Annotated in this window: 52 protein-coding genes, 1 tRNA gene and 1 pseudogene (1 of these 54 running past the window's edge); 25 read left to right on the forward strand and 29 right to left on the reverse strand. The window is 65.9% G+C overall.

The annotated features are described in order from the left end of the window. From N5C91_RS06970 to N5C91_RS06990, 5 genes and pseudogenes are all read right to left on the reverse strand, one after another. A pseudogene (locus tag N5C91_RS06970) lies at positions 1 to 371 on the reverse strand (cystathionine gamma-synthase); the annotation flags it as partial. A gap of 139 nt (positions 372 to 510) precedes the next feature. Beyond that, positions 511 to 1,140, reverse strand: coding sequence for a LysE family transporter (locus N5C91_RS06975; RefSeq protein WP_279828685.1), 630 nt, complete (start codon positions 1,138 to 1,140; stop codon positions 511 to 513). 246 nt (positions 1,141 to 1,386) lie between these two features. Then, positions 1,387 to 2,145 (reverse strand): TerC family protein, encoded by a 759-nt coding sequence (locus N5C91_RS06980; protein WP_236172063.1) that lies wholly within the window; start codon positions 2,143 to 2,145, stop codon positions 1,387 to 1,389. A 15-nt stretch (positions 2,146 to 2,160) separates the two neighbouring features. Further along, the gene (locus N5C91_RS06985; RefSeq protein WP_236172065.1) at positions 2,161 to 2,724 is read right to left on the reverse strand and encodes a mechanosensitive ion channel family protein; all 564 of its coding nucleotides are present in this window, start codon (positions 2,722 to 2,724) and stop codon (positions 2,161 to 2,163) included. Continuing rightward, positions 2,724 to 4,634 (reverse strand): ATP-binding cassette domain-containing protein, encoded by a 1,911-nt coding sequence (locus N5C91_RS06990; RefSeq protein WP_236201541.1) that lies wholly within the window; start codon positions 4,632 to 4,634, stop codon positions 2,724 to 2,726. The genes N5C91_RS06985 and N5C91_RS06990 overlap by 1 nt, the downstream gene beginning before the upstream one ends. Before the next feature lie 47 nt (positions 4,635 to 4,681). Between N5C91_RS06990 and N5C91_RS06995 the strand changes: the two genes are divergently transcribed. After that, a complete protein-coding gene (locus tag N5C91_RS06995) occupies positions 4,682 to 5,146 on the forward strand; it encodes a TIGR02444 family protein (protein ID WP_279828686.1) in 465 nt (154 codons plus the stop codon). Positions 5,147 to 5,149: 3 nt separating this feature from the next. Here the strand turns inward: N5C91_RS06995 and N5C91_RS07000 are convergent, their stop codons facing one another. Further along, positions 5,150 to 6,316 carry an AlgP family protein gene (locus tag N5C91_RS07000; RefSeq protein WP_279828687.1) on the reverse strand — a complete coding sequence of 389 codons (1,167 nt, stop codon included), beginning with the start codon at positions 6,314 to 6,316 and terminating at the stop codon, positions 5,150 to 5,152. Positions 6,317 to 6,443: 127 nt separating this feature from the next. Here N5C91_RS07000 and N5C91_RS07005 point away from each other — a divergent pair, with 127 nt between their 5' ends. Further along, on the forward strand, positions 6,444 to 7,094 hold the full coding sequence (locus N5C91_RS07005; RefSeq protein ID WP_279828688.1) for an FKBP-type peptidyl-prolyl cis-trans isomerase: 651 nt from the start codon (positions 6,444 to 6,446) through the stop codon (positions 7,092 to 7,094). A 56-nt stretch (positions 7,095 to 7,150) separates the two neighbouring features. On the opposite strand, the gene N5C91_RS07010 is transcribed toward N5C91_RS07005, so the two are convergent. Further along, the gene (locus N5C91_RS07010) at positions 7,151 to 7,618 is read right to left on the reverse strand and encodes an Rsd/AlgQ family anti-sigma factor (protein WP_045213212.1); all 468 of its coding nucleotides are present in this window, start codon (positions 7,616 to 7,618) and stop codon (positions 7,151 to 7,153) included. Between the two features lie 257 nt (positions 7,619 to 7,875). Next, complete coding sequence (locus N5C91_RS07015; protein ID WP_054910205.1) at positions 7,876 to 8,361, reverse strand: disulfide bond formation protein B; 486 nt, start codon at positions 8,359 to 8,361, stop codon at positions 7,876 to 7,878. Between the two features lie 116 nt (positions 8,362 to 8,477). Between N5C91_RS07015 and N5C91_RS07020 the strand changes: the two genes are divergently transcribed. Next, positions 8,478 to 9,563, forward strand: a complete 1,086-nt coding sequence (locus tag N5C91_RS07020) for a PQQ-dependent sugar dehydrogenase (RefSeq protein ID WP_279828692.1) — start codon at positions 8,478 to 8,480, stop codon at positions 9,561 to 9,563. 48 nt (positions 9,564 to 9,611) lie between these two features. Here the strand turns inward: N5C91_RS07020 and N5C91_RS07025 are convergent, their stop codons facing one another. From N5C91_RS07025 to N5C91_RS07050, 6 genes are all read right to left on the reverse strand, one after another. Then, positions 9,612 to 10,844 (reverse strand): heme biosynthesis HemY N-terminal domain-containing protein, encoded by a 1,233-nt coding sequence (locus N5C91_RS07025; protein ID WP_279828693.1) that lies wholly within the window; start codon positions 10,842 to 10,844, stop codon positions 9,612 to 9,614. After that, on the reverse strand, positions 10,841 to 11,953 hold the full coding sequence (locus N5C91_RS07030; RefSeq protein ID WP_279828694.1) for a uroporphyrinogen-III C-methyltransferase: 1,113 nt from the start codon (positions 11,951 to 11,953) through the stop codon (positions 10,841 to 10,843). Before N5C91_RS07030 ends, N5C91_RS07025 begins: the two co-directional genes overlap by 4 nt. Positions 11,954 to 11,980: 27 nt before the next feature. Continuing rightward, entirely contained in the window at positions 11,981 to 12,739 is a 759-nt protein-coding gene (locus N5C91_RS07035; protein WP_279828695.1) for a uroporphyrinogen-III synthase, read from the reverse strand. Next, the gene (gene hemC, locus N5C91_RS07040) at positions 12,736 to 13,674 is read right to left on the reverse strand and encodes a hydroxymethylbilane synthase (RefSeq protein WP_279828696.1); all 939 of its coding nucleotides are present in this window, start codon (positions 13,672 to 13,674) and stop codon (positions 12,736 to 12,738) included. The genes N5C91_RS07035 and hemC overlap by 4 nt, the downstream gene beginning before the upstream one ends. A gap of 113 nt (positions 13,675 to 13,787) precedes the next feature. Next, a complete protein-coding gene (gene algR / locus N5C91_RS07045) occupies positions 13,788 to 14,534 on the reverse strand; it encodes an alginate biosynthesis regulator AlgR (protein ID WP_017521347.1) in 747 nt (248 codons plus the stop codon). Positions 14,535 to 14,538: 4 nt separating this feature from the next. Continuing rightward, positions 14,539 to 15,609, reverse strand: a complete 1,071-nt coding sequence (locus N5C91_RS07050) for a sensor histidine kinase (RefSeq protein WP_236172089.1) — start codon at positions 15,607 to 15,609, stop codon at positions 14,539 to 14,541. Between the two features lie 233 nt (positions 15,610 to 15,842). On the opposite strand from N5C91_RS07050, the gene argH reads away from it, so the two are divergent. Together argH and N5C91_RS07060 are read left to right on the forward strand one after the other, a co-directional pair. Beyond that, a complete protein-coding gene (argH, locus tag N5C91_RS07055) occupies positions 15,843 to 17,237 on the forward strand; it encodes an argininosuccinate lyase (RefSeq protein ID WP_037014656.1) in 1,395 nt (464 codons plus the stop codon). 51 nt (positions 17,238 to 17,288) lie between these two features. Next, a complete protein-coding gene (locus tag N5C91_RS07060) occupies positions 17,289 to 17,570 on the forward strand; it encodes a hypothetical protein (protein WP_236172091.1) in 282 nt (93 codons plus the stop codon). Here N5C91_RS07060 and N5C91_RS07065 read toward each other — a convergent pair. The 3 genes from N5C91_RS07065 to gabD form a co-directional block, all read right to left on the reverse strand. Next, a complete protein-coding gene (locus N5C91_RS07065) occupies positions 17,556 to 18,752 on the reverse strand; it encodes an HDOD domain-containing protein (RefSeq protein ID WP_279828697.1) in 1,197 nt (398 codons plus the stop codon). The genes N5C91_RS07060 and N5C91_RS07065 overlap by 15 nt on opposite strands. 250 nt (positions 18,753 to 19,002) lie before the next feature. Beyond that, positions 19,003 to 20,283: a 4-aminobutyrate--2-oxoglutarate transaminase gene (gene gabT / locus N5C91_RS07070; protein WP_279828698.1), complete on the reverse strand. Its 1,281-nt coding sequence runs from the start codon at positions 20,281 to 20,283 to the stop codon at positions 19,003 to 19,005. 201 nt (positions 20,284 to 20,484) lie between these two features. Then, a complete protein-coding gene (gene gabD, locus N5C91_RS07075) occupies positions 20,485 to 21,936 on the reverse strand; it encodes an NADP-dependent succinate-semialdehyde dehydrogenase (RefSeq protein ID WP_054910195.1) in 1,452 nt (483 codons plus the stop codon). A gap of 656 nt (positions 21,937 to 22,592) precedes the next feature. Here gabD and N5C91_RS07080 point away from each other — a divergent pair. Beyond that, positions 22,593 to 22,669 (forward strand) — tRNA-Arg (locus tag N5C91_RS07080). Between the two features lie 224 nt (positions 22,670 to 22,893). Then, positions 22,894 to 23,487 carry a hypothetical protein gene (locus N5C91_RS07085; RefSeq protein ID WP_279828699.1) on the forward strand — a complete coding sequence of 198 codons (594 nt, stop codon included), beginning with the start codon at positions 22,894 to 22,896 and terminating at the stop codon, positions 23,485 to 23,487. A gap of 35 nt (positions 23,488 to 23,522) precedes the next feature. On the opposite strand, the gene N5C91_RS07090 is transcribed toward N5C91_RS07085, so the two are convergent. Together N5C91_RS07090 and N5C91_RS07095 are read right to left on the reverse strand one after the other, a co-directional pair. Continuing rightward, positions 23,523 to 24,248 carry a hypothetical protein gene (locus N5C91_RS07090; RefSeq protein ID WP_236172099.1) on the reverse strand — a complete coding sequence of 242 codons (726 nt, stop codon included), beginning with the start codon at positions 24,246 to 24,248 and terminating at the stop codon, positions 23,523 to 23,525. Between the two features lie 77 nt (positions 24,249 to 24,325). Then, positions 24,326 to 24,508, reverse strand: a complete 183-nt coding sequence (locus N5C91_RS07095; RefSeq protein WP_236172101.1) for a hypothetical protein — start codon at positions 24,506 to 24,508, stop codon at positions 24,326 to 24,328. 176 nt (positions 24,509 to 24,684) lie between these two features. Between N5C91_RS07095 and N5C91_RS07100 the strand changes: the two genes are divergently transcribed. After that, positions 24,685 to 25,119, forward strand: coding sequence for a CBS domain-containing protein (locus N5C91_RS07100; RefSeq protein ID WP_081518744.1), 435 nt, complete (start codon positions 24,685 to 24,687; stop codon positions 25,117 to 25,119). Between the two features lie 16 nt (positions 25,120 to 25,135). Here N5C91_RS07100 and N5C91_RS07105 read toward each other — a convergent pair whose 3' ends face one another. After that, positions 25,136 to 25,873, reverse strand: coding sequence for a metallophosphoesterase (locus N5C91_RS07105; protein WP_279828700.1), 738 nt, complete (start codon positions 25,871 to 25,873; stop codon positions 25,136 to 25,138). Between the two features lie 356 nt (positions 25,874 to 26,229). On the opposite strand from N5C91_RS07105, the gene N5C91_RS07110 reads away from it, so the two are divergent. From N5C91_RS07110 to N5C91_RS07145, 8 genes are all read left to right on the forward strand, one after another. Next, positions 26,230 to 28,446 carry a TonB-dependent receptor gene (locus tag N5C91_RS07110; protein WP_279828701.1) on the forward strand — a complete coding sequence of 739 codons (2,217 nt, stop codon included), beginning with the start codon at positions 26,230 to 26,232 and terminating at the stop codon, positions 28,444 to 28,446. A gap of 14 nt (positions 28,447 to 28,460) precedes the next feature. Beyond that, entirely contained in the window at positions 28,461 to 29,531 is a 1,071-nt protein-coding gene (locus N5C91_RS07115; protein ID WP_236172107.1) for an ABC transporter substrate-binding protein, read from the forward strand. A 234-nt stretch (positions 29,532 to 29,765) separates the two neighbouring features. Continuing rightward, positions 29,766 to 32,054, forward strand: coding sequence for a TonB-dependent receptor (locus N5C91_RS07120; RefSeq protein ID WP_279828702.1), 2,289 nt, complete (start codon positions 29,766 to 29,768; stop codon positions 32,052 to 32,054). A gap of 46 nt (positions 32,055 to 32,100) precedes the next feature. Continuing rightward, on the forward strand, positions 32,101 to 33,696 hold the full coding sequence (locus N5C91_RS07125) for a GMC oxidoreductase (protein ID WP_279828703.1): 1,596 nt from the start codon (positions 32,101 to 32,103) through the stop codon (positions 33,694 to 33,696). Positions 33,697 to 33,706: 10 nt separating this feature from the next. Further along, a complete protein-coding gene (locus N5C91_RS07130) occupies positions 33,707 to 35,116 on the forward strand; it encodes an aldehyde dehydrogenase family protein (RefSeq protein ID WP_279828704.1) in 1,410 nt (469 codons plus the stop codon). Between the two features lie 216 nt (positions 35,117 to 35,332). Next, a complete protein-coding gene (locus tag N5C91_RS07135; RefSeq protein WP_236172114.1) occupies positions 35,333 to 36,523 on the forward strand; it encodes an MFS transporter in 1,191 nt (396 codons plus the stop codon). A gap of 317 nt (positions 36,524 to 36,840) precedes the next feature. Then, the gene (locus N5C91_RS07140) at positions 36,841 to 37,095 is read left to right on the forward strand and encodes a type II toxin-antitoxin system HicA family toxin (RefSeq protein WP_236201559.1); all 255 of its coding nucleotides are present in this window, start codon (positions 36,841 to 36,843) and stop codon (positions 37,093 to 37,095) included. After that, complete coding sequence (locus N5C91_RS07145; protein ID WP_236201560.1) at positions 37,092 to 37,436, forward strand: type II toxin-antitoxin system HicB family antitoxin; 345 nt, start codon at positions 37,092 to 37,094, stop codon at positions 37,434 to 37,436. The genes N5C91_RS07140 and N5C91_RS07145 overlap by 4 nt, the downstream gene beginning before the upstream one ends. A gap of 157 nt (positions 37,437 to 37,593) precedes the next feature. Here the strand turns inward: N5C91_RS07145 and N5C91_RS07150 are convergent, their stop codons facing one another. Next, positions 37,594 to 38,325 (reverse strand): class II aldolase/adducin family protein, encoded by a 732-nt coding sequence (locus N5C91_RS07150; protein WP_279828705.1) that lies wholly within the window; start codon positions 38,323 to 38,325, stop codon positions 37,594 to 37,596. A 339-nt stretch (positions 38,326 to 38,664) separates the two neighbouring features. Here N5C91_RS07150 and N5C91_RS07155 point away from each other — a divergent pair, with 339 nt between their 5' ends. From N5C91_RS07155 to N5C91_RS07185, 7 genes are all read left to right on the forward strand, one after another. Further along, the gene (locus N5C91_RS07155; protein WP_236172116.1) at positions 38,665 to 39,819 is read left to right on the forward strand and encodes an LLM class flavin-dependent oxidoreductase; all 1,155 of its coding nucleotides are present in this window, start codon (positions 38,665 to 38,667) and stop codon (positions 39,817 to 39,819) included. A gap of 17 nt (positions 39,820 to 39,836) precedes the next feature. Next, on the forward strand, positions 39,837 to 40,892 hold the full coding sequence (locus tag N5C91_RS07160) for an ABC transporter substrate-binding protein (RefSeq protein ID WP_236172117.1): 1,056 nt from the start codon (positions 39,837 to 39,839) through the stop codon (positions 40,890 to 40,892). An 85-nt stretch (positions 40,893 to 40,977) separates the two neighbouring features. After that, positions 40,978 to 42,033: an ABC transporter substrate-binding protein gene (locus N5C91_RS07165; RefSeq protein WP_236201562.1), complete on the forward strand. Its 1,056-nt coding sequence runs from the start codon at positions 40,978 to 40,980 to the stop codon at positions 42,031 to 42,033. Next, positions 42,020 to 43,237 (forward strand): MFS transporter, encoded by a 1,218-nt coding sequence (locus N5C91_RS07170; protein WP_279828706.1) that lies wholly within the window; start codon positions 42,020 to 42,022, stop codon positions 43,235 to 43,237. Before N5C91_RS07165 ends, N5C91_RS07170 begins: the two co-directional genes overlap by 14 nt. Further along, positions 43,238 to 43,999 (forward strand): ABC transporter permease, encoded by a 762-nt coding sequence (locus N5C91_RS07175; RefSeq protein WP_279828707.1) that lies wholly within the window; start codon positions 43,238 to 43,240, stop codon positions 43,997 to 43,999. Further along, the gene (locus tag N5C91_RS07180; protein WP_236172121.1) at positions 43,996 to 44,757 is read left to right on the forward strand and encodes an ABC transporter permease; all 762 of its coding nucleotides are present in this window, start codon (positions 43,996 to 43,998) and stop codon (positions 44,755 to 44,757) included. The genes N5C91_RS07175 and N5C91_RS07180 overlap by 4 nt, the downstream gene beginning before the upstream one ends. A 26-nt stretch (positions 44,758 to 44,783) precedes the next feature. Next, a complete protein-coding gene (locus N5C91_RS07185) occupies positions 44,784 to 45,578 on the forward strand; it encodes an ABC transporter ATP-binding protein (RefSeq protein WP_279829146.1) in 795 nt (264 codons plus the stop codon). Between the two features lie 355 nt (positions 45,579 to 45,933). Here N5C91_RS07185 and sulP read toward each other — a convergent pair whose 3' ends face one another. Then, positions 45,934 to 47,571, reverse strand: a complete 1,638-nt coding sequence (gene sulP / locus N5C91_RS07190; protein WP_279828708.1) for a sulfate permease — start codon at positions 47,569 to 47,571, stop codon at positions 45,934 to 45,936. A 472-nt stretch (positions 47,572 to 48,043) separates the two neighbouring features. On the opposite strand from sulP, the gene N5C91_RS07195 reads away from it, so the two are divergent. Together N5C91_RS07195 and mdtI are read left to right on the forward strand one after the other, a co-directional pair. Next, complete coding sequence (locus N5C91_RS07195; protein WP_236172124.1) at positions 48,044 to 48,403, forward strand: multidrug efflux SMR transporter; 360 nt, start codon at positions 48,044 to 48,046, stop codon at positions 48,401 to 48,403. Beyond that, positions 48,397 to 48,726, forward strand: a complete 330-nt coding sequence (gene mdtI, locus N5C91_RS07200) for a multidrug/spermidine efflux SMR transporter subunit MdtI (protein ID WP_024766311.1) — start codon at positions 48,397 to 48,399, stop codon at positions 48,724 to 48,726. Before N5C91_RS07195 ends, mdtI begins: the two co-directional genes overlap by 7 nt. Positions 48,727 to 48,993: 267 nt before the next feature. On the opposite strand, the gene N5C91_RS07205 is transcribed toward mdtI, so the two are convergent. From N5C91_RS07205 to flgG, 7 genes are all read right to left on the reverse strand, one after another. Further along, positions 48,994 to 50,040: a hypothetical protein gene (locus N5C91_RS07205; RefSeq protein WP_236201567.1), complete on the reverse strand. Its 1,047-nt coding sequence runs from the start codon at positions 50,038 to 50,040 to the stop codon at positions 48,994 to 48,996. Positions 50,041 to 50,179: 139 nt separating this feature from the next. Continuing rightward, a complete protein-coding gene (gene flgL, locus N5C91_RS07210) occupies positions 50,180 to 51,094 on the reverse strand; it encodes a flagellar hook-associated protein FlgL (RefSeq protein ID WP_279828709.1) in 915 nt (304 codons plus the stop codon). A 23-nt stretch (positions 51,095 to 51,117) separates the two neighbouring features. After that, a complete protein-coding gene (gene flgK / locus N5C91_RS07215; protein WP_236172127.1) occupies positions 51,118 to 52,485 on the reverse strand; it encodes a flagellar hook-associated protein FlgK in 1,368 nt (455 codons plus the stop codon). Next, the gene (locus tag N5C91_RS07220) at positions 52,482 to 53,522 is read right to left on the reverse strand and encodes a transglycosylase SLT domain-containing protein (RefSeq protein ID WP_279828710.1); all 1,041 of its coding nucleotides are present in this window, start codon (positions 53,520 to 53,522) and stop codon (positions 52,482 to 52,484) included. The genes flgK and N5C91_RS07220 overlap by 4 nt, the downstream gene beginning before the upstream one ends. Then, positions 53,522 to 54,625, reverse strand: a complete 1,104-nt coding sequence (locus N5C91_RS07225) for a flagellar basal body P-ring protein FlgI (protein WP_236172129.1) — start codon at positions 54,623 to 54,625, stop codon at positions 53,522 to 53,524. Before N5C91_RS07225 ends, N5C91_RS07220 begins: the two co-directional genes overlap by 1 nt. Before the next feature lie 15 nt (positions 54,626 to 54,640). Then, positions 54,641 to 55,303: a flagellar basal body L-ring protein FlgH gene (gene flgH, locus N5C91_RS07230; RefSeq protein WP_037016153.1), complete on the reverse strand. Its 663-nt coding sequence runs from the start codon at positions 55,301 to 55,303 to the stop codon at positions 54,641 to 54,643. Between the two features lie 2 nt (positions 55,304 to 55,305). Then, positions 55,306 to 55,979, reverse strand: partial view of a flagellar basal-body rod protein FlgG gene (gene flgG, locus N5C91_RS07235; protein ID WP_024766305.1) — the 3' portion only. 112 nt of this gene lie beyond the right edge of the window; 674 of the gene's 786 nt are visible here — the last part of the coding sequence; the start codon falls outside the window, past its right edge; its stop codon occupies positions 55,306 to 55,308.

The following is a 55,979-nucleotide window of genomic DNA, read 5'->3' on the forward strand; positions in this document are numbered from 1 at the left end:
GTCTGCACCACCTGGTAGATATCGGCGACGCGCGCCTCCAGGTGACGAGCCTGCTGGGCGACCTGCTTGCCTGGATGACGCTGCTCGATGGCCTGCTTGAGGCTGGCAGCGTCCTTTTCCAGGTCGGCAAGTTCAGGGCGGGCCGGCAGCGTGAGGATCAGAGCCTGCAGATTGCCGACGAACTCCAGTTGCTCCTTGTATTCGCTCTCGTCGACAACCTTGCCGTCGGTGACGGTGGCCGGGTAGTCGGCAGCGAGATAGCTGAGCAGGTGAAGAGCTTGGGAGGGGTCGACGGCCGTGTCGGCTTGAGCTCCAAGGCTGAAGAGACCGACCAGCGGTAACAGCCAGACGAAAAGTTTGGAGGGGCGCATACGGGAAGGCAAATGAGAATGAAAGAGGTTAAATTGTCACCTCAGGTTTCCGTCTATGCAAGGACAATGTCCCGCACAGTTGCGCCCGGAGCGACTTTGAGGCCGCCCCGACATGCCCCCAAATAAGCCGCAAACGCCCTCAGGCCGGGGCGCGGCGGACGGTAGCGAGCAGCGCCGCGGCGCCCACGAAAAGGGTAGCGAAAGTACGATTCATCACCCGCTGCTGGCGCTGCGAGCGCAATGCACGCAACACACGGGCGGCCAATCCGGTGTAGCCGGCCATGACGATCAGGTCCACGGTGATCATGGTCGCGCCCATGATCACGTACTGGATCGCCATCGGCCGGTGCGGATCGACGAACTGCGGCAGCACCGCGAGCATGAAGATCACCGCCTTGGGGTTGCTGGCGTTGACCAGAAAACCACGCAGCACAAGGGTCAGCGGCCGACCGATGGGGCGCTCGCCGCTGGCCGCCATGACCTGCGGAGCAGCGGTCCACTGGCGGTAGGCGAGGTAGACCAGGTAGACCACGCCGAACCACTTGATCGCACTGAAGGCCACTGCGGAGGCGGAGAGCAGCGCACCGACGCCGGCGGCGACGATGGCGATCTGCAGGGCAAGGCCGATCTGCAGGCCCAGGGCGTTCCAGTAGCCGTGCCAGAAGCCGTATTGCAGCCCGCAGGACATCGAGGCGATGGCCCCGGCGCCGGGCGACAGGCTGATCACCCAGCAGGCAATGAAGAAGGCGAACCAGGTACTGGCGAGCATTGCGAACCTCACGGCGCCCAGGCAGGCGCAATAATTTGTTACGGAGGCCCAGTGTGCCTCAGTCGCGCCGCATCGCCCAGCATTGCCGACGAAGGTCGCAGGCCTCCCTTGTAGGAGCGAGCTTGCTCGCGAACCGCCTCCGCTGCGGAGTCGCAGGAAACTCTGTTGGCGAGCAAGCTCACTCCTACGAAGTGCCCAAGAAAAAGCCCGGCACCAGGCCGGGCTTTTTTCGTCAACGCAGGCCGATCAGCTCGGAATGTCCTTGCGCAGCTTCACCGGTTCCTCGCCGCGCTTGCGCGCCAGGGCGCCGCGCAGGCGGATGTTGATTGCCTCCACCGCCAGCGAGAAGGCCATGGCGAAGTACACGTACCCCTTGGGCACGTGGATCTCGAAGGCCTCGGCGATCAGCACGGTGCCGACCACGATGAGGAACGACAACGCCAGCATCTTCAGCGACGGGTGCTTCTCGATGAAGGCGCTGATGGTGCCGGCCGACAGCATCATCACGCCGACCGAGATGACGATGGCAGCGACCATCACCGGCACGTGCTGCACCAGGCCCACGGCGGTGATCACCGAGTCCAGGGAGAAGACGATGTCGATGATCGCGATCTGGATGATGATGCCCATGAAGCCGCGAGACTTGCCGCCCTGCTGGCCGCCCTCTTCCGCGCCTTCGAGGCTGTGGAAGATTTCCATGGTGCTCTTGAACAGCAGGAACAGGCCGCCGAAGAACAGGATCAGGTCGCGCCCGGAAATACCGTGGTCGAACACGGTGAACAGGTCAGCGGTCAGGCGCATCACCCAGGTGATCGACAGCAGCAGCAGGATGCGCGTGCCCATCGCCAGTGCCAGGCCGAAGAAGCGCGCCTTGGGTTGCTGCTCCGGCGGCAGGCGGCCGACCAGGATCGAGATGAAGATGATGTTATCGATGCCCAGTACGATTTCCAGGGCAGTCAGGGTCAGAAAGGCAACCCAGATCTCAGGGCTTGTGAGCCATTCCATAGTGGGGGACGTCCGTCAGGGGGTGGTGGGAAAATTCGGGCCGCGCCAGCGGCGGATGGCCTTCTGGAAGAACAGGTTGTTCGGTACTTGCAGGAGTGCGCCCGGCGCGCCGTCCTCGGCGACTTCTTCCAGGGTGGTGTAGAGCAGGTTGATTGCCACGACCCGGCCCTTCACACCAGGCTTGTCGGCGGACTCGATGACCTCCACGCGGTCGCCCAGGCGGAACGGCCCCATGGTGAAGATCATCAAGGCGCAGAACAGGTTGGACAGCACGCTCCAGATGGCGAAGAAGGCCACCGCAGCCACCGCCGCGAAACCGGTCAGCGCGGCCCAGAGCACGTCGGCGGAGACACCCAGGCGCTCCAGCACCAGCATCACTGCCGAGCCCATGATCAGCCAGCGCAGGCCTCCGCGCAGCGGCAGCAACAGCTCCGGCGGCATCGGATAGCGCTCGCCGAGGCGGCTGATGGCGCGCGTCACGATGCGCTGCACCACCCAGGCCAGCAGCAGGATGAGAATGATCTGCCCGCCACGCAGCAGCGGTTCGCTCCACGCCACCAGCAGGTTCACGTCATTCATCACTCACTGGCCTCGAGTTGGCGCTGCAACTCTTCGAGGGTTTCCAGGGCCATCAGCCAGGACTCTTCCAGCTCGCTCTCGCGACCTTTCAGTGTCGCCTGGCGGGCTAGCAGATCGCGCAGCTCGTCCTTGCGCGCGGCATCGTAGAGCGCGCTGTCGCCCAGCCGCTGCTCCAGCTCGGCAAGCTGCTCATGGACCTTGCCCAGTTCCTTCTCCAGCTTGTCCGCCTCGCGCTTGTGCGGAGCGAGTTGCTGGCGCAGGGCGGCGGCGGCCTGCCGCTGTGCGCGCTTGTCGGTCTTGTCGCCGGCCGGCGCGGTTGGTGCAGACGGCGTCTGGCGGGCGCGGAAATCCACCAGCCAGCGGGCGTAGTCCTCAAGGTCGCCGTCGAACTCGCGGATGTGCCCATCGGCTACCAGCAGGAACTCGTCGGTAGTGCTCTTGAGCAGGTGCCGATCGTGCGACACCACCACCACGGCGCCGGAGAACTCCTGCAGCGCCAGGGTCAGCGCCAGGCGCATCTCCAGGTCGAGGTGGTTGGTCGGTTCGTCGAGCAGCAGCAGATTGGGCTTCTGCCAGGCGATCAGCGCCAGGGCCAGGCGCGCCTTCTCGCCACCGGAGAAATTCAGCACCGGCTCGTCGCAGCGCTCGCCACGGAAATCAAAACCACCAAGGAAGTCACGCAGGGTCTGTTCACGCTCGGCCGGCGCGATGCGCGCCAGGTGCAGCAGCGGGCTGGCCTTGGGGTCGAGCGAGTCGAGTTGATGCTGGGCGAAGTAGCCGATGGCGAGGTTTTCACCGCGGCTCAGTTCACCGGCCAGCAACGACAGATCGCCGGACAGGGTCTTGATCAGCGTCGACTTGCCTGCGCCGTTCGGCCCCAGCAGGCCGATGCGCGCACCTGGAACCAGTTGCAGCTTGACCTTCTCCAGCACGGCCTTGTCGCCGTAGCCCAGGCGGGCCTCGGACAGGTTGAGCAGCGGGCTGGAGATCTTGTCGGACTCGCGGAAGGCGAAGTCGAACGGCGAGTCGATATGCGCCGGCGCCAGCTCTTCCAGACGCTCCAGCGCCTTGATCCGGCTCTGCGCCTGGCGGGCCTTGGTGGCCTGGGCGCGGAAGCGGGCAATGTACTTTTCCATGTGCGCGCGCTGCGCCTGCTGCTTCTCGAAGGCCTGCTGCTGCTGCGCCAGACGCTCGGCGCGGGTGCGCTCGAAGGCCGAGTAGCCGCCGCGGTACAAGGTAAGCTTGCACTGCTCCAGGTGGGCGATGTTATCTACCACGGCATCGAGGAAGTCGCGATCGTGGGAAATCAGCAGCAGCGTGCCCGGATAGCCTTTGAGCCACTCTTCCAGCCAGAGGATGGCATCGAGGTCGAGGTGGTTGGTGGGCTCGTCGAGCAGCAGCAATTCGGACGGACACATCAGCGCCTGTGCGAGGTTCAGGCGCATCCGCCAACCACCGGAGAAGTCGCCGACTCGGCGATCCATCTGTTCGGAGGTGAAGCCCAGGCCCGCCAGCAGCTTGCGAGCACGGGCGTCAGCGGTGTAGCCGTCGGCGCTGTCCAGCTCGCTGTGCAGGCGCGCGATAGCGGTGCCGTCGTGGGCCTCTTCGGCCGCGACGAGGTCGGCCTGGATCTTGCGCAGATGTACGTCGCCGTCGAGCACGTAGTCGACGGCGAGGCGGTCGAGGGTATCGACTTCCTGGCGCATATGCGCGATGCGCCAGTCGGCAGGCACATAGCAGTCGCCGGCGTCCTGGCCGAGTTGGCCGCGCAGCAGGGCGAACAGGCTCGACTTGCCGGCACCGTTGGCGCCGATCAGGCCGACTTTCTGTCCGGCGTGCAGGGTGAGTTCGGCACCTTCCAGCAAGCGCTGGGGGCCACGCTGTAGCGTAAGATTTTGTAGTCGAATCATGGCGGCGGAGTTTATCAGCTTCGCCTGGCAATCGCTGTGGGTGCTCTATGTCTGATGATGTCTGGTCGTATGCGCTGAAACTCTACGCCCGCCCTGGGGTTGAGGCGGTTTGCCTGGCGCTGCAGGAAGACGGCACGGACGTCTGCCTGCTGCTTGGCGCAGCCTGGCTGGGAAGCGCGGGAGCGGCGTTCTCCGAACCCCGGATGAACGAGCTGAAAGTTATCGCGATGAACTGGCGTGACGAGGTGATAGTGCCGTTGCGCTCGCTGCGCCGGAACTGGCGCGACGCTGCAAACCGGGATGCGGACCTGGCGGCACTGCGCGAACGGCTCAAACGCCTTGAGCTGGATGCGGAAAAGGTGCTGCTGGAGAGATTGCAGGACGCGGCGAAGAACTGGCCACGGGGCGAAGCGGAAGATCTCGTGCGCTGGCTGGATGCAGCGGCGGGTGACGCGGGCGGCTTGCGCCGCGATGCGCGGGAAACCCTGCGCATCGCGGCGAGCCTCTCCTGAGCCTCAGGAAGCGCTGGAGGAGTTGCTGCTGGCCGGAGTTACCGGCGCCGGAGTAGCACTGGAAACCGGGGTAGCGGCCGGAGTGCTCGGCTGGGCAGCCGGTGCACTCGGAGCAGCCGGAGCGGCCGGTTTGGCAACGGCGGCGGGCTTCGCAGCGGCAGGCTTGGCGGCCGGTTTTGCGGCAGGCTTGGCAGCGGCTTTCACCGCGGGCTTGGCAGCCGGTTTCGCAGCCGGTTTGACGGCGGGTTTGGCAGCCGCAGGCTTGGCTGCCGGTTTCGCGGCGGGCTTGGCGGCGGCTTTCGCAGCAGGCTTGGCGGCAGGCTTCGCAGCGGGTTTGGCGGCCGGCTTGGCAGCGGCTTTCGCAGCAGGCTTGGCTGCAGCAGCGGCAGGCTTCGCAGCTGGTTTGGCAGCAGCCTTGGCGGCGGGTTTGGCTGCCGGCTTGGCGGTGGCTTTCGCAGCGGGCCTGGCGGTGGCTTTCGCAGCGGGCCTGGCGGCAGGCTTAGCCGCGGGTTTAGCAGCGGCAGGCTTGGCAGCGGCAGTGCGCGCGGCCGGTTTGGCAGCAGGCTTGGCGGCAGCTTTTGCGGCAGGCTTGGCAGCCGGTTTGGCAGCTGCTTTAGCCGCCGGCTTGGCAGCGGCAACCTTGGCGGCCGGCTTGGCAGCGGGTTTTGCCGCAGCTTTTGCAGCTGGCTTGGCGGCAGCTTTCACGGCCGGTTTGGCAGCCGGCTTGGTGGCAGCCCTGGCAACCGGTTTGGCAGCGGCAGCAGCCGGCTTGCGGGTAGCGAGGGATTTGCCAGCGGCTTCCTTCACCTTGGTCACGCCCTGGGCGAGCTTCAGGCTCTCCTGCACATCGCGCTTGAGGTTGGCGATGTAGGCGCGGGTTTCAGTCTGGCGAGTTTTCAGGATATCCAGTGCGCCGTCGATTTCAGCGATGGTCGACTTGGCTTTCGCCTGCGCCTTCGCCTTGCCAGCCTTGGTCGCTTCCTGCAGCTTGGCGCGAGCCTTGTGCAGCTTCTCCTGTGCCTTGCCGCGTTGCTTCTCGAGCTTGGCGAGCAGCTTTTCGGAATCGACGAGCGCCTGCTTGCAGGCACCTTCGAGGTGTTCGATCAGACTGTTGGACAGCTGGTGCAGCAGATGCAGAGGGGTAGTGACGGGTTTCTTGTTGGCCGACATGACGTGCCTCCTGGCGGACGTGGTTGCGCCCATACTAGCCCCGCACACGGCCTCTCGCCAATGTCCTGATTGAGCTGGAGCCCGCGGCAGGCATAATCTCCAGCGGTTTTCACACACGGATGAAGCGATGCATCGCCACTGCCTGATCTGCCTTGCACTGTTTTCCCCCGTCGTCAGCGCTGCCGCGCCAAAGGACGAACTGGCCTACAGCCTGGGCGTCGAGCTGGGTCAGCGACTGCAGCAGGAAGTGCCTGGAATAGCCGTCGCAGACCTGCTGGAAGGCCTGCGCCAGGGCTATCGCGGCGAGGCGCCGGCACTCTCCGAACAACGCATGCAGGCCGTGCTCGCCGCCCACGAAAGGCAGCACGACGCAGCGCAACCACAGGCCGCCGCGAGCGAGCAGGCGATGGCTGCCGAACGGCGTTTCCTGGCCAACGAAAAAGCGCGCTACGGTGTTCGCCAACTGCCCGATGGCGTGCTGGTCCAGGAGCTTCGTGCCGGGCGTGGAGTGGCGAATGCGCAGATGCGCGAAGCGAAGGTGAACTACATCGGCACCCTCGCCGATGGCAGTCAGTTCGATGCGAGCAATTCGCCGCAGTGGTTCCGCCTCGACGCGATCATTGCCGGTTGGCGCAGCGTATTGCCCATGATGTCGCCCGGTGCGCGCTGGCGCATCGTGGTGCCATCGGCACAGGCTTATGGAGCGGAAGGCGCCGGCGATCTGATCCCGCCCTATGCCCCGCTGGTCTTCGAGATCGAGTTGCTCGAGAGTCACTGAAACGAAAACGGCGCGAGTGCATCGAGCGCTCGCGCCGTCGGGGGGCTCGCCATCGCTCAGGCCGTGACGGCTTTCTGCTCGTGGGAGTTGTGCAGCACTTCGATCAGGCAGTCTTCCAGCTCGAAGCGTTCGTGCAGTTGCTGGCGCAGGCTCTTCAGCTCACTGGTCAGGCAAGTACCTTCACGGCAGTCGCCATTATCACAGCGGTCATTGAAGTTCAGCGCATTGGCGGTGATGGTTTCGAGGCGCGGATAGATCTGCTTGGCCAGTTCCAGGCCCCGTGTATCACCGAAGGCCTGTGCCTCGTTCATCAGCTGTTCGTAGACTTCGAAATGGCCTGCCGACACATAGTCGAGCAGTAGCTGACAGAAGCTTTGCAGGTTCTCGGCATTGGTCTTCGGCGCCTGGACACCGTCCAGGGAATCGAATGCCCGGACCAATTCATGTCGATCCCGCAACCAGCGGTCGATCAGCTGGTGTACGCCTCCCCAACGTTCCTGGGCATTACGGCAGCTCTCGAGCATGTTGTCCTCACTTCCCTTTTCGCCGTCCCGGCAATGTCCGCCCCGGGACAATATTCTGTCGAATCTCGACGTCCGCGATGTATGAAGCTTGTTCGGCGGCGGCTTTCCGACGGAGTGGAAAACCAGAGTATGCCCGCCCGTTATCGCCTTCAAGACACCGGCAACGGGAAAATTCATACGAGCGTTTAATCGACAGACCGCGACGCCTCTGGCCTGCGCCGATACGGCGCAGGCCATGGCGAATTGAGATGCGACGCTCAGCCGCGGCGGCGGAAGAACTGCACGATGGCGAACAGGGCGAAACCGATGAAAGCCAGCAGGCTCCACTCCGGAATGCTCAGGCCGAGCAGGGTCCAGGACACTTCGGCGCAGTCGGCCGAGCCGTGGAACATGGTCCAGATGATGTCGGCATAGGGCATGCTCTCCATCATGTATTCCAGCGGCGGCAGGCAGGACGGCAGTTGGTCCGGCGGCAGAGTCTGCAGCCATACCTGGCGGCCCGCGGTGCCGGCGCCACCCAGGGCGCAGAGCAGGATCAACACCGAGTACACGCGCGGTGCGCGGCCGTGCAGTGCGGCGATCAGCGAGAACAGACCGCAGCCCGCGAAGAAAATACGCTGCAGGATACACAGCGGGCAGGGCTCCAGCCCGACCATGTACTGCAGGTAGAACCCGGTGCCAAGCATGGCGACGCAGGCGAGGAAGGCAAGGAAGAACAGGGACCGAGGGCTGGCCAGGTTCATGGCGGCTCCGCTGAAAAGCGCTGTTGCAGGAAAGGCCGCTACGGTAGAGGAAACACGGCGATCAGTTCAAGGCAAGTGTCTAGACTGGCCGTGGCACTCATCCGGGAATCCATGCCATGCGTCGTCATTTCCTACTTTGCTCGCTGCTTTCCCTGACAACAGCACCGGCCATTGCTGCTACCGATCTCAGCAAAATTCGCCTGCCCGAAGGCTTCCACATCAGCCTTCTCACCGATCAGGTCCCTGGCGCCCGCGCCATGGCCTGGGGCGACCGGGGCACGCTGTTCGTGGGCAGTCGCTCCGCCGACAGGATCTATGCGGTGAAACCCGACGGCCAGGTGAAGGCGCTCGCCAATGGCCTGCAGATGCCCGTGGGCGTGACCTTCCACAAGGGGGACCTCTACGTTTCCTCGGTCAACCGCGTCGTCGTACTGCGCGACATCGAGGCGCACCTCGATGCACCACCCAAGGCTGAGGAGCTACCGGCAAAGTTTCCGCAGGAGACCGCGCACGGCTGGAAGTTCATCGCCTTCGCCCCCGACGACAAGCTTTATGTGCCGGTCGGCGCGCCATGCAACATCTGCCGTCCGGATCGCGAGCAGTACGCCAACCTGCAGCGCATGAATGCCGACGGCAGTGCGCGGGAAGTGGTGGCCTACGGCATCCGCAATACGGTTGGATTCACCTGGCACCCGCAGACGAACCAGCTGTGGTTCACCGACAACGGGCGCGACCTGCTCGGTGACGACAAGCCTGATGACGAGCTGAACAAGCTCAGCAAGGTGGGCGAGGACTTTGGCTACCCCGACTGCCACCAGGGCGACATCGCCGACCCCGAAGAAGGCAGGAAGCCCTGCTCCGCGTTCACCCCTCCGGTGGCCAAGCTCGGCCCGCACGTCGCCGCACTGGGGCTGCGCTTCTACACCGGCGAGCAGTTCCCCGCCGAGTACCGCAATAACCTGTTCATCGCCGAGCACGGCTCGTGGAACCGCACGCAGAAGATCGGCTATCGGGTGAAGCGGGTCGAGCTCAACGATGACGGCACGCTGAAGCGTCAGAGCGTGTTCGCCGAAGGATGGCTGGACAGCAACGGCGAGGTTCACGGCCGACCTGCCGACGTACTGGTGGCACCGGACGGCTCGTTGCTGGTCAGCGACGATCAGAATGGCGCGATCTACCGCATCGGCTACGGCAAGCCCTGAAAATGAAAACGGCGCCCAAGGGCGCCGTTTTCACTTGCATCGACAGGATCAGGCGCGCACCGCGATCGCCTGCGATACCGGCGGCGCCAGCAAGCCAAGGCCTTCCTGGAACAGCTGGTTGCTGCGCTCCACTTCACCCAGTTGCGCCAGCAGCCTCGCCAGCTCGGCACAGGTTTCCGCGCTGCGCTGGCGTACCAGGCTGGCTTCCAGATATTCGCGCGCCTTGCCCCACAGCTTGTTCTGCAGGCACAGCCGGCCCAGGGTCAGCAGGAGCTCGGGGTCATCGCCATGCTGCTTCAACCAGCCTTCGGCGGTCTTCAACTGGTGCGCGCCGTCGCGGCCACGAGCACGGCCATAGAGATGCACCAGACGGCTGTCGTAGCCTTCCTTGAGGGCCTTGCGCAGCACTTCCTCGGCCTCTTCCGGCGCGCCCAGACGCAGCAGTTGTTCGGCATAGGCGGCCACCAGCGGTGGCTGCGCACGAAGGTTGGCAGGTACGTTCTGCCAGCGCTGGGTCAGCGGCTGCAGGCTGCTTTCGCCCTGGCCGACGCCCCGCTCGCCCGCCTCGCCCAGCGCAGCCATCCAGGTACGGCGCTCCAGGTCCGCCAGCTCGGCGTTCTGCAGCACGCGCTCCTTGCGCAACTCGGGCAGCAATACACACAACGCCTGCCATTCGTGGAGGCTGACGTAGAGCTGCTGGAGCAGGCGCAGCACGGTCGGATGACGCGGATGATCCTGGTGCAGCTTGTCCAGCACCACGCGGGCGCGGGTGAAATCGCCGCGATTGATCAGCAACTGCGCGCGGGTCAGACCCACGGCAAGCTCAGCGCCGGGCTCGCGCTCCTGGGCGCGGTCCAGCAGTTCATCGCACTCGTCGGTCTTGCCCAGCTCGTTGGCCGCGCGCGCGGCGCCCAGGTAATGCGGCAGCGGGCGGTCGCTCAGTTCGGCGGCACGCCGCAGGTGGCGCAGCGCCTGCGCCCAGTGTCCCTCGGCGAGATCGCGCTGGCCATGTTCCTCGGCCAGTTGCGAACGGCGCCGACGGTTGAAGCGCGACCAGGGGTTCACCACCCGCCCGGAGACGCCCAGCAGGCGCAATGCCAGACGTACGGCGAGGTAGATCACCCAGAGCACCACCAGCAGCGCGAGGAAGGTCCACAGGCTCGATTCGTAGCGGAAACTCTTGTAGGCAATCAGCACGTAGCCTGACTGTTCGGCAATGGCCAGCCCGATCAGAGTGGCCGCCAGGACCACGGCGAGAATCAGGACGTAGACGCGACTCATGGCTGGGTCCCCGCGTCCGGCGCCACCGCCTCCTGCTGCTGCACCGCGTTCTCGCGGCGCGACAGGTAGGCCTGCAGCGAACTCAGGGCAGGGCCCAGGTCCGGCGTCTGCACGGTAACGGCCTGGCCGCTGAGCTCATCCAGGCGCGCGAGCAGAGCGCGGCTGTCGGCGAGGTCGGCATTGAAGAAGTCGCCAACGATCTGCCTGGCCTGCTTCAGTGCCTGCTCGTAGACGTCCTGCTTGCCGTTCAGCGCGGCCCATTGTGCCTGCTCGAGGGCGAGGCTCAGGGCGAGACGGACGCGGTCCAGCTGTTGGCCAGAGAGCAGCGGGCGGATGTCCTGCCCGGCGTTGAAGTCGATGCGCACGTAGCGCGAGATGCGCTCCCACCACTGGTCCCAGGTGCTGCTGCCGTCGCCCCAGGCGGTGCTTGGGCCGGTACCGCCCTCGGAGGGTTTGAATGCCGGATTCAGCGGTTGCAGCTGGGCCGCCTGGTCGCGCAGCGCGCCCAGTTGCAGGAAGAGTCCGGTGCGGTCCGGACGCGGCAATGCGCGCAGCGCTTCAAGGCTCTTGGCCAGTTGTGCGCGGGCGGCGAAGGCGCCCGGATCGTTGTTCACGCGAAGGATGTCGTCCGCGCCCTGCACCAGCTCGGTGGCGCTGTCGATGTCCTGCAGCGCAGAGAGGCGCAGCGCGGCCAGGCGCAGCAGATGCTCGGATTCGGCCAGCCGCCACTGCTGGCGACTCTGCCCCAGCACCTGCTTGATCTGCTTGGCCAACTGCTGCTGGTCGCCCTGCAGCTCCACCACCAGACGCCGACGGGCTTCGAGTTCATCAGCGTTGGGCAGGGTATCCAGGCGCTTGTTCAGCTCAGCGTTGGCGCTCTGCACGCCCTGCGCCTGGGCGCGGGCATCTTCCAGTTGTGCGGCGCGCTGCTGCTCGGCGCCCTTGAGCTGCTGGACCTGCCAGACGCCCCAGCCACCTGCGGCGAGGCCAGCGGCCCCGACCAGCAGTGCCAGCAGCGCGATGCCCGTGCCACCCCTGCGCGGGGCCGGCGCGGAGACCGGACTGGACGATGTTGGAGAAGTCTCTTGGGGAGTGACGGCTTCGCTCACAGATCCATCCTTCGCTCGAAAATTGTTCTAGTCGGCGCTTCTCAACGCTTCCATTAACGCCGCTGCGCTTGCGCCCCGGCAATCGATTACTTGCAGTGCGCCCATCTCCCGCGCCTGCTCTGCCACTCGCGGGCTGGGTACGAACAAGGGCATGGCGCGCACTTGCGGCCAATTCTCCGCTGCCAGTTGCCGCAGGTGCTCCAGCCCCTGTCCACTACTGACCGCGATGGCGTTCAAACGCTCCCCCTGGATTCGCCGCAGCAATTCGCCCGGGGGGTAAGCCGGCATTTCGCGCCGGTAGAGTTCCAGATAGTCGACCACCGCGCCTTGGCCGCGCAGGCGCTCGGCAAGGAATTCTCGGCCACTCTCGCCACGCATGATCAATACCTTCGGATCATGCACCTGCAGGGCCTGCTCGAACTCCGGCAGGGCCAGTAGCGCTTCGCTGTCGTCGCCGTCCTGCGGGCAGACGACATCCAGCCCGTAGTCTTCGAGGATAGCCGCCGTGGCGGCGCCGACGGTGAACCAGCGCTGGGTCAGCGGCGCTTGCGGCCAGTAGCGGTCCAGCCGCTCCAGGCCGAGGCGTGCCGCCGGCTTGCTGACCACGATAACCGCGCAATAGCGGTCCAGGTCAAGGATCAGGCTGCGTTCGGCGGGAGTCTCTTCGCGCGGCGTGATCGCCAGCAAGGGCAGGCAGTCGCCGTGGATGCCGTGTTCGGCGAGGATGGCAGCGAGCGCTGCACAATCCTCTTCGGGACGGGTCAGCAGCAGCCGCCAGCGGCTCACGGGTGACCGGCCTCGCCGTAGACCGCCCGGAGGATTTCCTCGGCGCCCTGGCCCAGCAGGTCTTCCGCGACCTTCACGCCGAGGGCTTCGGCATCGGCAAACGGCGCGCGAGCTTCGGCGCGCAGCAACTGGCTGCCATCAGGCTGGCCGACCAGACCGCGCAGCCACAGTTGCTCACCTTCGAGGATGGCGTAGCAGGCAATGGGCACCTGGCAACCACCATTGAGGCGCTTGTTCAGTGCGCGCTCGGCAGTAACGCGCAAGGCCGTCTCGCGGTGATGCAGCGGCTGCAGCAGTGCATGGATTTCCGCATCGGCGGTGCGGCACTCGATACCCACTGCACCCTGGCCGCCGGCCGGCAGGCTGGCTTCGACACTGATGGAGGAGCGGATGCGATCTTCGAAACCGAGGCGGATCAGGCCGGCGGCAGCCAGCATGATGGCGTCGTATTCGCCGGCATCGAGCTTGGCCAGGCGGGTGTTGACGTTGCCACGCAGGAAACGGATCTGCAGGTCCGGGCGGCTGGCCAGCAGCTGGGCCTGGCGGCGCAGGCTGGAGGTGCCGACCACGCTGCCGGCCGGCAGGTCGTCCAGGCTGGCGTAGGTATTGGAAACGAAGGCATCGCGCGGGTCTTCACGTTCGCAGATGCAGTACAGGCCCAGGCCCTCGGGGAAGTCCATCGGCACGTCCTTCATGGAGTGCACGGCGATGTCCGCTTCGTTTTCCAGCAGGGCGGTTTCCAGCTCCTTGACGAACAGGCCCTTGCCACCGATTTTCGCCAGGGGCGCGTCCAGCAGTTTGTCGCCGCGGCTGGTCATCGGCAGGAGGGTCACGGTCAGGCCGGGATGGGCCTGTTCCAGGCGGGCCTTGACGTATTCGGCCTGCCAGAGTGCCAGGGCGCTCTGGCGCGTGGCGATACGGATTTCGCGAGACATGGGCATTTCCAGGCAAAGGAAGCGTGCAAGAAAGTGCCCGCATGATAACAGCTCACGCAAATGAAAAGCCCGGGGGCCGCCCCCCGGGCTTCAGGCGCTGCGGCACTGTGTCGCTACAGGTTGTGCATGAGTCGCCGCACGCCGGCAACGTGGCGGCGGCTGACGGTCAGGGCATCGCCGTTGAGACCTTTCAGGTACAGCTGGAAGTGCCCCAGCGGCGTGCGCTGCAGACGCTCGATACGCTCGCGGGAGACCAGCGCGTTGCGGTGGATGCGCACGAAGCGGTCACCGAACTCGTCTTCCAGCGCCTTCAGCGGCTCGTCCAGCAGCACTTCGCCGCCGGCGTGTCGCAGGGTCACGTACTTGTGGTCGGCGATGAAGAAGATCACGTCTTCCAGCGGAATCAGTTCGATGCCCTTGCGAGTCCGCGCGCTGATATGACTGCGCGGACCGGGGCCACCGGCCGCCGGAGGCTTGGTCAGCGCCGCCAGCTGCACACGGTTGGGCCGCGAGGCTTTCTTCAGGGCGTCCGCCAGGTCCTCGCTGCGGACCGGCTTGACCAGGTAGCCGACCGCACTGACCTGGAACGCCTCCAGGGCGAATTCATCGTGGGCGGTACAGAAGATCACCGCCGGCGGGGCTTCACGCTCGCACAGCTTGGCGGCCACCTGAAGCCCGTCAAGGCCGGGCATGCGGATATCCAGCAGGACGATATCCGGCTTCAGGCTGTCGATCAGCGTCAGCGCTTCTTCGCCGTTGCTGGCGGATGGCTCGAGGACGCGATAGCCGTCCAGTTGCCCCACCAGCCGGGCCAGGCGCTCTCGCGCCAGGGGTTCGTCATCGACGATCAGGACATTCATAAGCTCAGGCTTCCTGCATGAGACGCGCACATGGATAGCGTAGACAGGTGAAGTGCCGTCCGTCACGGCGCTCGACGCTGAGACTAGCTTTTGGCCCGAAAAGTGCCGCAAGTCGCGCCGCAATATTTTGCAGGGCTTGCTTGGTCCCCTTCGTGGGCAGCGTCTCGGTCGATTCGTCGTACGGGTTGCTCACGCAGAGCTGGAACACACCGTCACGGTAGTCCGCCTCAACTTTCACCAGACCGCCTTCGATCCGCGGCTGGATGCCATAAATCAATGAGTTCTCGAGCAACGGCTGCAGCGTCAGCTGGGGAATCGGCACGCCATCGGGCACGCCGCTCACCTGCCAGTCCATCTGTAACCGGTCGCCAAGACGGAACTGCTCAATGGAAAGATAGCGTCTGGCCAGCTCAAGTTCCTCTCCCCAGGAAATTAATGTTCCAGGTTTGGCCAGGCTGGCGCGAAAAAGGTCCGAAAGATTCAGCACCGCCAGCTCGGCCTTGCCCGGATCGATCTCGATCAGGCTGGCGATGCTGTTCAGGCTGTTGAACAGGAAATGCGGACGGATACGCGCCTGCAGCGATTCGATCCGCGCCCGCAGCTCAGCCTGCTCCTGCCGTCGCCATTGGCTCTGGAGATAAAAGTAGCGTAGCAACAGCGTAGACATGATGAGCGCAATCAACGCGTGGCGCAGGTAGAGATTGACCTCGCCGGTGCGCGACATCGGCCCGCCGAGGGAAAAGTAATCCGCCACGGCCGTGCAGCCCAGCGTCAGCAGGACCACCAGAGCGCAGCTGAGCAGCCCGGAGAACCAGGCAGGCCAGCGCGACATGAACGGCCGCAACTGGCACAGCAGGCCGGCCGAGAGCAGCACGATCCACTGCACGAACAGCGAGGCCAGCGCCAGGCGCACCCAGTTGAAGCTGGGCGTCATCGGCTCGGCGAGCACCAGCACGAGCACCAGCAACTCGGCGAGCAGCACCAGGCTGAACAGCGCTTCAGGCTGGCACAGTTCGGGAATGAAGAAGTCTTCGTTGGGCGCCGGCTTGTCGCCGGTCTTCGTCAGTATGGGCATCGACGCAGTTTCCGTAAGCGCCTGCACGGCGGCAAGCGCCGCGTGCGACCAAAAGCCTGGAATTGTCGGGCAGCGCAAAGATCGGCCAGCGGCCCTGCGACGATTCACCGCCACTACCCTGCCGTAACCCGCCAAAGCGCCGCCGGTTTTGTCCTTCAGCCTGCTATTATCGTCGCACTTTGCCCTTCATGCAGGCTGCGCGCCGCGCCTGCCCGTTTCAGCGAGAGAGATCCATGAGCGTAGAGAAGACCAACCAGTCCTGGGGCGGCCGCTTCAGCGAGCCCGTCGATGCCTTTGTCGCCCGCTTCACCGCTTCCGTCGACTTCGACAAGCGCCTCTACCGCCACGACATCATGGGTTCCATGGCCCACGCGACCATGCTGGCCAAGGTCGGCGTGCTGACCGACGCCGAGCGCGACACCATCATCGATGGCCTGAAGCAGATCCAGAGCGAGATCGAAGCCGGCACCTTCGACTGGCGCGTCGACCTCGAAGACGTGCACATGAACATCGAAGCACGCCTGACCGACCGCATCGGCATCACTGGCAAGAAGCTGCACACCGGCCGCTCGCGCAACGACCAGGTGGCCACCGACATCCGCCTGTGGCTGCGTGACGAGATCGACCTGATCCTCGCCGAGATCACCCGCCTGCAACAGGGCCTGCTGGGCCTCGCGGACGCCGAAGCCGACACCATCATGCCCGGCTTCACCCACCTGCAGACCGCCCAGCCGGTGACCTTCGGCCACCACCTGCTGGCCTGGTTCGAGATGCTCAGCCGCGACTACGAGCGTCTGGTGGACTGCCGCAAGCGCGCCAACCGCATGCCCCTGGGCAGCGCCGCGCTGGCCGGCACCACCTACCCCATCGACCGGACCATCACCTGCGAACTGCTGGGCTTCGAAGCCATCTCCGGCAACTCGCTGGACGGCGTCTCCGACCGCGACTTCGCCATCGAATTCTGCGCCGCTGCCGCCGTGGCGATGATGCACCTGTCGCGCTTCTCCGAAGAGCTGGTGCTCTGGACCAGCGCCCAGTTCCAGTTCATCGACCTGCCCGACCGTTTCTGCACCGGCTCCTCGATCATGCCGCAGAAGAAAAACCCGGACGTTCCTGAGCTGGTGCGCGGCAAGTCCGGCCGCGTGTTCGGCCACCTTGCCGGCCTGCTGACCCTGATGAAGGGCCAGCCGCTGGCGTACAACAAGGACAACCAGGAAGACAAGGAACCGCTGTTCGACGCCGCCGACACCCTGCGCGACAGCCTGCGCGCCTTCGCCGACATGGTTCCGGCGATCAAGCCCAAGCGCGAGATCATGCGTGAAGCTGCCCGCCGCGGCTTCTCCACCGCCACCGACCTCGCCGACTACCTGGTGCGCCGTGGCCTGCCGTTCCGCGACTGCCACGAGATCGTCGGCCACGCCGTGAAGTACGGCGTGGACAGCGGCAAGGACCTCGCCGAGATGAGCCTGGACGAACTGCGCCAGTTCAGCGACCAGATCGACGACGATGTGTTCGCCGTGCTGACCCTGGAAGGCTCGGTGAACGCCCGCGACCATATCGGCGGCACTGCACCGAACCAGGTTCGCGCTGCTGTCGTGCGCGGCAAGGAACTGCTGGCTTCGCGTTAACAGCCATCGGCCGCGCCGCCCGGCGCGGCCGATCGAGGGGAAAGGATTCCCATGCTCGACGATCTCCCCACCGCCCTGCTGGGGCGCCTGCTCCGCCTTCTGCTACTGGGCTTCGAGTTTCTGCTCGAAGGTCTGCTTGACGCCCTCTTCAACCGCTTCAGCTATCTGCTCGGCTGGCTCTTCCTGCGCCTGATCACACTGGGCAGGCGACCGTGCGGGCCGGCATCTCCCGACGATTTCCGGGGAACCGACTGGCTGGTGCAACTTGTTGGCGCGCTGGTGCTGCTCACCGTGCTGGCGCTGGTCTTCTGGCGAGCGCTAGGTCCGACCTAGAAAGCCCAGCTGCGCCGGCGTCAGCCGCAACATGCGCGCGGCCTTGTGCTCGGTCAGGGCCGGCAAGTCGTTCTCCGGCAGGCGTGCCGCGCTGGAAGCCAGGTTGACGATCAACGCCTCGCGGCTGAACACGCCGTTGTCGATGGCATAGGCCGCGGCGATCAGGTTGCGCAGCTCCAGCGGCAGGCGCCAGCGGGTACGCAAGGCGGAGCCAAAGCTCGCACCGTGCGCCTTCAAGGCCTTATCCACATCCGCCTCGCCCAGCTCGCCGCCGGCGCTGTGCCAGTCCTGCAGGCTGCGCAGCAGCGCGAGGTCGCCCAGGCAATGCAACAAACCAGCGGTGAAGCAGCGGTCGGCGTCTGCCCCCAGCGACTCGGCCAGGGCAAAGGCCGCGTCGGCGGTATGTCGGGAAAGCTCCCAGAAGCGCTCGGCACGCTCCTTGAGCAGCGGATCATTGAGGGTGGCTGCGCGCTGCAGGGCGACCGCCAGCATCAGGTTCAATGCCTGCGCCACACCCAGCCGCGACAATGCCTGCATCAGCGTCTGGCAGGGCATGCCGACGTGCCGTGCAGCACTGTTGGCGGCGGAGATCAGGCACGCAGTGATCTGTGGATCGTGACCGAACTCCTGCTCGAGCATTTCCAGGTTGATATCGCTGGCTTCCATGCAACGATTCACCGCTGCACCGACCTCACCCATCAGCGGTGCGCCCTCGGTGGCATCGCGTTCGGTCTGCAGGAAGCGCTCCAGCGACAGGCTCTGCTCCAGGGTTGGCAACTCGCAGACGACGCTCTCGCCCGGCGCCAACAGCAATGAGCGCAGGCGCTCGCGCAGGTTCTCGGCATTGAAGGGTTTGACCAGGTAGGCCGTGGGCGCAAGCGGCAGGGCGGCGCGCACACTGGCGGCATCGGCCTTGGAGCTGATCAGGATGAATGGCTGGGCGACCGGCCCGCGGCGGCGCATGCGCACGTGGCGGAGCAATTCCAGGCCATCGCTGCCGGGCAATTCGCGCTCGGCCAGAATCAGGGCGAAGGGATGGCGGCGGCAGGCCTCGATGGCCGTGTCGCCGTCCTCGCAGAATTCGACGCTCGCGTCGCAGCGCACACTCAGCACCAGTTGGCCAAGCAGCTCACGGCTCCAGGGATCGCTGGCAGCCACCAGCACGCCGGGAGAAACGCTCATGGATCACACCTCGTTCGGGACGAACGCCGTCGCGGGCGGAAACAACCGATCCAGAGCCTTCCCTGTCGAATGCCCAGTCCTTCGGATGCCGCCGGCCAACGGCCTACGGATACTGCGCAGCGTAGTCCAAAGCCCTCAGGCTTCCCATGCGCGCCATCAACTTCGGAAGACAATTCTCACAAAAAAAGACGCACAAAAAGAAAGGCCCGCTTGCGCGGGCCTTTCTCCTGAACGGCTAGAGCGATGAGGCTCAGGCCAGTTCGTCGAAGCACTCGGCCAGGATGGCCAGGCCTTTGTCCAGCTGCGCGTCCGGGATGGTTACCGGCATAAGGAAGCGGATCACGTTGTAGTAGGTACCGCAGGAGAGCAGGATCAGACCTTTCTCACGGGCACGAACCACGATCTTGCTGACCAGTTCAGCGGCCGGCTTGTTGTGATCGCCGCCTTCGAACAGCTCGATGGCGATCATCGAACCCAGGCCGCGAACGTCGCCGATTACCTTGTGCTTGGCCTGGATGTCGCGCAGGCCAGTCTTCAGGCGCTCACCAACGGCTTGCGAACGGTCCAGCAGCTTCTCTTCGTCGAACACTTTCAGCACGGCCAGGGCCGCGGCGCAAGCGATCGGGCTACCGGCGTAGGTGCCGCCCAGGCCGCCCGGAGCGATGGCGTCCATGATCTCGGCCTTGCCAGCAACGCCGGAGATCGGGAAGCCGCCGCCAACGGATTTGGCGAAGGTCGTCAGGTCCGGGACGATGCTCAGTTGCTCGGTGGCGAAGAAGGTGCCGGTACGGCCAGCACCGGTCTGCACTTCGTCAGCGATCAGCAGGATGCCGTGCTCGTCGCACAGGGCGCGCAGGCGCTGCATGAAGGCCTTGGAGTTGACGTAGAAGCCACCCTCGCCCTGAACCGGCTCGATGATGATGGCAGCGATGTCGCGCGGCTGAGCGTCGTTCTTGAAGATGCGCTCGATGCTGGCGATGGACTCGTCTTCGCTCACGCCGTGCAGTTCGCACGGAGCCAGGGCGCGGAAGATGCCGCCCGGCATCAGGCCCATGCCAGCGGAGTACGGAACGACCTTGCCGGTCAGGCCCAGAGTCATCATGGTACGGCCGTGGTAGGCGCCGGTGAAGGCGATCACGCCAGCGCGGCCGGTGGCGGCACGGGCGATCTTGACGGCGTTCTCAACAGCTTCGGAGCCGGAGGTGACCAGCAGGGTCTTCTTCGGGAAGTTGCCCGGAACGCGCTTGGCGATTTCTTCGGCCAGCTCGATGTAGGGCTCGTACGCCAGCACCTGGAAGCAGGTGTGGGACAGCTTGGTCAGTTGCTCCTGAACGGCAGCGATCACTTTCGGGTGCAGGTGACCGGTGTTCAGTACGGCAATGCCGCCGGCGAAGTCGATGTACTCGCGACCTTCGACGTCCCACACGGTGGAGTTCTCGGCGCGCTCGGCGACAACCGGGTGGATCTGGCCTACACCGCGCGGTACGGCGGCCTGACGACGTTGCAGCAGGGATTCGTTGGTTTTGCTCATAGCTTCCTCAGTGGCCGCTCATCGGGCGACCGGATCAAAGGATGAAAGCGGGGAGAAGCCTCACGCGACAGCATACGATGATCGACTGTCGTGGAACTTGCGGCCCGCCAGACGGGTTGTCCGGTGCTACCACCGGAAAACGCCGGCGCGAAGGTGGCTGTCAGCTCTTGCCTGCCACCCCGCGCCCACGGAAAAAACGGATCAGATACCGCCGAGGCAGAGGTATTTGACTTCGAGGTAGTCCTCGATGCCGTACTTCGAACCTTCACGACCCAGGCCCGAGGCCTTGATGCCGCCGAACGGTGCGACTTCGTTGGAGATCAGGCCGGTGTTGATACCCACCATGCCATATTCCAGCTGCTCGGCAACGCGGAATACGCGGGCCAGGTCGCGGGCGTAGAAGTACGAAGCCAGGCCGAACTCGGTGTCGTTGGACATGGCGATGACTTCGGCCTCGTCCTTGAAGCGGAACACCGGCGCCAGCGGGCCGAAGGTTTCGTCCTTGGACACCAGGGCGCTCTTCGGTACGTCGACCAGGATGGTCGGCTCGAAGAAGGTGCCACCCAGGCTGTGCGGCTTGCCGCCAGTGAGGACTTTGGCACCCTTGGAAACGGCGTCGGCAATGTGCTCTTCGACCTTGGCAACAGCCTTGGAATCGATCAGCGGGCCGGTGGTGACGCCCTGCTCCAGGCCGTTGCCGATGTTCAGCTTGGCCACGGCGGCCTTCAGCTTCTCGACGAAGGCGTCGTACACGCCGTCCTGTACGTACAGGCGGTTGGCGCAGACGCAGGTCTGGCCGTTGTTGCGGTACTTGGAGATCAGCGCGCCTTCGACGGCGGCGTCCAGGTCGGCATCGTCGAACACGATGAACGGAGCGTTGCCGCCCAGTTCCAGGGACACTTTCTTGATGTCCTTGGCGCATTCGGCCATCAGTTGGCGACCGATCTCGGTGGAGCCGGTGAAGGTCAGCTTGCGCACGATCGGGTTGCTGGTCAGCTCGCCGCCGACTTCGCCGGCGCTGCCGGTGACCACGCTGAACACGCCCTTCGGAATGCCGGCGCGCTCGGCCAGCTCGGCCAGGGCCAGGGCGGAGTACGGAGTCTGCGAAGCAGGCTTGAGCACCATGGTGCAGCCAGCGGCCAGGGCCGGGCCGGCTTTACGGGTGATCATCGCCGACGGGAAGTTCCACGGGGTGATAGCCGCGGTCACGCCGATCGGCTGCTTGATCACGATGATGCGCTTGTCGGGCTGGTGGCCCGGAATGGTGTCGCCGTAGATGCGCTTGGCTTCTTCACCGAACCACTCGAGGAAGGAGGCGGCGTAGGCGATTTCGCCCTTGGCTTCGGCCAGCGGCTTGCCCTGCTCGATGGTCATCAGGCGAGCCAGGTCGTCCTGGTTGGCGATCATCAGGTCGAACCACTTGCGCAGCTTGTTGGCGCGCTCCTTGGCGGTCAGTGCACGCCAGGCCGGCAGGGCCTTGTCGGCGGCTTCGATGGCGCGACGGGTTTCGTCGGCACCCATCTTCGGCACGGTACCGATGATCTCGTTGGTAGCCGGGTTGTTCACGTTGATGGTCTTGCCGTTATCGGCGTCGACCCAGGAACCGTCAATGTAAGCCTGTTGGCGGAACAGCTTGGCATCATTGAGTTGCATGACCTGTCTCCTTTCGAGGAAAGCCTGTGGACGGCGGGTCTGCTTGGAGTCCCGCCTGCCTTGTTGTCTGGATGGGAGAGACCGCAGTCTCTGCCGTTCATTCGCCCCGACCGACCCGTATCGGCGCCGGAGGCGAATGCCGCCCCTGCACGGAGGCGACGCCCGGCGAACGGCTCTTAGTTCGCTCGGCATGCGGACACGAAAAAACGCAGGCCGGGGTCATTGCCCGGTCTGGTTGAACTCGTTCACGCACAGATTCCCGGGCTCTGCCCAGGAGTACGACTGCCCTACAACCTTCCGGTACGCTGATCGACGGAAGCCGCACGGAGACCTGTCACAAGGGACATGCGGTGGGTGCAACGGAAGACTGTCATCCCGCAGGCTGATGGCCGGCTGGTGTGATGCCAATTCTCCGGTCTCCTGTTGTTGTGATGGGGAGGCGTTTGAAATCTCAAACGAATCCTAGGGCCCTCGACTGCAAAGGGCAATAGCTCGTTCGACAAAACCAACGAAGGTATCAGGTTGCAGCGGGTTTTCGGAGCACTTCTACCGACAAGCGGCTGTTTTCGTTCGATATCATGAACGAGCGTACCTGCATTGGACGCCCGCACGGGAGATGCGTATGATTGCCGCCTGCCGCGCCAGCCGCGGCATACGCACCAGTAGCTCAGCTGGATAGAGTACTGCCCTCCGAAGGCAGGGGTCGTGGGTTCGAATCCCGCCTGGTGCGCCATCTATGTTGTTTCGAACTGCTTCATGCTGCCTGCGAAACTGCCTGAAAGAGCCCGCCCTGAGCGGGCTTTTCAGTTTCTACCGGCAACGCAGCGCGAGCTTCAGCACCGCTATCGTGGCGGCAGGCGCAAGTTCGAGGATCATCCTCGACAGGCGACGATTCAACTTCACCACCCAAGGTTGTATAAGCCTGCTGCCAACGCGCGAGAAAAGGACTCACCGCCCATGCTCCGGCTCCTGCTGCCAGCCCTGCTGCTGCCCCTTGCCGGGTGCGCCACCAAGCCGCCGGCGCACCCGGAAAACCTCTGCGAGATCTTTCGCGAGAAGCCGAAATGGCACGATGCGGCGCTGAAGATGCAGAAGCGCTGGGGCGGGACGATCCAGGTGCCGATGGCGATGATGTACCAGGAGTCCTCCTTCAGGCACGACGCCCTGCCACCCCGTTACTACTTCCTCGGCTTCATTCCCTGGGGCCGGGTCAGTACCGCCTACGGCTATGCCCAGGCCAAGGACGAGACGTGGGCGGACTACAAGAAGGAAGCGGGAGGCTGGGGCGCCGACCGCGATGATTTCGCCGATGCGCTGGACTTCATGGGCTGGTACATGAACAAGACCTACAGCGTGAATCGCGTCTCCAAGTGGGATGCCTACGCCCAGTACCTGAACTACCACGAGGGCTGGGGCGGCTATCGCAATCGCAGCTACGACGCCAAGCCATGGCTGAAGGCGACGTCACAGAAGGTCCAGGCTCGCGCCTCGCTGTACGGCGCCCAGTACAAGAGCTGCGAGCAGGAGCTGTCGAGCGGCGGCTGGTTCTAGCAACCCCGAATGTTCACGCGACAGCGCAGGGGCGCTCAGCGCCCCATGATCCGCTGGTATTCGTCGCGGTATTCCTCGTACGGCAGGTTGCGCTGCTGCAACTCCATCAAGCGCTGCTCCTTGGTCAGCGGCCGGGAGACATGGGCGACAGTTTCCGCCGCGGTCGGCGAAACCGGCTGCGGGAGGGCCTCGGGCGGTTGCGCCGGGGTGGTAGCGGGCAGCGGCGCCGGCAGGCTGCGTGACGGGCGGGCGACCAGCAGGGCGCTGGTGATCTCGTCGACGATCTGTTCCGACACCGCACTGACTTCCGACGAGCCCATGGAGGTGAACAGGTCGCCGTCGGCTTCGCTTTCGTAACGGCGCGAGGCGAGTAGCTGGCCGGTGAGGCCATCGTGATAGCGCACGGTGGAGGCGATCCATTCTTCGCCATCGTTGCTCGTGCGGTTGTTGGCGCCATGTCCGGCGCCAACCTCGATGACCACCAGGGTCGACAGGGTATCGGTGGCGCGCGGCTCGCCCTCCTGCTCGGTGAGCTGGTAGTCCGCCGAACCCGCCTCGTCACGCAGCGCCTCGCGCCAACTGGCCTTCAGCGCACCCCAGCGCGGGTTGGCCGCCACGCTGGCGTCGGGCTGGAAATTCACCACCATCACGTGGCGAGTGTCGCGGTAAAGCGAGATGGGCGCGGTGCGCTCATCCCGGCGGACGTCCGAGGAGCATCCGCAGATCAGGGAAACGGCCAGGGCGAGCGTGACGTTGCGCATGGTGCTTTCTCTTTATTGTCTGCCGGCATTCTGCCAGCCAATCATGACGCCCGGGTATCGTCTGAAGGTCAGCCCGCTTACCAGTCCTCGTCATCCAGGCCCGGCTGATACTCCTCCGCTTCCTCATCATCGGCCTGGTGATCGTCAGGCTGATCCTCGAAGAATGCCGCATCCTCCTCGAGCAGGCCGTCGAGGTCGTCATCGAGGTCCAGCAGGTGGTCGTGTTCGGGCTCGTGGAGGTCGAGGTCGTCGTCAGTCATGGCCGGTCTTTCGTGGGGGGAAACAGGGAAGGGAATCACAGTATAAGTCGCGCCGCGGGCGGATGACGCTCGCGTGACGGCGGACGGCGCTTTCCGGCCTTGCCGGATCGCGATTCGTCCACGATTCTCTATGAACCACGGGCGCTGCGCCGTGAGACGACGAACAGGGGGTAGGAATGAAGACTGTGGCTCAGCTGTTGAACGCCAAGGCGGACCAGCAGGTTTACACCATCGCCCCGGATGCGCTGGTGATCGATGCATTGCGCCTGATGGCGGAAAAGAACCTCGGTGGCCTGCCGGTGGTGGAGGCCAACCAGCTGGTCGGCTTCTTCAGTGAGCGCGATTACGCCCGACGCCTGGCGCTCAAGGGGCGCAACTCGGAGGACACGCCGATCAGCGCGGTGATGACCGCCCCGGTGATTACCGTGGACACCCACCTGAACGTCGACAAGTGCATGGGCATCATGACCGAGCGCCACCTGCGCCACCTGCCGGTGGTGGAGAACGGCGAGCTGCTCGGGCTGCTGTCCATCGGCGACCTGGTCAAGGCGGCCATCGCCGAACAGGCCGAACTGATCCAGCAACTGGAACAGTACATCCGCGGCGAGTGAGCGTCCCGGCGGTCGCTCAGCGCGCGGCCGCCGTAGCCACCGCGCCACTGTGCATGTCGACGATGCTCAGGCAGCCGTCGGCGTAGCCGCTGCCCGTGTCGATGTAGTGAGTGTTGCCCAGCGGGCGCACGGCGCTTTGCGCGGTATGGCCGACATACAGGCGCTCCAGCCCGGCGATGGGCGTGGCGTCTTCCTTCTCGATCCGCGTGCGCGCCCACATCACGATGGCGGCGGCGCGTTGACGGGCATCTTCGCCAAGCTCACCGGCCAGCGCCGCCACACCGCTGTCCCAGTCAGGGAACGCCGGCGTGATCGGCACCTCGGCGTGCACGATGCCGGCGCGACGGCCATCGCCCAGTTCCACTTCGATCGCCAGCGGTAACTGTTGCAGACGGCGGGCAATGCGCTCGCGGGTGAGCGGTGTGAGCTTGTACAGCCAGGCACCGCCGTTGCGCAGGTGCAGGTCGCGATCGTCCCCCGCCAGCACGATATCGATGACCAACTGCTCGTGATTGCCGCGCACCGATGCAAACCAGGGCTTGGCCAGCCAGTCGAGCACTTGCGGGGAATAGGGCCCGCGATCCACCAGGTCGCCAGCGGCGAACAGGCGATCAGCGGCGGGGTCGAACCCGACCTGTCCGAGCAGGCGCTCGAGCAATTCGAAATGGCCGTGCACATCCCCCACCACGAAGTCGCGGCCACGCGGGTTGCGCGGAAATCGTTGCACGGACTGCTCCGGCAAGAGCGTATTCATTACCAACTCCAGGGCTTTCAAGGACACAGTTTAACAGCTGCACATTGCGTTCCAGCGGCACTGCGACGAAAGCCTCGGGGGGTCTGCTGCCGCGCTGCTGCTCAGGCAGCGACGCCCCCAGCATTGGCTGCTGCCCCAGCAGCACAGCGCCCGCAAGCCGATAGTAAAACCCATATTTATCAGAGAGTTAATCGACCAGCAGGAAGCGGTACGGAAGTTGCGATGTCCCCTTCAAGCCAACCGGCCTTTTTCACGCGTGAGCCAACAGAAGCGCAACGCAATAACAGCTTGATGCCTTGCGGCGACGACCGAGCACCACAGAGCCAGCCGTCATTTCGCCGCCCCCTGGGGACACCATGTTCAAACGCAATACCCTTTCCCTCGCCGTCGTCCTGGGACTCGCCAGCCTCGGCGCGCATGCAGCCGACGGCGACACCCAGAGCCAGGAAGAAACCAGCGCCGCGCCGACCCTCGGCAAGGTGGTGGTGACCGCGCAGAAGCGCGAAGAGTCGGTACAGGAAGTACCGGCGCCGATCACCGTGCTGAGCGGCGAGAAGATCCGCGATGCCTCGCTGCAATCGGCCAACGAAGTCACCCGCTACACCCCCAACGCGTCCGCCGGCACCACCGACGGCCACGGTCGACCGCGCTGGTGGATTCGCGGCCTGGGTACCGGCGACCAGGGTGCCAACACGGTCAGCCCGATCGGCATCTACGTCGACGATGTGTACATCGCCAACATCAGCGCCACCGGCTTCCCGCTGTTCGACCAGGAGCGCGTGGAAGTGCTGCGCGGCCCGCAGGGCACGCTGTGGGGCAAGAACACCACGGGCGGCGCGATCAACTTCATCTCGCGCAAGCCGACCTTCAGCCCCGAGGGCTACTTCAAGGTCGACATGGGCAACTACGCCAACCGCATCGTCGAAGGCGCGGTGAGCGACGCGCTGGTGGACGACAAGCTGGCCGGGCGCGTGTCCTTCCACCACCAGGGCCGCGACGGCTACACCGAGAACAGGAACGACGGCAACGACCAGGGCGCACTGGAAGACGACGCCGTGCGCCTGCAACTGGCCGCGCGGGTGAACGACAACCTCGACGCCAACCTCAACGTCCACGCCCGCCACTACCACGACACCGCCAGCTACAACACGGTGAGCTACGGCACCCGGCCCAACGGTACCAACCAGTTCGGCTACTCCATCGATCCGGAACTGGGCAAGGCCAACTTCAACGCCAAGTACCAGGCCGAGATCGACCAGGCCGGCAGCAGCCTCAACCTGGTCTGGCAGCTGGGCGAGCTGGAGCTGACCTCCATCACCGCCTTCGAACACTTCACCCGCGACGGCTGGACCGACAGCGACAACACCCCGCTGGAGCTTCAACGCAGCTACAGCTATGCCGACAGCCAGCAGTGGTCGCAGGAACTGCGCCTGGCCTCGCCGCGCAGCGACCGGCTGAACTGGGTGCTGGGCTTCCACTACTTCAACGAGGACCTGGAATCGAAGAACGCCAACGCGGCGCTGCCCAACGTCTACGTGCCCAGCTACTACAACAACGTCAGCTACGACCAGAAGACCGAAAGCTACGCGATCTTCGGCAGCACCACCTACAACTTCACCGACGACTTCAGCCTCACCGCCGGCCTGCGCTGGACCCGCGAGACCAAGGACATCGATCTCTCGCGCCTGGTCAACCAGGGCGCTGCGCGCTTCGGCGACGGCCACTGGTGGCAGCCGGGCAACGTCGACTCGCCGCTGATCGTCAACGCCACCCAGGACGAGAGCAACACCTGGAGCGACTACAGCTGGGACCTGACGCCCGAATACCGGATCTCCGACAACGCCCGCGCCTACTTCCGCTATGCCCGTGGCTTCCGCTCCGGTGGCTATAACGCCGGCGTCACCAGCCAGGCCACGGTGGCCAAGGTCGATCCGGAATACCTCACCTCCTACGAGCTGGGCCTGAAGTCGGAATGGTTCGATGGCCGCCTGAATGCCAACGCCAGCGTCTTCTACTACGACTACAAGGACATCCAGCTCAACATCGTCACCGCGGTGAACAACCAGACCGTCTCGCGCCTGGCCAACGGCGCCCAGGGCGAGGCCTATGGCGCCGAGTTCGAACTCGAAGCCATCCCGCTGCAGAACCTGCACGTCAACTTCGGCCTGGGCCTGCTGCACACCGAGTTCACCGACTACACCTCGGGTACCGACGACTACTCCGGCAACCATTTCGTCCGCGCGCCCAGCGTCTCGGCGGTGATCGGCGCCGACTACCGCATCCCGCTGAACGTCGGCGGCGCGGTGATCCTCGGTACCGACTGGAACACCCGCAGCCGCCAGTACTTCTTCACCAACGACCAGAGCGCCAACATGCGCAGCGGCGGCTACACCCTGGGCAATGCGCGGGTGACCTACGAGCTGCCCGGCGAAACCACCCGCGTCACCGCCTACGTGAACAACCTGACCGACAAGGAATACCGCAACCACACCCTGCCGGGCGGCTACCAGACTGCCGCGGTGATGTTCGGTGATCCGCGCACCTTCGGCGTCTCGGTCACCACCGACTTCTGAGCGAGGTAACTGCCATGTCCCTGATCCATCGCACCTTGCGCCGCCTCTTGCCAGCCGCCGTGCTGCTCGCAGGCGGCGCGTTGGCCGCCGAGCAGCCCACCACCCTGCGCATCGCCACGGTGGCCTACGCCAACGCCGGGCAGATCACCTTCAACGGACCGGCCTATGTTATCGACCGCGACAAGTGGCTGGAGCAGCAACTGGCCCAGCGCAACATCAAGCTGGAGTGGGTGCCCGCCGCCACCGGCTCGGTGGGCACCTTCGTCAACGAGGAGTTCGCCAACCAGCGCATCGACTTCGCCTTCTACGGCGACCTGCCGTCGATCATCGCCAACGCCTCGGGGGTGCAGACCCAGCTGATCGTCCCCGGCGGCATCGGCAACAACGTCTACCTCGTGGTGCCACCGGGCTCCACGGCGAAATCCATCGCTGACCTCAAGGGCAAGCGCATCGCCCTGCACCGTGGCCGGCCGTGGGAACTGTCGTTCGCCAAGCTGCTGGAAGCCAATCACCTGGGCTTCGAGGACTTCCGCATCTTCAACCTCAACCCGCAGGCCGGCGCCGCCGCATTGAGCGCCGGGCGGGTGGATGCGTTCTTCACCCTCAGCGATGCCTTCCTGCTGGAGGACAAGCAGGTCGGCCGCGTCATCTGGTCGAGCAAGGAGGCGCCGGCCGACTGGAAGATGCGCGCCGAAGTCTGGGGCGCGCGGGATTTCGTCAAGGATCATCCGGACCTCACCCAGCTGGTGGTGGACGCCTACCTGAAGGCCGCGTGGTGGGTATCCCAGGACGCCAACCAGGCGGCGTACCAGCAAGCACAATCACGCTCCGGCGTACCGCTGAGCGTGCTGCAACGCGAAGTCGCCGGCGAGCCGTGGCCAGCGCACTTCTCCCCGCTGTACGACGATGCCCTGCGTCAGCACTACACCGACGGCATCGCCTATAGCCTGAAGGCGAAACTGATCCGCAACGCGGTGAAGGTGGACGACCTGCTGGAACCGAAGTTCGTCGAGCAGGGATTGAAGAATCAACAGCTCGAAGGATTCTGGAAAGAGCAGGTGAAAACCGTCGCCAGCCAGCCCTGACATTCCTGACACCAATGAAAATAATAAAGCCCCGTTCTCGGGGCTTTATTATTTTTCGGCAAACTTACAGGAGCAACTGTTCATAACAAGTAGCTGCCCCAGCACCACTGTAAAAGCAGTTGCTGCAGCAACAGCAGAGAAACACCTGAAATTCGCACTAAACCGCTCTAAAACGCATGGCACAGAGCTTGCTCAGGCTAATTGGTAAATTATTAAAAGCCCCGAGCGACTGCCATGAAGCATGCAAGAGATTTTCGATTGAAACCGCTGGCCATTGCATTATCCAGCGCCCTTTTATTCAACGCTGAAGTTGCACTTTCCGACGAATCCAATAGCGCCGGAAATATCACCCTGAGTACCGTCACGGTCCAGGGGCAAAGCCAGGAAACCCAGGTCGGCGATGCCCGCAAGGAAGTCGCCCCAGTCTCCAAGGGCACCCTCACAAAATCCCAGCTGGAAAAGTTCGTCGGCCTCGACAGTGCCGTCACCGGCGCCCTCAAATACCTGCCCGGCGTGCACGTCAGCGGCGGTGACAACAGCGGCATCACCGAAGGCGGATTGAACATCCGCGGCTTCTCCCAGGACCAGATCGGCTTCGTCCGCGACGGCATCCCGCTAAACGATCCGCAGTTCCTCACGCCCCACGCCGACTTCATGGGCGACCCGGAAAACTACGAGTCGGTGTCGGTGCTTTACGGCTCCTCCTCGATCAACGCGCCGACCCTCACCGCCAGCGGCGGCAGCGTGCTGATCAAGTCCGTCGCGCCGACCAGGGAAAGCGGCCTGCTGGTGAAGCAGAACGTCGGCAGCGACAGCCTGTTCCGCACCTTCGCGCGGGTGAACACCGGCGAGGTGAACGGCTTCTCCGCCTGGCTCTCGGCCTCACGCACCACCGCCGACCTGTGGGACAACAGCGGCGGCGAGCTGTCCTCCAACCGCTACGAAGGCAACCTGCAGTACGAGTGGGACGGCAACCGCATCAACGGCCTCTTCTCCAGCTTCCTGATGCGCACCAACAGCTACAACCACCCGACGCTCGCCGAGTACCGCGCCAACAAGTACGACCAGGGCTACCCGCGCGACATCTACCCGACCAAGGGCAACGGCACCAACGGCGTACCCGACGTCACCGTGCCGGGCCAGAGCGCGGCGGCCTCGCGCGCCGACTTCAAGATCCAGACCTACGCGCTCAACGGCCTGTTCAACCTCTCCGACAAGGTCCAGCTGAAGGTCGATCCGTACTTCGTCCGCGTCACCGACGGCACCGCCGCCGTGGCCGTGGTGCCGGTCAACGAGAACAAGGTCAACGCCGATCTCAATGGCGACGGCGACAGCATCGACCCGCTGGTGACCGGCGCGCTCAGCGTCTACCCGACGCAGTACCGCATCGGCTCCACCAATACCCTGGACTTCCTGGTCAACGACGACCACACCCTGCAACTGGGCCTGTGGACCGACTACACCCACGCCCGCAACCAGTTCCCGGTGGTCGAGATCAAGGGCAACGGCAAGCCCGCCGGCATCGACGGCAGCCACAAGCTGCGCGACGGCAACGGCAATGCCATCTACTTCACCGACCAGCGCAACGAGATCACCACCCAGAAGCTCTGGGTGCAGGACACCTGGGACATCACCTCGCAGCTCGTCCTCACCGGCGGCCTGGCCTGGCAGCACACGCAGAACAAGGGCGACGATCGCCTCAGCGACTTCAACGACAGCGCCGACTACAACCGCTTCCTGCCCAGCCTGAGCCTGAGCTACCAGCTCGACCCACAGCAGCAGCTCTACTACAACACCACCTCGAACATGCGCACTCCGGCGGTGGCCTCGGTCTACGGCCAGGCCAACGGCGGCGACAAGCAGAAGCCGGAAGTCACCTGGAACCAGGAGATCGGCTGGCGCTACAGCACCGATGACGTGCTGCTCAGCGCGGCGCTGTTCTACGACAAGTTCAAGGATCGCCAGGCGGCGTTCGAGGAAGTCTCCGGCGTCACCTCCTACTTCAACGCCGGCGACGTCACCACCAAGGGCCTGGAGCTTTCGCTCAACGGCCTGCTGCCGGCGAACTTCAACTACTTCGCCTCCTGGACCTACCTGCGTTCCACCCAGGACGACGACTACAGCGCCGGCGGCGCCAGCCTCGACACCAGGGGCAACCAGCTCTACGACACCCCGCGCAACCTGTTCAGCGCCGGCATCGGCTACGACAACCAGACCTTCTACGCCAACTTCCTCGGCCGCCACACCGGCAGCTTCTACGGCGACCTGGCGAACAACGAGAAGATCGGCGGCTACACCGTGTTCGACGCCAACCTGGGCTACCGCCTCAAGGACCTGGGCAGCGCGCTGAAGGAAACCACCCTGACGCTCAACCTCAACAACGTCTTCGACAAGCACTACCTGTCGGGCGTGAACTCGGGGACGGTCTCCGCCGACCCGGCCGACGGCGACTTCTACGGCGCGCCGAAGTACTACAAGGGCGCACCGCGCGCCCTGGTCGCCGGCATCTCCGTCGGCTTCTGATCACCCTGCACGCGCCCGGTGCGGGAGCGCCGGGCCGGGAGGCGACATGACCACTCCTCGCTACGACCACATCATCGTCGGCGGCGGCAGCGCCGGCAGCGTGCTTGCCAGCCGCCTCAGCGCCGACCCGCAACGCCGCGTCCTGCTCATCGAAGCCGGCCCGGACACTCCACCCCACGCCACGCCGGCGGAAATCCTCGACGGCCACAACCCCTTCCGCCTGCGCCTGGAGCTGCGCGATCGCTATTTCTGGCCGGACCTGAGCGTCCGCCACGGCGCACAGCCCGAAGGCGTCGAGCGCCCCGAGCGCTATCTCGAACAAGCCCGCGTGCTTGGCGGCGGCTCCAGCGTCAACGTGCTGGTGGCCAACCGTGGCCTGCCGCGCGACTACGACCAGTGGGCCGAACTCGGTGCCGAAGGCTGGGGCTGGGACGACGTGCTGCCGTACTTCCGCAGGCTCGAACGCGACACCGATTACGCCGGCCCACTGCACGGGAACGACGGGCCAATCCCGATCAGCCGTGTCTCCAACCGCGACTGGACGCCCTTCACCCGCTCCGTGGTCTCGGCGCTGCAAGCCGAAGGCCTGCGCGACATCGGCGACCAGAACGGCGTGTTCGACGACGGCTACTTCGCACCCGCAGTAAACCTGGAGCATGGCCAACGCGTGTCCGCCGCCCGTGGCTACCTCGATGAAGCAGTACGCGCACGGTCCAACCTGACGCTGTGGACCGACAGCCAGGTACTCGGCCTGCAACGCAACGGCACGCGCATTACCGGCGTCGAACTGCAACGTAACGGTGAGCGCATCACTGTGGGGGCTGGCGAAGTCATCCTCGCCGCCGGAGCGCTGCAATCGCCGGCCTTCCTGCTGCGTAGCGGCATCGGCCCGGCCAGCCAATTGCAGGAGCTGGGCATCGAGGTAATCGCCGACCGCCCCGGCGTCGGCGGCAACCTGTGGGAGCACAGCTCGCTGGGCACCCTGGCCACCCTGGGCGATGCCGCGCGCTCGGACGCCGTGCTGGCGCGGCCCGGCACCTCGCACCAACTGGGTATCCGGGTGTCCTCGGGCGTCGATCCGCACACGCCCTCGGACCTCTACCTGGCCATCGGCGCAGACGCCGAGCGCGGCGTGGCGCACGCGCTGTTCTGGATCAACAAACCCAGCTCCAGTGGCCGCCTGACCTTGCGCGATCGCGACCCGGCAAGCCCGCCGCAGGTCGATTTCAACCTGCTCTCCGACCCTCGCGACCTGCAACGCGCACGCGTGGCGCTGCGCACCATCCAGCGCCTGTTCAAGCACCCGGTCCTGGCGCGCTACGAACTGCAACTGGCGCTTACCCCCTTCGCCGTGCCGCAACCGGGCGGGCCGAAGCTGGAAACCCTGCTGGCCGACGACGCGGCGCTGGAAGCCTACCTGCGCCGGCACATCGGCGGCGTCTGGCACCCCAGCGGCACCTGCCGCATCGGCACCGCCGATGACCCGCAGGCCGTGGTCGACAGCGCCGGCCGCGTCCACGGCGTTGAAGGCCTGCGCGTTGCCGACGCCTCGATCATCCCGGTGATCCCCACCGCCAACACCAACCTGCCGACCCTGATGCTCGCCGAGAAAATCGCCGACGCCATCCTGGGCGGTGCCTGAGGAACTCGCCATGTCGCGCTATGAACTGCTGATCGATGGTCGCCTGCAGGCGGCCGAGCACTACGACCGGGTGATCGACCCGGCCAGCGAGGAAATCGTCGGCGAAGCCGCCCGCGCCAGCCTGGCGCAGGTCGACGCGGCGGTGGACGCCGCGCACCGTGCCTTCCCGGCCTGGGCCGGCGATCTCGACGTCCGCCGCCAGAGCCTGGCCCGAGCCGCCGAACGAGTACGTGAGAATGCCCAGGCGCTGGCCGAGCTGATCACCCGCGAACAGGGGCGCCCGCTGCGCTCGACGCTGGAGGAAGTGGCTGGCGTCGCCGCCACTTTCGAGCACCACGCGCAGCTGGAGCTTCCCGCCGACACCCCGTTGCGCGACGACGGCGAACGCCTGGTGCGCATCACCCGCAAACCCCTGGGGGTGGTCGCCGCGATCACGCCGTGGAATGTTCCGCTGATCCTGCTGGTACTGAAGATCGCGCCCGCCCTGCACGCCGGCAACAGCGTGGTGGCCAAGCCCTCGGAGCACACGCCGCTGTCCACCCTGCTGCTGGCGCGACTGCTGGGCGACGTGTTCCCCGCGGGTGTGTTCAACGTGATCGCCGGTGCGGGCGAGGTCGGCGAACAGCTGGTACGTCATCCCCGCGTGCGCCACGTGACCTTCACCGGCAGCGTCGCCACCGGCAAGCGCCTGTATGCCGGTGCAGCGGACGACCTCAAGCGCCTGACCCTGGAACTGGGCGGCAACGACGCCGCGCTGGTGCTGGAAGACGCCGACCTCGACGCCATCGTCGAACCGCTGTTCTGGGGCGCCTTCTGGAATAGCGGCCAGGTGTGCTTCGCAATCAAGCGCCTGTACGTGCATGAAAGCCTGTTCGAGCCCTTGCTGTCGAAACTTGCCGAACGCGCCGAGCGCACCCGCCTCGGCCATGGGCTCGACCCGCAGGCGGAACTGGGGCCGCTGACCAACGCGCAGCAACTGGAACGGGTGATCACCCTGGTGGAAGACGCCAAGGCTCATGGTGCGCGCATCCACAGCGGCGGCGTGCGGCCCGATGGCCCCGGTTATTTCTACCCGCCGACCCTGGTCAGCGGCGTGGCGGCCGGCGTCGCGCTGGTGGATGAGGAGCAGTTCGGCCCGGTGCTGCCGCTGATCCCGTTCCACGACGAGGAGGACGCCATCGCCCAGGCCAACGCCAGCCACTATGGCCTCGGCGCCTCGGTATGGACCCGCGACCTGGCGCGCGGCGAAGCCATCGCCGGGCGGCTGGAGGCGGGCCTGGCCTGGGTCAACCAGCACGGCCACATCCAGCCCGGCGCTCCCAAGGGCGGACACAAGTGGAGCGGGCTCGGCTACGAAGGCGGGCAACGCGGTCATGAGGCCTTCAGCGAGCTGCAGGTTCTGAACATTTCGCGGCGCTGAAACGATTCAAAAGCCCCCACCCTGCCCCTGGCTACGCGCCCCGCTCCTCAAGCGGGAGAGGGGACCGCTCGGCGCAGGATGGAACGGCTGCGTCAGCCAGCGCGGACTGCCCCCTCTCCCCAAGGGAGAGGGCTGGGGTGAGGGGAAAAACGCCGGCGCAAGCCTTCCCGGAAAACAGACAGCCATTGCAACCCAACTCTCAAAGAGGATTCCCCGATGCGTGCCGGAAGCTGGCCCTCGATCCTGCTCACCCTGGCCTTCGCCGTGATCATCGCGGCATGCCACGGCAAGACCATCCTGCTGGTCGCCGACATCGCCAACGCATTCTCGGTCAGCCCCTCGCGGGCCAGCTGGGTAGTGTCGGCGGTGGCGGTGGTCGCCGCCCTCGCCTCGCCCCTGGTCAACTGGATCGTGGCGCGGGTCGGCGAACGCCGCGCCATCGTCTTCGGCCTGTTGCTGGCGGCGGCGTGCAGCTACCTGGCGAGCCGCACTGAAGATTTCACCACGCTGATCACCCTGCGCGTCATCGAAGGCGCCGGCTACATCAGCGTGGTGCTCGCCGCACTCGCCTTGCTGGTGCACACCACCGAAGGCCGTCGCCGCACCACCGCGCTGGCGTTCTGGTCGGTGGCCTCGCCCCTGGGCGGGGCCATCGCCATCTTCGCCGTGGCGCCCTATGTCGGCGGCCAGCATGGCGAATGGCGCAACGCCTTCAGCGGCCACGCGCTGGTGCTGCTGGTCCTGCTGCTGGCGACGCCGCTGCTGCCATCGGTGAACCTGGCGACCCGCAGCGAGCGCCACTCCCTGCGCCAGACCTTCCGTCTCTACGCCGACCCGTCCGTGCTGCGCCTGGCCCTGGCCGTGGGCGCACCGCTGACCGTGGCGCTGGGCCTGGTGACCATCACCCCCGACTACTTCATCCACAGCCTGGGCGTCGCCCCTTCGACCATCGGCGTGATCTCCACCATCGGCATCCTCTCCAGCGTGCTGGCCGGGCTGCTCGCCGGCTTCGTGCTCAACCTGCGCTTCTTCGGCCCGCTCGCGGTGGTCGGCGGCGCGCTGATCGGGGTGGTGCTGGAGGTGCTGGTGTTCATCCCCGGCATCGCCGCGTCCACCGCCATCGTGGCGAAGATCGTCCAGGGCTTCGTCGGCAGCTTCGTCGTCGCCTGGGTGTTCACCAGCATCCCGCGCATGAGCCGCGGCGGCGACGTGATGGGTGCCGGCGGCGTGGCAGAGCAGGCGCTGTACCTGTCGATGTTCCTCGGCCCGGTGCTGCTGTTCCCGCTGTTCAGCCTGCCCTCGCGCCTGCCGTTCTTCGCCGTGCTGATCGTCGCCAGCCTGCTGCCGCTGTTCCTGCTGCCACTGGGGCTGCGCTGGCGCGCAGCGGAACCGCCGGTAACCGCCTGACAAAGTCGGCCCCAGCAGGACGCTCACACTCGCGCTGTCCGTAGGATGGGTGGAGCCTGCGATACCCATCAGCCATGACCGGGCGAAACACGATGGGTATCGCTTCGCTCCACGCCATCCTACAAAGGCACGCCGGAAAGCCTGGTGTGTGAGTGTGTGTAGGAGCGAGCTTGCTCGCGAACAAACCCCGCTGCGGGCTCGGATCGAAAGCAAGAACTGGGCGTCTCCCTCGCTCCTACAAAAGCATCCGAGGTGGCTGGCCCATCCCGAGGAAATGGCAACCGCAGAGTGCTATCATATGGCGATAGCATTTCTGGATGCAGAACCGCCACCGTAAAACCCTCGCCATGATCTTCCGCACGCCAACCAGTGCATCGATAGTCTTTACCGACATCGAAGCTCTGGTTCTGCATCTGGGCGGCACCGTGGATAAGCGTGAAGGGTCACGGGTGAAATTGGTTCTGCATGGCCAGACCTGGCGCTGCCATCGCCCGCATCCAGGCAAGGAGGCCAAGCGTTACCAGGTCGAGGAAGCCCGGGAATTCCTGCGTCGGGCCGGAGTGGAAGCATGAGCCGCATGACCTACAAGGGCTACATCGCCCGTATTGAGTTCGATGATCGTGATGACCTCTTCGTCGGCCGCCTGCTGGGCGTGAACGACATCATCAGCTTCCATGCCGACAGCGTTGGTGGGCTGCATGCTGCCTTCCAGGATGCCGTCGAGGATTACCTGGCCGACTGCGCGGAGCGCGGTGTGGAACCGGAAAAGCCGGCGTCCGGCAAGATCATGCTGCGCATCCGCCCGGAAGTTCACGCCGCCGCCGCGATTGCCGCCAAGGCGTCCGGCAAGAGCCTGAACCAGTGGGCGGAGAGTGTTTTCGAACGCGCAGCCCGCAGACGCACCAGCGGTTGAGTGCAGATTTGTAGGAGCGAGCTTGCTCGCGAACCGAGCCCACAGCGGAGCCTGTTCGCGAGCAAGAACTGGGCGCCCCCTCGCTCCTACGAAAAGCCGTCGATTCGCAGCCACGAAAAAGCCCTCGCAAGAGGGCTTTTTCAGTTCAGGCGAAGGTTCAGGCCGCCGCGCCCAGCAGCTTCTGGCCCTGCTCCCAGAGGCCGGTCATCTTCCATTGCTGTTCCAGCACGCCGGGGCCGAATTCCTGGGAGCCGCCGAGGCCTTCGGCCAAGCCCTGGAAGTAGGCGCCTTCCTCGATCAGCAGGATCAGCTTGGACGCCTTGATCAGGTCCTCGCCCCAGAAGGTCGCGCCGCCGTTGGCTTCGAGGATGGCCGGGGTGTGCGGGTTCTCGGCGATCCTGTCGAGGATGAACAGCGGCTCGGGCTGGCGGCGGTCGATGTAGATCGGCAGCTCGCGGGCCAGGGTCACGCGCTGGGAGGCGGCGTAGCGGATCGGCAGCTCGCGGTGGGCGCTGGCCCAGCCGCCGAGGTACGGCGTGTGCACGTGGATCACCACGTTGATTTCCGCGCGCGCCTGGAAGATCGCCGCGTAGCGCTTGCCGTTGCCGCCGGCGCCACGGCCGCTGAGCGGGGTCGCTCCGGCGATGCTTTCGTCGAGGATCACCTCGCCGTCCCAGGTCGAAATCACCGCGCGGATTTCCTGGTCGTCCGCCCAGGGGTTGGGCGCATGGACGGCGATCACCTTGTCGCTGTCCGGCACGCGCACGTAGGCCTGGTAGGTATTGGTGGCGGTGAGGGTGCGGCTCTCCTTGAGCACGCGGAAGGCCTTGGCGAAGTCGCGGCGGACCTGTTCGAGCTGGCTGGCGAGTTGCGGGTCGAGGGTGGACATGGAGTGCCTCCTGGCAGTCGGGGATGGATGAACCGCGTGGCGGTGTTCCAGGGACTGAGCAGGACTTGTGCCATTAAAAAATATTCCAATTAATCAGAAAGTTACGAAATTGTCCTGGTTACATCAGGACAGCAACCGCGGCTGAACGGGAGAAATTGCTGCCCGTCCAGCATCCCCTGCTGACCAGCTGCTGCTGTACAGACAAACGCCCTGCTGCAACAGCAGCACACTGCCCTGCAAGCCGCGCGTTGCCTGGCCTGCAGCCTTTGGGCACAGCCCTTGCTCAAGACCTTGCACGAGCAGCACGACGCTGCCCCCGCAAAGCAAAGGAGCACGGCCATGAGCACCGAATTCTTCTGGCGACTGCCGCTGGGCAGCGACGGTCCCTATCTCGCCTCGGACAAGAACAACCGTGGCAGCCACATCGAGCGCCCCGGCAACATCGCCCCGGGCCGCCTGCCCAACGGCGAGCCGGACGGTTTCACCTACATCGACTACATCGCCCAGGTCGCCAAGGCCGCCGAGATCGCCGGCTTCGAAGGTGCGCTGCTGCCCACCGGACCGGAGCCGTGGATCGCCGCCGCCGCACTGGCCCGCGAGACCCGGCGGATCAAGTTCCTCATCGCCTTCCAGGCCGCCTGGACGCTGCCGGCCTACGCCGCGCAGCAGGCAGCGATCCTCCAGCACCTGTCCCGCGACCGCCTGGAGTGGAACATCATCACCGGCGGCAACCCCGCCAGCCAGCGCGCCAACGGCGACTTCCTCGAGCACGACAAGCGCTACCAGCGCACCGGCGAGTTCCTCGACATCATCGACGGCCTGTGGAAGAACGAGCAGTTCTCCTACCAGGGCGATATCTACCAACTGGAGAACGGCTCGCTGCCCATCGCACTGCGCAACGTGCGCAAGCCGGGCGTGTACTTCTCCGGCTTCTCCGACCCGGCGCTGGACGTCGCGGCGAAGCACGCCGACGTCTACCTGAACTGGGCCGAACCCATCGACAAGCTCAAGCCGCACCTGGAGCGCGTGCGCGAGCTGGCCGACAAGCAGGGCCGTGAAATCCGCTTCGGCATCCGCATCGACCTGTTCGCCCGCGAGACCGAAGAGGCCGCCTGGAGCGAGCTGCGCCGCCAGTACGAGCGCATCGACGCGCGCACCAGCGCCTTCATCAAGAACTTCGCCACCGGCTCGGACTCCGTCGGCGCCGCACGGCAGACCGCCTACCACCAGAACGTCGAGCGCTTCGACGACCTGATCCTCGGCCCCAACCTCTGGGCCGGCTTCGGCAAGGCCAAGCCGGGTCCGACGATCGGCCTGGTGGGCAGCCACGAGAACGTCGCCGAGCGTCTCGCCGAATACCGCGACGCCGGTTTCTCCACCTTCATCCTCGCCGGCAATCCGCACCTCGAAGAAGCCCTGCGCATCGGCCAGGAAGTGCTGCCGCTGGTGCAGGGCAAACGCGCCGACATCCACGAACTCAAGGCCCGCGCCTGACCCACAAGGAGCTGCACATGTCCCGTCCCCTCGATACCCTCTGGTACACCCGTTGCCCGGTCCCGACCGGCCTCGGCATCGCCGTGCAGAAAGGCTGGCTGGAAGAATCCCTGGCCGAGCAGGGCACGCAGATCCAGTCGCTGCGCGAGTCTGCCGACCAGGCGGTGCGCGAGTCGCACTTCGACCATACGCTGCAGAATTCGGTGCGCCACGGCGGCAACATCCCGGCCATCTGGGCCCGCGCCAGCGGCCGCGAAACCCGCGTGATCGGCCTGTCCTGGGCGGATGAAGCACAACTGATCCTGACCACCGCCGAGAGCGGCATCCGCAGCGTGCGCGACCTCAAGGGCCGGCGCTTCGGCCTGCCGGACTGGAGCGGCGCGCAGATCGACTTCACTCGCGCCCAGGCCATCCGCGGCCTGGAAAACGCCCTGCGCCTGGAAGGCCTGGAAGTGCGCGACCTGGAGCTGGTGGACTTCGGCCTGAAGGGCACCTTCAGCGATGAAGCGCCGGGCAACATCGTCGGCATCACTGGCCACGGCGGCAGCCGCCGGCGCAGCCAGAACCCGGAACTGGTCGGCCTGCTGCGTGGCGAAGTCGACGCGATCTTCCTCAAGGGCGCCCACGCCGTGCAGCTGGCACAGCAGTTCGGCCTGCACACGGTGATCGACACCGGCGCGCACCCGGAGCCACTGATCCGCGCCAACAACGGCACGCCGCGCACCCTGAGCGTCGACCTCAACCTGCTGGAGCAGCACCCCGACGCCGCCACCGCGATCCTCGCCTCGGTGCTGCGCGCCGAGGACTGGGCGCACCAGCACCCGGACGACACCCGTCGCTACCTGGCGCGGGAAACCAACAGCAGCGAGTTCTGGGTCGCCACCGCCTATGGCGAGGACGCCCACCTGCGCCTGCGCACCAACCTCGATGAAGGCTCGATCCTCGCCCTGCAGGACTTCACCGACTTCCTGCAGCGCTGGAACTTCATCCCGACGCGCTTCGACGTGCGCGAGTGGATCGACCCGCGCCCGCTGGAAGCCCTGCGCAGCCGCCTGGCGCAGAAGGCCGGCTGACCAACGTCACGAGGGCGATTCCCTCTGTTTCCCGACCCGGGCCCCCGCGCGACGGCGCGGGGGCTTGCATCCCTGACGGACACCCATGAGCACACCGCTGGAAACCCTCTGGTACACCCACAGCCCCGTCCCCACCGGACTGGGCATTGCCGTCGAGTCCGGACGCCTGGCCCAGGCCTTCCGCCCCTTCGGCACGCGCATCCAGTCGCTGCGCGAGTCCTCCGAACGCGAGGTGCGCGAGGCGCACTTCGACCATCACCTGCCCTACTCCGTGCGCCACGGCGGCAATATCCCGTCGATCTGGGCCCGCGCCAGCGGCGCGCGTACGCGGGTGATCGGGCTGTCGTGGAGCGACGAGGTCCAACTGATCGTCAGCGCGCCGGACAGCGGCGTACGCAGCGTCCGCGACCTGCGCCACCGGCGCTTCGGCCTGCCGAAGTGGGCCAACGTGCAGATCGACTTCACCCGCGCCCAGTCCCTGCGCGGCCTGGAAAACGCCCTGCGCCTGGAAGGCCTGGAAGTGCGCGACGTCGAGCTGGTGGACTACCCCTACGGCGGTACCTTCAGTGACGACCCGGTGCGCCATGTGTTCGGCGCCCAGGTGGCGCTCAAGGGCAACCGCGTGGTGCAGCGCAACAACGAACTGATCGGCCTGCTGCGCGGCGACATCGACGCGATTTTCCTCAAGGGCGCCCACGGCCTGCAGCTGGCCCACGAATTCGGCCTGCACGTGGTGATGGATGTCGGCTCGCACCCCGAGCCGCTGGTGCGCGCCAACATCGGTACGCCACGCACCCTGACCGTCGACCAGCAACTGCTGGACGAGCATTTCGACGCCGCCGTGCTGGTGCTCGACAGCGTGCTGCGCGCCGAGCAATGGGCCTGGGCACACCCGGAAGAGACCCGCCGCTTCCTCGCCCGCGAGCTGAACACCAGCGAATTCTGGGTGGCCAGCGCCTACGGTGACGATGCCCACCTGCGCCTGCAGACCAACCTGGCCGAGCGCTCGATCAACGCCCTGCGTGATCTCACGGCGTTCCTCCGGCGCTGGCAATTCATCGCCCACGACTTCTCGGTGGAAGACTGGATCGACCCGCGCCCACTGGGAGCGCTGCTGGGGAAAGTCGATGTCGCCATCTGACGCGCCGCGCGAAAGGCCTGCCGCCTTCCTGCTCAACTTCATGCTGCTGGCGGCCTTCAGTGGCGCCACCATCGGCATGGCGAAGATCGTCACCACGCTCTACGCCATCAGCATCGGCGCCAATGCCATGCAGATCGGCATCATCTCGGCGATGGAAGCCCTCGGCATGGTGATCCTCACCCTGCCCGCCGGCTTCGTCATCGCCCGTTTCGGCGCGCGTCGGGTGTACTTCCTCGCCAGCCTCGGGCCGATGCTGCTGAACCTGGCCATCCCGCTGTTCGGCGGCTGGCTGTGGCTGGCCTTCGCGCGGCTGCTGATCGGCCTGTGCATCCCGTTCCGCATCGTTGCCATGAACAGCGTCTTCCTGCGCCAGCTCAAGCGCATCGGCAACGACAAGGCCGGCTGGTATCGCGGCTCGCTGACCCTGGGCATGGGCCTGCTCGGCCCGCTGCTGGGCAACTGGCTGAGCGGCGCGGCGAGCTTCACCTGGGGCTTTGCCGCCATCGGCCTGTGCTTCGGCCTGATGGCTTTCTACAGCCTCGGCTTCTGGGAAGGCGAGGCGCCCAGCGACGATCTGCCCGTCGCCGCCGTCACCGGCGGACTGCTGCAACAGGTCGGCGCCATGCTGGCCAACGTCGAGATCGCCGAGAGCTGCCTGATCGAGCTGCTCAGCGCCGCCACCAGCGCGCTGTTCGGCACCTTCATCCTGCTCCTGGCGATGGAAGTCGCCGGCCTCTCGCAAGGCCAGGCGGTGAGCCTGGTGATGATCCAGGGCCTGGCCTCGGTGCTCGGCCTGTTTGGCTTCGGCTACCTGATCGAACGCAGCGGCCGGCGCCTGGCCTATATCGGCAGCCTCAGTGCGGCGCTGCTCGCCCTGCTGCTGCTCGGCAGCGCGCACAGCTACTGGCTGCTGGCCCTGGGCGGCGTGCTGCTCAGCGCGGCGGCCGCACTGATCCACCTGGTGAACATGGCCCAGCTGGGCGAGCACGCGATGGACAAGAGCAAGATTTCCGGGCTGTTCAACCTCGCCTCTATGTCCGGCAGCTTCTCCGGTGCGCTGCTGGGCGGGGTGATCAGCCACTTCGTCGGGCTGGGCAACCTGTTCCTCTGCTGGATTCCCCTGGTGCTGCTGGCCGCGCTGTTCTGCTGGCAACGCAAGCTGCGCCGACAAACCACCGAGCCTTTGCTCGGGCAGGAGGGCTGAATGGCCAAGCGCACCCTGGATCACCTGAGCTGGTTCGTCTCGCCGCTGCTCCTGCTGCTGGCCTGGTTCGTCGCCGCGCGCGCCGGCTGGTTCCCGCCGCAACTGCTGGTGCCGCCCGTGGAAGTCTGGGCGAGCTTCAAGGACCTGCTGGCCAGCGGCGAGTTGCGCGAGCACGTGGTCAACAGCCTGTCGCGCCTGGCCATCGGCTTCAGCATCGGCGCGCTGGGCGGCCTGGTGTTCGGTACCGCCATGGCCCTGTCGAAAACCGTTGAAGCCTACTGCGCACCGTTGTTCCACACGCTGCGCCAGGTGCCGTCGATCGCGCTGATCCCGATGTTCATCCTGTTCTTCGGCGTGGAAGAGACCTTCAAGATCCTGATCGTCACCAAGGCCGCCTTCTTCCCCGTGGCGCTGGCCGCCAGTGAAGGCGTGAAGGGCATCCCCCGCGGCTACTTCGAGGTCGCCAGCGTGTACCGCCTGCCGCTGTGGAGCCTGCTGCGCGACGTCGCCTTCCCCGCCGCCGCGCCGCCCATCGTCACCGGCCTGCGCATCAGCCTGAGCCGTGCCTGGATGGTGCTGGTGGCCGCCGAACTGCTCGCCGCCGACAGCGGCCTGGGGCAGATGATCGAGCTGAGCCGGCAGATGCTGCGCATCGACATCGTGATGGTCGGGGTGATCGTCACCGGCGCCATCGGCTTCGTCCTCGATTTCGCTTTCCGCCTGCTGGAGAAGCGCCTGCTGCGCTGGAGACCGACGCCATGACCCGACTTCTCAAGAGCCTGCGCGGGCTGGTGCTGCCGGCGCTGCTGATCGCCGCCTGGCACTGGCAGTCGCAACAGGGCGCCAGCGCTGCTTACGCCTTCGTGCCGCTGGAGCGCATCGGCGCCGGCTTCGCCGAGCTGATCCGCACTGGCGAGCTGTGGCTGAGCGTGTCCGCCAGCCTGCAACGCACTTGCCTGGGCCTGCTGCTCGGCGTGCTCGCCGGCTTTGCGCTGGGCGCCGGCATGGCTCTGTCACGCCCGCTGGAGCGGCTGTTCGCACCGCTGTACCACACCATCCGCCAGGTGCCGATCCTCGGCCTGATCCCGCTGATCGCCCTGTGGTTCGGCAGCGGCGAGCCGTCCAAGGTGCTGATCGTCAGCCTCGCCGCCTTCTACCCGATGACGCTGAACGCCTTCGAGGGCTTCCGCGACGTGGAGAAGCGCTACCGCGAAGTCGGCCGCCTGTATGCCTTCGGCCCCTGGCAACAGTTCCGCGAAGTGCTGCTGCCCGGCGCGCTGCCCAGCCTGAGCAACGGCGTGCTGCACGCGCTGGCCTTCGCCTGGGTCAGCTCGGTGGGTTGCGAGCTGTTCCTCTCCACCGGCATGGGCCTGGGCAACCTGATGATGAACGCCGAGACCGGCTCGCGCATGGAGATCGTGGTGATCGGCGTGCTCAGCATCGGCCTGCTCGGCTACGCCATGAACCAGCTGTTCGCCCGCCTCAGCCGCCACCTGCTGCGCTGGCGCCACCTGCGCTGACCCTTATTGCCATGAGTGCTTCGATCATGAACGCGATCCTCGACCCCGCCATCCTTCCGGCCCAGCAGGCGCAACACGGCGCGCTGGCCATCCAGGGCCTGAGCAAGGCCTATTCCATCGATGGCCGCAGCCTGCCGGTGCTGGAAAACATCTCCCTCGACGTACGCCCCGGCGAATTCGTCAGCATCGTCGGCGCCAGCGGCTGCGGGAAATCCTCGCTGCTGCGGCTGATCGTCGGGCTGGAGAACGATTACAGCGGGCGCATCCTGCTCGACGGGCAGAGTGTGACCGGCACCAGCCTGGAGCGCGGCATCGTGTTCCAGGACCATCGCCTGTTCCCCTGGAAGACCGTGGAGCAGAACGTCGCCCTGGCGCTGAAGAAGCAGAAGCTCAGCCGTGCCGAGAAGCGCGAACTCGTGGTCGATCATCTGGAGCTGGTGGGCCTGACCGGCTTCGAGCAAGCCTACCCGCACCAGTTGTCCGGCGGCATGGCACAGCGCGCCGCCATCGCCCGCGCGCTGATCACCCGGCCCAAGGTCCTATTGCTGGACGAACCCTTCGGCGCCCTCGACGCCCTCACCCGCGTGCGCCTGCAGCACGAGCTGCAACGCATCTGGGTGCAGCAGCGCAGCACCATGATCATGGTCACCCACGACGTGGAGGAAGCGCTGTACCTGGGCGACCGGGTGGTGGTGATGGACGCGCGGCCGGGGCGGATTCGCCATGAGGTACGGGTCGACCTGCCCCATCCGCGCGAGCGTGGCGAGCCGCTGCTGACGAAGTTGAAGGAAGAGTTGCTGGCCGAACTGATGCACGGCTGATCTTCGCGTAGGGCGCATAACCCGGAACGGGTTATCCGCCATTGGCAGATACCGCCTGGGTGTTATCTGCCCTACGGGCTGCTGCACGGCTGATCGTTGGGTAGGAGCGGACTCCGTCCGCGATTGGTCCGCATCGCGCCAAATACCCATCGCGGACAGAGTCCGCTCCTACGCCATTTTCGAGCCCGCAGCGAAGCTGCCCTCACCCCAGCCCTCTCCCGGAGGGAGAGGGAGCTGACATGGCATCCGGCGAACGCGGTGCGTCCCGACGACGCCGAACGGCCCCCTCTCCCCTTGGGAGAGGGCTGGGGTGAGGGCAATCGCCCTGGCACCCGACCTTCCCCTTGATTTCCCCTCAAGATGGCGCATCCGCCGCCAATGCCGCCGGGAAGTCCGGGTGATACCCCGCGCCGATCTCCTCCAGCACGCCGGCCTTGCGCAGCTTGCCCAGCACCCGCGCATTGGCCTCGCACAAGCGCACCTCGATGCCACGCCGCTGCAGTTGCTCGATCACTTCCTGCAGGGTCTGCAGGCCGGTGATATCCATGAACGGCACGTGGCGCAGGCGGATGATCAGCACCTTCGGGTCGGTGTGGGTCTTGGCCAGGGCACGCTCGAAAGTCTCCGCCGCGCCGAAGAACAGCGGCCCCTCGATGCTGTACACCAGCACCCCCGGCGGCAGCTCGCCAAGACCGCGGCCGCGCAGCTCCACTTCGAGCTCCGGACCTTCTTCCGCGTGCACGTCCACCGAGGACGCCATGCGCCGCAGGAAATGCAGCATGGCGAGGATCACGCCGATGTTCACGGCGATCACCAGGTCGCTGAATACGGTGAGCAGGAAGGTCACCAGCAGGATGCCGACGTCCGCGCGTGGCGCGCGCTTGAGCATGAACAGGAAGTGCCGCGCCTCGCTCATGTTCCAGGCCACCACGAAGAGGATCGCCGCCAGTGCGCAGAGCGGGATGTTCGACGCCAGCGGCGCGAGGAACAGCAGGATCAGCACCAGCGTGGCCGCGTGGGTGACCCCAGCCAGCGGGCTGTTGCCGCCGTTGCGGATGTTGGTCGCGGTGCGCGCGATGGCGCCGGTGGCGGCGATGCCGCCGAACAGCGGGGTGACCAGGTTGGCGATGCCCTGGCCGATCAGCTCCTGGTTGGAGTCGTGGCGGGTGCCGGCCATGCCGTCGGCGACCACCGCCGAGAGCAGCGACTCGATGGCGCCGAGCATGGCGATGGCGAACGCCGGGCCGATCAGTTCGAGCACCCGCGGCAGCGTTACTTCCGGCAGGCTGAAGCTGGGCAGGCCCTGGGGAATGCCGCCGAAGGCGCTGCCGATGGTGGCCACGCCGTCGAAGTGGAACAGCGACTGGATCGCCGTCACCACCACCATCGCCACCAGCGGGCCGGGCACCCGGCGCAGCGCGGCGATGCGCGGGGTGAACAGCACCAGCGCCAGGCTCAGCAGCGCCAGCAAGGTGGTCGCCAGGTGCAGTTGCGGCAATGCCTGGATCAGGTGCCAGAGCTTCTGGTGGAAGTGCTCGCCGGTCACCGCGGGCAAGCCGAAGAAGTCCTTCCATTGGCCGACCCAGATGATCACCCCGATCCCGGCGGTGAAGCCGACGATCACCGGTGCGGGGATGAAGCGGATGATGCTGCCCAGGCGACTGACACCCAGCAGCACGAGAATCACGCCAGCCATCAGCGTGGCGATCTGCAGGCCATCGATGCCGTACTTGGCGGTGACCCCGGCGAGGATGACGATGAAGGCGCCGGTCGGTCCGGCGATCTGCACCCGGCTGCCGCCCAGCAACGAGACCAGGGCGCCGGCGAAGATCGCCGTATAGATGCCCTGTTCCGGCTTCACCCCGCTGGCAATCGCGAAGGCCATCGCCAGCGGCAGCGCGACCACCCCGACGATGACGCCCGCGACCAGGTTGCGCGTCCAGTGTTCGCGGCCGAAGAGTCCGGCCTTCCAGGCTTCTCGCAGGGCGATCATCACAGTCTCCGACGGGATATCGATGCTGGATGCTAGCAGGCCGGAGCGGAAAACGGCCTGGCGCAGGTCATGACTGTGGCGTGCTGTCGCAGGCGAAACAGGGTGAACAAAATATTGCACAACCCTGGCAGCGCGCAGCTTCCAGCAGGCTTTTGAAATGCCGGAATATGGGCGTTTCGCCCCGGAATAGAGGCGGTCAATTTGCCAGGCGACCTGAAATTTGGCACAATATGTTCATTATGTTGAACATCAAGGCTCTACCTCTCCCCACTTCCCGCCTGGTGTCGCGCGAGCGCCACTGGACCGGCGACCTCTAGCTCCTCCCTTCGGCTGCTACCTGTTGGTCGCGCCAAGTGCGGCGGCCACCTGAAGGTGATCGCCGCCCGAGTCGGCGCCACCGAACCCGAACCGAAACCGCCGCAAGGATGCTCTTAGCGAGACTGCGCGCGGCTGCCCGTGGGAGGGCTCTACCATGCGTTCCTGGATCTATCTGTTTGCCGCCATCGGCTTTGAAGTCGTTGGCACTACCTCGATGAAATTCACCCATGCGCTGTACCCGGTCGCGGGTCTGCTGCTGATGTACGTGATGATCGGCCTGTCGTACTACTTCCTGTCGCTGGCCATCAAGCATGTGCCGGTCGGCGTGGCCTACGCCCTGTGGGAAGGCATCGGCATCGTGCTGATCACCCTGGTCAGCGCCTTCTTCCTCGGCGAGCACCTGAGCCTGGACAAGGCCCTGGGCCTGGCCGTGATGATCGGCGGCATCCTGCTGGTGAAATCCGGCACCCGCACCACCCCGCGTGAGAAAAGCCTGGAGGTGGTGACATGCTGAACCATGACCTGATTCCGATGGCCTGGCTGGGCCTGGCCATCGTCCTGGAAGTGATCGCCAACCTGCTGCTGAAGTACTCCGACGGCTTCCGCAAGCGCTTGATCGGCGCCGCCTCGATCCTCTGCGTACTGGGCGCGTTCACCGCGCTGGCGCAGGCGGTACGCGGCATCGAACTGTCGGTGGCCTACGCCATCTGGGGCGGCTTCGGCATCCTCGCCACCGTCGCCATGGGCTGGGCGCTGTTCGGCCAGCGCCTGGTGTGGCGCGGCTGGGTCGGCCTGGCGATGCTGGTGCTGGGCATGGGCCTGCTGAAGCTGGCGTGATCGTAGGGAGTGAAATGAAAAAGGCGGAGCTGGGCTCCGCCTTTTTTGTTGTCTTGAAGATCGCTGCCGTGCTGTTCGCGAGCAAGCTCGCTCCTACGAGGAGCATTCACTGCGCCAAGATTGCTGTAGGAGCGAGCTTGCTCGCGAACAGCCCTTGCGCCGGCGTATCAGGATCGTAGGGCGCATAACCTGGAACAGGTTATCCGCCGACATGTTCGCGGTGGATAACGCTGGCGCGCTATTCACCCTACGAAAGACCCACGCGAATCACGCCAGCAGGCTCACCACGGCAAAGCGACTGAGATTGGCCTGCGCCACCACCGTCTGCGCCGCCGCGCTGTAATGCGTGGCGCTGCGGCCCATGCGGTCGAGCATCGAGGCGGCAAAGCCATGCGCCCACTCGCGCTCGTCCTCGCTGGCGTGGCGGTCGAGGAAGTCGCGGATGTCGTCCTGGCGGTGGCGCAACTGATCGCGCAGGCCGCCGATACGATCCAGCGCGGAGACCACCGAATCGAGCAGCTGGCGCTGCTCGCGGAAGGCATCGGTGCTGATCTCGGTGGGGAACGCCAGCAGCCCTTCTTCCTGGCTCTTGAGTCGGGTGTTCTTGCCCTTGGCGAACAGCTTGCCCTCGCCCTGCACTGCCAGTTGCCCCTTCAGCTGCTGCCAGTCGGCCTCCGGGGCGGAGAACTTCAGCGCTCCGTCACTATCCAGTTCGGCGCGGATACCGGCCTGGCCCAGTGTCGCGTTGAAGCGGCGCAGCACCTGCTCCGTGCTCATGCCGTCATCCAGCACCACCGCCGCCGGTTCGCCGAGCTGGCGGCCGGCGCTGAAGAGCAAGGTTTCCTTGCCGGAGCGCTGGATCGCCTCCAGCGACTCCAGGCCTTCCAGGCTGAAGCGGCTGCGCACCGGCTCGTTGAGGCGCAGGCGGAAGTTGGCATCGAGGCTGCCGGCCGAACGCTGGGCACGCTGTTCCAGCAGCTCGTTGACCTGCCGGGTAGCCTGGCGCACGCCTTCACGGTCCTGGGACTGCGGCGCACTGAGTTCGCGGCTGAGGTTGAGCTTGAGGCCGCCGAGGCGATCCTGCAGGTCGCCCAGGTAGCTGTCGGCCGATTGCATGGACGACAACTGCTGGTTGAGTTGCAGGTTGAAGCTGCCGCTCTTCTGCGCGCCACGCGCCATCTGTGCAGCGTTCTCGCCCTTGTCCTCACCCTTGCGCAGGGCATTCTGCCGCTCGCTGGTGGAGGGCAGGATGACGTCGCGGCGGGCGCTTGGATCGAAGACGGCGGCAGCCGGCAGTTGCTTGATGACCTTCATGGTGACCTCTGCACCGATGTGCATCCGCCCGGCACGCGGGCCGGGCGGATACGGAACAAAAAGTAGGGGAGCCGGGCGCTGCGCCGCCGATTGGCGTCCAGACCTCCTTGCGGCGCGGCCCGGCCCCCTACGAAGAAACTTACAGGCGACTGAACAGCGACAGGTCGTTGAGCTTCAGGTAGGTCTTCTGCGTGGCCTGCAGCGCCAGCTGGTAGGTGTTCAGGTCGATGCTCGCGCCGGCGTAGTCCAGCTGCGACAGCTCGCCGTTGATCTTCTGGTTCACCAGCGAGACTTCCTCGTTGCTCGAGTTGAGCATGCTCAGGGTGTTCTGCCGGCCGCCGAGCTCGGTAATGGCGCCGAGCACGCCGTCGTGGGCGCTGTCGAGGCCGTCGATGGTCGCGGCGATCTGCGCGTGCACCGCCGGGTCGGTGGTGTCCAGGGCCGGGTCCTTGAGCATCTTCACGGTGGCATGCAGCTGGTTGAGGAAGTCCACGCCGTTGCCGAACACGTCGATCGCGGTAACGTTCTCCTCCACCTGCACGCCGTTGGCCACGGCCGCCTGGCGCGACTTGTTGTTGCCGGTGGCGACGTAGCTGTCGGTCAAGGGTTCGTAGGTCACCGCCGCGGTGTCGCTGAGGGTCCCGGAGAACAGGTAGCGGCCCTCTTCGTCACGCACGTTGACGAAACTGACGATGGTCTTCTCGATGCTCTCCAGCTCGCCGGCCATGGCGTTGAGATCCTTGGGCGAGTTCGAGCCGTTGGCTGCCCAGAGCAGCAGGTCACGCACGCTGAGCATGGAGTCCGAGGTGGCCTGCAGGTTGGCCTCCTGGGTGGAGAGGTTGCCCGAGACGTTGCTGATGTTGGTGCGGTACTGCGCCAGGCTCGCTTCCTCGCGCTGGATACGCAGCATGCGCACGCTGGCGATGGGGTCATCGGACGGCTGGAGGATGCGCTTGCCGGTGGACATCTGCTGCATCAGCTTGCCCAGGGCCGCCGAGTTGCTGTTCATCGAGCCGCCCATCAGCGCGGTGATCTGTGCATTGGTAATGCGCATGGTGCTTTCCTTCGCAATGAGCCTCAGAAGGCTGCGAGCATCGAGTCGAACAGCTCCTTGGCGGTGCTGATGACTTTCATGTTGGCCTGGTAAGCCTGCTGGTAGGTGATCAGGTTGACCGCCTCTTCATCCAGGCTGACCGCGCTGACGCTGTCGCGGCTGGCCTGCGCCTGGGCCGCCACGGTGGTGGCGGTCTTCTGGTCGGCCTGGTTCTGCCGGCTGGCACTGGCAACCTTGCCGAGCAGGCCGGCGAAGGCGTCATTGAGGGTTACCTGGCTGCCGCCAACGCTGATGGTCTGGCCCTTGAGTTCCAGCAGCGCCAGCAGGTTCCTGTTGTTGCCGCTCTCGCCGGCGCTGTCCGACAGCGCCAGTTCCTCGGGCTTGAGGCCATTGAGCGAGAGCATCGCCGTGGTGCTGCCGGCGTTGTAGGTCAGCAGCGCCTGGCCAGGATTGCCGGCTAGGTCGAAGCCGTTGGCCAGAGTGTCGTTGACCAGTTGGGCGAACTGCCCGGCCATTTCATGCAGGGCGGTCTGGTTCGGCCGCAGCGTGTCGTACTCGGTGTCGTACAGCGCGCCGAGGGAGCCGCCCATGCCATCCTGGGCCAGCGGGAAGCTGGTGCCGGCAAAGGTCAGGGCGATTTCCTGCTCACCGCTGGCGGTGCGGCTGATCGCCAGCTGGCCGGCGGAGTTGCCGGCCACCAGCGGCTGGCCATTGGCAAGCGACACGGTGAGCGAGCCATCGGCCACTTCGTTGACGCGGATCGAGGCGTACCTGGACAGGTCCGCCACCAGGCTCTCGCGGTGGTCACGCAGCGCGGTGGTGTCGCCGCCGGCGGAGCCGACTTCGACGATCTGCTTGTTCAGCGCCGCCAGGTTGGCGGTCAGCCCGTTGATCTCGCCGACCATGGAACCGCGCTGCTCCTGCAGGGCGCGCAGCTGGCTGTCGATGTTGCCGGACAGGCCGTTGAAGCGCTGGGCGAGGTTCTTGGTCTCGTTGATGATCTGCTGGCGCAGGGCGACCGAGCCGGGCGTGGCGGTGGCCTCGCTGACCGCGGCGAAGAAATTGTCGAGGCCGACGCTGATGCTCGAGCCTTCGCCGCCCATCAGCCCTTCCAGCGCGGAGAGGTACTGCTGGCCGCTGTCGTAGTAGCTCTGCTCAGTGGTGGCGCGCCACAGCTGCTGGTTCTGGAAGTCGTTGGCCATACGGCGGATGCTGGTCACCACCACGCCGCCGCCGACGTTCAGGCCACCTTCACCGGCCAGCGAGGCGAGGATCGGGCTCAGTCGGCTGAAGCCGGGCGTATTGGCGTTGGCCACGTTCTGCCCGGAGGTAGCCAGGGCAATCTGCGCCGCACGCAGGCCGCTGTAGCCGATCTGGCTCAACATACTCAAGAGGCACTCTCCTTCGACTCAAGGCGGATCGGCTGGGCGAACGCCGCCGAGGCCGGTCGGGAAACAAATTCGGGCTGTTGCCCCTGATAGGCGACGGAATCGGCGTGGCGCTTAAATCCTTCCTGCGGCGCGTGCTTCAGGCCGCTCTCCGGCGACAGGCCGCTGCCGGGAATGCGTGCCGGCGCCTGGGCCTCACGCACGCGACGGAGTACGCCGAGGGTGTAGTCGCGGGTTTCGTCGTAGGGAATGCTGCGCACCCAGTCGGCCATGCCGATCTGCCCGCTGCGCGGGTCGCCGTTGCTCTTCAGCCATTCATCCACCTTGCCGGGCCCGGCGTTGTAGGCGGCCAGGGCGAGCACGTGCTGGCCGTCGTAGCGGTCGAGCAGCTTGCCCAGGTAGGCGCTGCCCAGCGCCTTGTTGTAGGCCGGGTCGCTGGTCAGGCGCTGCTCGTCGTAGGGCAGGCCGAGCTCGCCGGCAACTTCGCGGGCGGTGTCGGGCATCAGTTGCATCAGGCCGCGCGCCCCCTTGGGCGAGACGGCGGCTACGTCGCCACCCGACTCCTGGCCGATCACGCTGTCCACCAGGGTGCGGAAACCCGCCGTGCCCTGCTGCCAGGCATGGGCCAGGCGATCGACGCCACGTTGCCAGGTATCCACCAGCGGATTGCGGCTGGACACCGAAGGCCGGCGCAGCGCTTCGCCGCCATCGGCGAGTGCGACGGGCTCGGCGCCATCGCTCGGCTCGGCGGAAAGCTGGCGCACCAGCAGGTCGGCGATGCCGGTCTGCTTGCGCGAGGCCAGGTGCTCGGCCAGCGCTTCGTCGTAGAAGTCACGCATGGTGTCGAGGTCGCGGCTGCGCAGCGGGCTGCCGGCGGAAAGCACGTCGCCGGCCTTGCGCATCTGCTTGAGGATCTGCTGCAGGAACATCGCCTCGAACTGCTCGGAGGCGGCCTGCAACTGCTCGCGGCGGACCTGCTCGGGCGACTCGCCGGGCTGGCCGGTCGGCACGATGGGACGGTTGAGCGAGGTGATGCTCATCAGATCACCACCAGCTCGGCGTTCAGCGCGCCGGCCTGCTCCAGCGCCTGGAGGATGCTCATCACGTCGTCCGGCGTGGCGCCCAGGCTGTTTACCGTATTGATGATGCTTTCCAGGCTGGTGCCCTCGGGCCACTTGAACATCGGCTTCTTGTCCTGGCTGACGGACACGTCCGACTGCGGCGTGACCGCCGTGGTGCCGTTGGAGAAGGGCCCCGGCTGGCTGACCTGGGGATTCTCGCTGATGGTTACGGTAAGCGTGCCGTGGGCCACCGCGGCGGCCTTCACCCGTACGCCCTGGCCGACCACCACGGTGCCGGTGCGGCTGTTGAACACCACCTTGGGCCGGGTGCGGCCTTCCTGCACTTCCATGCCTTCGAGCATGGCCATGAAGCTGGTGCGCTGGGCGCTGCTGACCGGCGCACGCACCGACACCCTGGTGCCGTCCAGCGCGGTAGCGGTGCCGGAGCCGAAGCGCTCGTTCACCGCGTTCATCACCTGGGTGGCGGTCTGGAAGCTGGGTTTGCGCACGTTGAGCATCACATCCGGGCGCTGGGTGAAGTCGCTGGGAATCATCCGCTCGATGGTCGCGCCGTTGGGAATCAGGCCGCTGTTGGCGCTGTTGATCGACACGCTGGAGCCGCTCTGCCCCTGGGCGTGCAGGCCGCCGACCACCAGGTTGCCTTGCGCCAGCGCATAGACCTCGCCATCCACACCCTGCAACGGCGTCATCAGCAGCAGGCCGCCGCGCAGGCTCTTGGCGTCGCCCAGCGAGGACACGGTGACGTCGATGGTCTGCCCGGCGCTGTAGGACGGCGGCACGCTGGCAGTGACGCTCACCGCGGCGACGTTCTTCAGTTTCGGGTCGACGTTCGGCGGCAGGTTCACGCCGAACTGCTTGAGCATGTTGGCCACCGACTGGTTGGTGAACTTCACCTGGTTCTTGTCGCCGGTGCCGTCGAGGCCGACCACCAGGCCGTAGCCGATCAGCTGGTTCTCGCGCACGCCTTCGATATCGACCAGGTCGAGCAGCGGAATGGCCAGCGCCTCGGCCTGCCAGAGCAGGCAGGCCGTCGCCAGCAGGCGGGAAAGATGTCTACGCATGGGGTGCTCGCCTGCTTACATCGGGAACAGCGGATGGGTGAAGAAGCGCGTCAGCCAGCCGGCCGAGTTGCTGTCGTTGAGCACGCCGCGCCCGGCGTAGGAAATCTTCGCGTTGGCGACGTTCTGCGAGGACACCTGGTTGGCACGGTTGATGTCGTCCAGGCGCACCAGGCCGGTGAGGCGGATGAACTCGTCGCCCTGGTTCAGGCGCAGCGACTTCTCGCCCTTCACCAGCAGCACGCCGCCGGGCAGCACCTTGTGCACGGTCACCGCGATGGAGCCGGTGAGGGTGTTCTGCTGCGAGCTTTTCGCCGAGCCATTGAAGTCGCGGTTGGCCGTGGCGGAGGTTTCCAGGCCGCCGTATTCCTTGGTCAGGATGGTCGGCACCGGCACGTCCAGGCTGGATTTCTTGCCGAAACTGGTGCCCGCGCTCTTGCTCGACTGGGTGGACTCGCTGAGCACCACGGTGACGATATCGCCGACGCCGATGGCGCGCTTGTCGCGCAGCAGCGAACCGCCGTAACCGGAACGGAACAGCCCGCCGCTGGTGGTCGGTGGCAGGCTGTAGTCCAGCTCCGGCGGCTGGTAGAGCGAGGAGTCCTCGTCCGGCAGCATCTCGTTGAAGCTCTGGCAGCCGGCGAGCAGCGCCAGGGCGAGCAGCAGGGCAAGGCGCGTCATGGTCAGACCGTCTGGTTGAGGAACTGCTGCATGCCCGACGCGGCGTCGAGCACCTTGGCGTTGGCCTCGTAGGCGCGCTGGATGGCGATCATGTTCACCATCGCTTCCACCACCTGCACGTTGGAGCCTTCCAGCACGCCCTGCTTGAGCGTGCCCAGGCCTTCCTCGCCCGGCGTGCCTTCCTGCGGCTCGCCGCTGGCGGCGGTTTCCTTGTAGAGGTTGCCACCCAGGGCTTCCAGACCGGCCGGGTTGGTGAAGCTGACCAGGGTGATCTGGCCCAGCTCGGTGGGCAGCGTCTCGCCGGGGAGGATGGCGGTGACGATGCCGTCGCTGCCGACGGTGAAGCGGCTGGCGCCGGCCGGCACTTCGATGTTCGGCGTCAGCGGCAGGCCCTGGGCGTTGACCACCATGCCCTCGTTGTTCAGCTGCAGCTGGCCGTTCTCGGTGTAGTAGGTGTCGCCGTTGGGCGCCTCGACCTGGAAGAAGCCGCTGCCGACGATGGCCAGGTCCATCGGTTGCCCGGTGGTCTGCATGCTGCCTTCGGTGAACACCTTCTGCGTGCCGACGACGCGCACGCCGCTGCCCAGCTGGATGCCGGAGGGCACGGTGTTGACCTGGTCAGCCTGGGCGCCGGGTTGCAGCTGCACCTGGTAGAACAGGTCCTCGAACACCGCGC

Origin of the sequence: Pseudomonas sp. GD03903 (genome assembly GCF_029840045.1) — a bacterium.
GTDB classification, from domain to species: Bacteria; Pseudomonadota; Gammaproteobacteria; order Pseudomonadales; family Pseudomonadaceae; genus Pseudomonas; species Pseudomonas pseudonitroreducens.

Coding starts and splice junctions, on each gene's coding strand:
- N5C91_RS06975 (WP_279828685.1), bottom strand. CDS start 1,140: ATGCTCGCCAGTACCTGGTTCGCCTTCTTCATTGCCTGCTGGGTGATC.
- N5C91_RS06980 (WP_236172063.1), bottom strand. CDS start 2,145: ATGGAATGGCTCACAAGCCCTGAGATCTGGGTTGCCTTTCTGACCCTG.
- N5C91_RS06985 (WP_236172065.1), bottom strand. CDS start 2,724: ATGAATGACGTGAACCTGCTGGTGGCGTGGAGCGAACCGCTGCTGCGT.
- N5C91_RS06990 (WP_236201541.1), bottom strand. CDS start 4,634: ATGATTCGACTACAAAATCTTACGCTACAGCGTGGCCCCCAGCGCTTG.
- N5C91_RS06995 (WP_279828686.1), top strand. CDS start 4,682: ATGTCTGATGATGTCTGGTCGTATGCGCTGAAACTCTACGCCCGCCCT.
- N5C91_RS07000 (WP_279828687.1), bottom strand. CDS start 6,316: ATGTCGGCCAACAAGAAACCCGTCACTACCCCTCTGCATCTGCTGCAC.
- N5C91_RS07005 (WP_279828688.1), top strand. CDS start 6,444: ATGCATCGCCACTGCCTGATCTGCCTTGCACTGTTTTCCCCCGTCGTC.
- N5C91_RS07010 (WP_045213212.1), bottom strand. CDS start 7,618: ATGCTCGAGAGCTGCCGTAATGCCCAGGAACGTTGGGGAGGCGTACAC.
- N5C91_RS07015 (WP_054910205.1), bottom strand. CDS start 8,361: ATGAACCTGGCCAGCCCTCGGTCCCTGTTCTTCCTTGCCTTCCTCGCC.
- N5C91_RS07020 (WP_279828692.1), top strand. CDS start 8,478: ATGCGTCGTCATTTCCTACTTTGCTCGCTGCTTTCCCTGACAACAGCA.
- N5C91_RS07025 (WP_279828693.1), bottom strand. CDS start 10,844: ATGAGTCGCGTCTACGTCCTGATTCTCGCCGTGGTCCTGGCGGCCACT.
- hemC (WP_279828696.1), bottom strand. CDS start 13,674: ATGTCTCGCGAAATCCGTATCGCCACGCGCCAGAGCGCCCTGGCACTC.
- algR (WP_017521347.1), bottom strand. CDS start 14,534: ATGAATGTCCTGATCGTCGATGACGAACCCCTGGCGCGAGAGCGCCTG.
- N5C91_RS07050 (WP_236172089.1), bottom strand. CDS start 15,609: ATGCCCATACTGACGAAGACCGGCGACAAGCCGGCGCCCAACGAAGAC.
- argH (WP_037014656.1), top strand. CDS start 15,843: ATGAGCGTAGAGAAGACCAACCAGTCCTGGGGCGGCCGCTTCAGCGAG.
- N5C91_RS07060 (WP_236172091.1), top strand. CDS start 17,289: ATGCTCGACGATCTCCCCACCGCCCTGCTGGGGCGCCTGCTCCGCCTT.
- N5C91_RS07065 (WP_279828697.1), bottom strand. CDS start 18,752: ATGAGCGTTTCTCCCGGCGTGCTGGTGGCTGCCAGCGATCCCTGGAGC.
- gabT (WP_279828698.1), bottom strand. CDS start 20,283: ATGAGCAAAACCAACGAATCCCTGCTGCAACGTCGTCAGGCCGCCGTA.
- gabD (WP_054910195.1), bottom strand. CDS start 21,936: ATGCAACTCAATGATGCCAAGCTGTTCCGCCAACAGGCTTACATTGAC.
- N5C91_RS07085 (WP_279828699.1), top strand. CDS start 22,894: ATGCTCCGGCTCCTGCTGCCAGCCCTGCTGCTGCCCCTTGCCGGGTGC.
- N5C91_RS07090 (WP_236172099.1), bottom strand. CDS start 24,248: ATGCGCAACGTCACGCTCGCCCTGGCCGTTTCCCTGATCTGCGGATGC.
- N5C91_RS07095 (WP_236172101.1), bottom strand. CDS start 24,508: ATGACTGACGACGACCTCGACCTCCACGAGCCCGAACACGACCACCTG.
- N5C91_RS07100 (WP_081518744.1), top strand. CDS start 24,685: ATGAAGACTGTGGCTCAGCTGTTGAACGCCAAGGCGGACCAGCAGGTT.
- N5C91_RS07105 (WP_279828700.1), bottom strand. CDS start 25,873: ATGAATACGCTCTTGCCGGAGCAGTCCGTGCAACGATTTCCGCGCAAC.
- N5C91_RS07110 (WP_279828701.1), top strand. CDS start 26,230: ATGTTCAAACGCAATACCCTTTCCCTCGCCGTCGTCCTGGGACTCGCC.
- N5C91_RS07115 (WP_236172107.1), top strand. CDS start 28,461: ATGTCCCTGATCCATCGCACCTTGCGCCGCCTCTTGCCAGCCGCCGTG.
- N5C91_RS07120 (WP_279828702.1), top strand. CDS start 29,766: ATGAAGCATGCAAGAGATTTTCGATTGAAACCGCTGGCCATTGCATTA.
- N5C91_RS07125 (WP_279828703.1), top strand. CDS start 32,101: ATGACCACTCCTCGCTACGACCACATCATCGTCGGCGGCGGCAGCGCC.
- N5C91_RS07130 (WP_279828704.1), top strand. CDS start 33,707: ATGTCGCGCTATGAACTGCTGATCGATGGTCGCCTGCAGGCGGCCGAG.
- N5C91_RS07135 (WP_236172114.1), top strand. CDS start 35,333: ATGCGTGCCGGAAGCTGGCCCTCGATCCTGCTCACCCTGGCCTTCGCC.
- N5C91_RS07140 (WP_236201559.1), top strand. CDS start 36,841: ATGCAGAACCGCCACCGTAAAACCCTCGCCATGATCTTCCGCACGCCA.
- N5C91_RS07145 (WP_236201560.1), top strand. CDS start 37,092: ATGAGCCGCATGACCTACAAGGGCTACATCGCCCGTATTGAGTTCGAT.
- N5C91_RS07150 (WP_279828705.1), bottom strand. CDS start 38,325: ATGTCCACCCTCGACCCGCAACTCGCCAGCCAGCTCGAACAGGTCCGC.
- N5C91_RS07155 (WP_236172116.1), top strand. CDS start 38,665: ATGAGCACCGAATTCTTCTGGCGACTGCCGCTGGGCAGCGACGGTCCC.
- N5C91_RS07160 (WP_236172117.1), top strand. CDS start 39,837: ATGTCCCGTCCCCTCGATACCCTCTGGTACACCCGTTGCCCGGTCCCG.
- N5C91_RS07165 (WP_236201562.1), top strand. CDS start 40,978: ATGAGCACACCGCTGGAAACCCTCTGGTACACCCACAGCCCCGTCCCC.
- N5C91_RS07170 (WP_279828706.1), top strand. CDS start 42,020: ATGTCGCCATCTGACGCGCCGCGCGAAAGGCCTGCCGCCTTCCTGCTC.
- N5C91_RS07175 (WP_279828707.1), top strand. CDS start 43,238: ATGGCCAAGCGCACCCTGGATCACCTGAGCTGGTTCGTCTCGCCGCTG.
- N5C91_RS07180 (WP_236172121.1), top strand. CDS start 43,996: ATGACCCGACTTCTCAAGAGCCTGCGCGGGCTGGTGCTGCCGGCGCTG.
- N5C91_RS07185 (WP_279829146.1), top strand. CDS start 44,784: ATGAACGCGATCCTCGACCCCGCCATCCTTCCGGCCCAGCAGGCGCAA.
- sulP (WP_279828708.1), bottom strand. CDS start 47,571: ATGATCGCCCTGCGAGAAGCCTGGAAGGCCGGACTCTTCGGCCGCGAA.
- N5C91_RS07195 (WP_236172124.1), top strand. CDS start 48,044: ATGCGTTCCTGGATCTATCTGTTTGCCGCCATCGGCTTTGAAGTCGTT.
- mdtI (WP_024766311.1), top strand. CDS start 48,397: ATGCTGAACCATGACCTGATTCCGATGGCCTGGCTGGGCCTGGCCATC.
- N5C91_RS07205 (WP_236201567.1), bottom strand. CDS start 50,040: ATGAAGGTCATCAAGCAACTGCCGGCTGCCGCCGTCTTCGATCCAAGC.
- flgL (WP_279828709.1), bottom strand. CDS start 51,094: ATGCGCATTACCAATGCACAGATCACCGCGCTGATGGGCGGCTCGATG.
- N5C91_RS07220 (WP_279828710.1), bottom strand. CDS start 53,522: ATGAGCATCACCTCGCTCAACCGTCCCATCGTGCCGACCGGCCAGCCC.
- N5C91_RS07225 (WP_236172129.1), bottom strand. CDS start 54,625: ATGCGTAGACATCTTTCCCGCCTGCTGGCGACGGCCTGCCTGCTCTGG.
- flgH (WP_037016153.1), bottom strand. CDS start 55,303: ATGACGCGCCTTGCCCTGCTGCTCGCCCTGGCGCTGCTCGCCGGCTGC.